The sequence below is a fragment of the Xenorhabdus budapestensis genome, assembly GCF_017743015.1.
Taxonomy (GTDB): domain Bacteria; phylum Pseudomonadota; class Gammaproteobacteria; order Enterobacterales; family Enterobacteriaceae; genus Xenorhabdus; species Xenorhabdus budapestensis.
Window position 1 is genome coordinate 3,388,015 of sequence record NZ_CP072455.1, and the last position, 57,671, is coordinate 3,445,685.

Consider the following 57,671-nt stretch of genomic DNA (forward strand, 5'->3'; position numbering starts at 1 on the left):
TTACCAAATCTTCAAAAGCATTACTTTGTACTAAAACACCTGCACCACGATAATTAACATTTCCTTTTCCTTTAATCACTGGCAAACGGCTTTGATTGAATGAAGTATATGATGCACTGCCAGTTTCAAAAAAAACACCTAATGAGGAACTTATTTTATTAGAATAAATAGCATTCCCTACTAATAAATTAGTTGCTATTAAATTCAGCTTTTCCCCACATTAAAACGGTTTTTACCTGATTCAACTAACACAAAAGACTCAATGTCTATGCCTTTTAGTTCTACTTTTGTCACCAAACTGTCATTAACAACTAAAATTCCAGCATTCCTCCCAGATAAATAAGCTGTTGTCTGCGGATTTAATTCTGGTTCCAGATCAGGTGTCAGCTCTGGTTTTGGCTCAGGCTTGGGTTCCGGCTTCGGTTCTGGTGTCATTTCCGGTTTTGGCTCAGGCTTGGGTTCCGGCTTCGGCTCTGGTGTCGGTTCCGGTTTTGGCTCAGGCTTGGGTTCCGGCTTCGGCTCTGGTATCGGTTCCGGTTTTGGCTCAGGTTTGGGTTTCGGTTCAGGCTCAGGATGCCTTGGGATGACATTAACCACAATAGATTCAGATCCATTCTCTGCTTTCTGTTGTTTCAATGACAAGAGAATTAAGGAAGCTGTTCCTAAAGTCACTTCGGAATCAATAAACTCTGCATCTCCAGTAATATTGCCCATTAATGTTGCCTTACCACCACTTACCAGTTTCGAATTTTTATGAATACCATCAACTGTTACTGTTGACTTCTTCACATCAATTGGCTCGATTGTGTCTAATAAAACATCTCCTTGTTTAATATTTTCATTCAGGTAAAAATTATATTTTTCAAACCCTGAAACAGACCTTATCTTCAAAGGATTAGCTTGAAAATTAAATACATTCCCTGTTAACTTATCACGTCCTCCAAAAGATCTACCTGACTCAATTGATGAATTTTCAGGAGACTTAAACACGATATTACCCACTAGGGTCATATTTACCCCATTAATATTTTTAGGTGTCAATACACTAACACCTAGTATATCTGCATTAGAATTAAAAACCACATCTTCTAAATATATCGCAACAGGTTTATCAATGGATGCCTGAGTAGAGAGCAAACCAGTAATTTCAGTTAAAGAATTAAAAACGGACTTCTTAATATTAATTATGTTATTCTTATTAAGACCATATTTAGCTAAATTCATTGCTCCATAAATTCTTGTATAACCATTAAAAATAGAGTTGCTGATATTGGTTTTATTATCAATTAAATCTGCATTACCTATGTTAGTTGCATAACCTCCTAACAATAGGACGTATTTATCAAACTGTGATTGCTCAATATCAATCAAATTATTCTTCAAAAAAGCATTATTTTTAGGGCTATCTCCACCATAAGCCCCCCGTATCTCAGTCTCTTTCATTAGATGTGAGTTTCTGACCGAAACAACAGAATCTTCTATTGTAGAATCAGCGCTACCTGTAGTGTACGTTCCTGTTAAATCAGCCTTACCGTTAACTTTTACTCCATCTAATAATACTTTATTCTCTCTGGCATAAAGGCTATTCACTGAATAAACGTAGGCACCTGATGATGTTACCCCTCCCATTTCACTATCATTAATAAACACATTATTATTTCCAATGACCTTATCACCATGTACTGCCACGGTATTGCCACCATACAATATGAAATTCTTATCAGAAATAATCCCACTCATTATCAAACCATTATTACTCATTCCTTGTAATTTAGCTTTGCTGGAATATCCCGCCATGCATTCACCTCCTGAACCATTTGTAACAACACAATTATTATTGTACATTCTTTCTATTACAGAGCCACACTCTGTAGCTAATGATTCACCACTAAAAACAGCAGTGCCAATTAAAATAGAAAGCAATGTTCTTCTATTTTTCATAGAATAAATTCACCTTACTGTTCAATTTAAATATATTTTTATACAGTGAGCCGCATGGGGGTATGGCTCACCAAAATAATAAAATCATTAAATTAATACTTTAAAGTCATTTAATTATAGCCAGATAAAATAATTATTAGCTATTTTGTCCGGTATAAGCTCTTTTCAGTTTATCCAAAAATTTATTTACTACCCGAAAATATTTTTTATTTCTTGTGTTACAGTGCTACAACCTGCTAATTTAAATAGCGTAGTTTTCATAGAGTTAATTCACCTTACTGTTCAATTTAATGATATGAGGCTACACGGTGAGTCGTATGGGGGTACGACTCACCACCTTCTTACTCTTTCATTCGCTGATGAATCAACAAGATGAGATAAATCGCATCTGTTGCATCTGCTACATGGATAAACCATCGAGGATGTTTGTATTCTTCTGGTTTGGGCCATTGATGTTCCCCAGACACAGTTATCAAAAGGTTAACGTCATGACCCTGTTCATCTTCCAAGTTAACTGAAATACAATTACTTTTTCCTATACGGTGAGGGTGGCAAGTCATCAAGTGTACTTTTTTTAACCTTCGTCTAATTTCAGTTAGTAATCGCCCCAGAGAACGGGTCGTTTCTTCAGATATAGATGGACATGCCTGGGGCTGGCAATCAAAAACAGAAAATAGCCCAACACCAGAATCAACTTCACGTCTTGTCATCGGAACCAGATATTTCAGCGTTAACATTCAGAGATCACCTTACCAATACTACGTTCACAGTACGGCAAGCCGCGAGCCTTATCCAACTTTGCAGCGACTAAAAAAGCAGCTTCCAGTTCACTGCAATTATGTTTTTTCATTAATTCTCTACGTTCTGCCTTTTCTTCTTTTTCTGTCATTCCCAAAGCTAGAAATAAACTTGGTGGTACTGCCCTAAATAATGCTTCAACTTTTTTCGACAATACAACGCCTTCTGTATAACAACGTGGGAGCTTACTGGCGGAACGTAAGACGGCTTTTTGATCTTCACTCAATGTCTTAAATCGAGCGATATCCTCTATTTCTTTTTGTGGCATGGTTAAACAAACCCACCATTCCGCCATATTGAGCATCTTCGCGGCAATACTAGGGTAGTCTTCTAAGTTTTGAGTAGCTAACCATAACCAAGCCCCTAATTTCCTCCACATTTTTACAACCTTTGTCATATACGGGGATAACAAAGGATTAGTAGTAAGAATGTGAGCCTCATCAACGACAAAATTAATATCACGTTCTAAATATTGATCACGTTCTGCAATATTATTAATCGTATTAATCAACGATACCATTGTTAGTGCCATCGCTGCTTCATACCCTTCACGTGCCAAATGAGCAAGGTCAATCAAAGTGATATCAGCTTCAGGCCAAGCAACTCCAGGTTGATTAAAAAGTTCGCCTTCAAATCCTTGGGTGAAAAGGCTCATTGCTTCCGCCATCTCAGCAGCACGAGCACGACGACGTTCATCTCGATTAAAATCACCAGAAATTTCATTAAGAGCACTCTGCAAATCTTCAGCAAGCATTTGTCTTTTTTGCTCAAAGGTATTTTTCGCAGCCAATAAAATGGCTTCACGGATCATTCCTCTGTCTGCTCTGGTTAACCGCTTTTCTTCGTCAGGTTCGCCCCCGGTGATCATCATACGGGCTGCAATTTCCATCTCCCCTAAGATATCGCGTTCTTCATTTTCTTCATCAGCATTAATATCTGGTAAATCTTCGAGTTCCAAAGAAGCAATATCTGCCTGTAGCAATTTATGTGCATCAGCAAATGGAGGTAAACTCACTTTAGAACCAGGCTTAACGCTAATTTTATGAACACTAAGCCCTAGGCTTTCAAAGTAATCAGCTAACAAACCGAAGCTATTTCCGGCTTCAGCAATAAACAATCTGGGGCGATGGACGGCTACCAATTGTGATAACACAGAACATAATGTTGCAGATTTTCCCGCACCTGTTGGGCCAAATAACAATAAATGAGCATTCTGTGAACGATCATTCTTATTCTGTGGATCAAATGTCAGAACATCGCCACCGCGATTAAAGAAAGAAAACCCAGGGTTTCCTGTACCTGTCGAACGTCCTGTAACGGGTAACAATCCAGATAAATGTTGAACCCACGATAGACGGGTATACCAATGTTTTTTATCGAATTGTGGATTAAAACACATTGGTAAAGCTCTTAAATATCCATTAAGCGGAGCAACGTCATATTCTGGTTTAACCGGTTCTAATCCAGCCGTGAGTAAAGTCGATGTAATTTCAATACGCTTACGATTTAATTCTTCAATATCACCTGCACGTAATAAAAAAGACAAAGAAGCTCTGTATAATTTATGACGTCTCCCCAAGTATTCTTTGACTATCTTGACATCTTCCCGAACACGCCCAGATTCAGTATTCTCACCAACTGCATTTTTTGATAATTTTGTAAACTTTTCTTCTAATGTGTCCTGTGGTTGTACAACAATCGTGATAGAAACAATGGTTCCCTCTGGAAACAGATCCATCAATGTATTGATATTCCTATCTCCACGCCGCTGTTCCCCTGTTAAAAGCCCCGGGTTTGGTGCTTTTCTCAGGCGTTCAACGTTAACCACTCCATGTGCTTTATTATCAAACCACCAAACTCCGTTCTTAGTATCAGAGCGGGGAGGGGTAAACCATAATGTTTCAGCAAAATCGTTATGTACTTCTAGGTTATTTGGTTGTTCATCCTGCTTACTCCAATATGCCCCCTCTCGATACAATGTCTGTTTATCTACCCAGTCAGGCTCTGGGTTAAAAAGACGCAGCAACCAATCATGAACCTGATAACCATTCTGGCGAACACAGATAACACCTGCATTTCCCAAAGCACTACTTAAACGATCACACACTTGGTTCAGCATACCTATTGGTGGCATTGGATCGCGGTGATTTTTTCCTAACCAACGATAAACTACCATACGAGTACGGCGCTGTTGTCCACGCCATGGTTGGCCTGTTACTAACGTATCGTCGAAAAGCCCCTCTGGACGCGCAATACCCTGTAAATGTTTTTCAGTTTCACGTAGCCATACTTCAGTAAATTTCGTACCTTGAGCCGCAGGACGAACATAACTACGTAGTCTATTCAAATAGTCTGTTACGTTACTTTCATCTTGGCAAAAAAACTGAACAACCCATGGATTCTCATCATATTCTTCAAGGCTATCCTGTAACGCATCTTCAACAGTATCCCTTATTTCTTCCAAACGGCTTTCTGGTCGCCCTTCTGTTGGTACTGGTTCTATTGCATATACAGCACCTACTGAAATACCATCATCCAATAATAAACATTGTTCATCATCTAAATATTCAGCCCATGGCAAGTAATCAATAATTGATGGATTAGCGTGATAAAGTTTCTTCTCATCCGATAACGTCATTTTTTTTGGTCGTTCTAATGGTTGACGTTCTTCAATACTAAAATCATCTTGAACTACTACTGATGGTTGATCTTTTATTGATGTCTTATCTTTTTTACTAAAAAATCTCATCATAGCGTTTCTATCCTTTCACCTGGCATTGCATACTGCACTTGTTGGTAAAACGAGAATACCGTGCTATATCCTGGTACGGGTAAATTCCCTTGAGATAAATGAGGGAAAACATACATAACCATATCTGGATTAGGTAGGCGTGGGAATTGCTGACTAATTTCAATTTCCTGTGTACGAGAATAAGTGTCAGACAGCATCATTTGCTTTTCCTGTCCGTACTCTTTCAAAGGCCGTAGTTGAGTATTTCGAGCCAGTTGGATCAACTGTCCAGTAGATACCTTTTTACCAGCTTTACCCTGCCAAATTTCCATCATGTTATGTTCACCAGCAGGCATCAATTTCTCTTTAGAGGTAGAACACCCCATTAAAAATGCTGAAGCAAAGAACAGGACAGTAATTGTTTTTAATTTCATTTGTTTTTCTCCTTAATCCAATTCATTTTCCATATCATCAGCCAGGCTGAATCCATAGTTAACCTTGCGTCCTTTACCTTCATAATCAATCGGAATTTGACGGGTAATATGTACGGCAACTGTTTTACCTGGCGGAACATAAACTGCATCAAACGTTTGTCCATAACGAGATTTCACCCAGTCAGCGACATCTTTAAAACCTCCGCCAACCGCTTTCCCTAAAGCGGCTTGCCCTGCATCTCCTGTAAGAGCTGACGTTATTCCGCCACTACCATTGGTTTGAGTTGTGTATTGATTCTGCGAAAAAGCATCCCCGGCAGAAGCTGCGGCAGTTAAAGCAAACAATGTCGGTAAATATGTACCAGCGTTAGTCTTGCGTTCACCGCTAATACACGGAATACCGCTCTCGTCAGAAAGCCAACCAATAGCACCACCGTTATTACGCCCACTGTTATTACTGCCATCAGTGCGGCTGGTTGACTGTGGAACGGTGCGGACAGTTCCATCAGCAAAAACAAACGTAATTGATGTAATATCTCCACGAACACAAGAAAGTGTCCAATCTCCGGTAGCTGTTCCACTTATCACAGCCCCTTCTACATCGGGTAAATCAATTCCATTAGCAGTTAAATTATCTTTACCAACGACTACCTTGAATGGATACGGATCAGTTACTTTTCCATCTATTGGAACCCTTCCAAGTAATGCGGTCATTGCTTGGCTTCCGACTAATGTTGAATTTTCTGGTAACGTATAAGCTGGTTCAACAATGCCTTTATCAACCGTACCATCAATAGCTCTTTGATTTTTAGCAGCCTTGTCTAATTCAGCTTTTTGACGAGTAATTTCATTGTCTTCTAAAAATGACATAGGATAAGTGGGCTTGGCAGGATAACCGCCTGTATTATTATTTGGATCTGCTGGCTGAGCATCTTGGGGGTCTACCCAAAAAACGCCCCCTTTATAAGAGACAGAAGACTCTCTTTGTTGATCTAATCCCAAACCAATAGGAATATCACTGGATGAACCGGATGAATTTGTAGCTTTATTGCCTAAGCTGAATGAATTCCCTAAATTCTCCAGTCGTGTCATTAAAGTTTGCTGCTCTGCTTGTAATGCTTGCTGTTTTCTATCAGCCTCTTCACGAACTTCATTAACCGCAGCATTAATTTGGCCTGATATATTTTGACTCTTTGTCCGTAAATGTTCATTTTCTGCAATTAACTTTTGGTTTTGTTCATCTAATATGTTTTGCTTGTCACGGACTTTTTTCAACGTGCCAATCAACGTACGTAAAGTATCTTCTGGAGTATCACCTTCAATACCCAATGCTTTCAGTTCATCAGCGTCTAAATTTTTCAATGACTGATCTATATTCTCTGTAGATGTTGTTGGTTTATCTGACTGCCCACAGCTTTTCATGCCGATAAGAATAGCAACCGCTATAACTGACGGAACCAACACTTTCACTAAAGTATTAGACGTAACTTTCATTGCTGGCTCCTTTTATCTTTAGATGCTTTTTTTGACAAAGCGGGTTCAGCAATAAAGGCGTTTTCTGGTTTTCCTTTCATCACCAAATACAAAGTTGTTGTATCTTCAGGCGTACTAGTTGGCCCTACCCATTGATGTTGGAATGTAGCTGTCAAAAAGTGGCCTTGTAGCATACGTGGATCAAGCACTACTTTTTCAGTAGTCAGGTTAGTTAGTTTCAATGCAACAACAGTCACAACATTGGCGCGCCATCCAGCTAACGGCATTACTTGAATACGAGCACTTGGGTATAATGTCGTGATACGTTTCGGCAACGGTAGCGGAATAGAATGGATACCTGGAACAGTTTCAACAGTTCGCAATGGTGCATATAAATTCTGGGCTGCATAGCGCGTTAACAGCACTGGAAGCGGAGCATTATAGGAAGTCTTCTGTTTTTTCTTACCCTGGGCATTAGTATTATTCAGGTTTTGATTGTTATCTTTTGAAGAACGCTGCTGTGTTACATCTCCTGAATAAACAAGCCGCATTGGTTCCATCGTTCCTTTATTAGATTTAGCGGTTACATCTAATAAAATAATTTCACCGTTTTGCACATCTTGTAACTGCAAACGAGTCGTTGGAAACACACCTTCTGCTTTCAGATATACAGTTCCGCCAGTACTTTGAATACGCAATTTACCATTTAATTCAGGAGGAAAACTGACACGAACATTTTTTTCGACAAAAATAATTCGTTCTTCCCCAACATTAAGGTGAACTGGTAACGGAATACGTTCCCACTTAACAAGCTCTACCGCATTAGCTGTAGTAGACATCATTAATGAAGTTACAGGAAAAATTAATGATAAAACCAAAAGTGCCGATGAAGAGTAACATTTCATTTATTTGTTCCTCTTAGCGTCTTGGATTTCAGAAATAGCTTCTAAACGCTGCGGTATTCCATCATAACAATCTAAAACCAATCCAAATGGATTCGATTCTTGATCTCCTTCCCATCGAGTTACTTTAATTGGGTAACGTACAACGGCACGTTTAACAGACTCTGCATGATAATATTCATCAGCAACCACATCTAATTGAACTATCCAATTATCTCTATTAACAATATTAACTTTATTTTCACTATATCCACGACCGGGAACCTCATATATAACTCTAACCCGATCTCTTAATTCCCCAATATCAGTACGATACTGTGCTTCTTTTTGAAAGAAAGCTTTACATGATGGAGTTAGATAAGGTGATAGCATTTCGATTTTTTGGGGAAAGTCAGTTTCTCCATTCTTGGGCCAAGCATTCAATTGTTGAAAAATATAAAAAGTAAAAGCATATACTGTTGAATCAGGTATTTCCCACCATGCGCGGGAACTCCCCGCTCGTAAATCTGGAGGATTATGAATAGTTAAATTACGAGGTGCATTTATCCATCCTCCAAATGCCACTAAAAGGAGTAAAACCAACACACCACAAATAATATGTATTAGTTCAGACTAGATCTGACACTTCGATTTGAAAAGAAGAGAGTTACCCGCTTTGATTAAAGGTGCTGAATCTTAAATCAAAGAAACTAAGAGGTAACTCTCATGCTACATACTAGCAATCCAATTATTAAACACAAAGCGGGTCTTCTCAATCTTGCAGAGGAACTTGGCAATGTATCCAGAGCCTGCAAAGTGATGGGCGTATCACGAGACACTTTTTATCGTTATCAAGAACTCGTTGAAACTGGTGGCATTGATGCGCTTATCAACCAAAGCAGAAGGGCACCCAATCTCAAAAACAGGGTTGATTCTGAAACGGAACAAACGGTTGTCAAATACGCCATTGATTATCCGGCATACGGACAAGTGAGAACCAGTAACGAGCTGCGTAAATTAGGTGTATTTGTCTCACCGAGTGGAGTGCGTTCTATTTGGCTAAGGCATGACCTTGAAAACTTTAAAAAGCGCTTACTGGCGCTCGAAAAACACGTTGCTGAGAATGGAATCATCCTGACGGAAGCACAAGTTGTCGCACTTGAGAGAAAAAAACAGGATGATGAGGCCTGGGGTGAAATCGAAACCGCTCACCCCGGTTATCTAGGTTCACAAGATACGTTCTATGTGGGCAACTTGAAAGGTGTTGGTCGGATTTACCAGCAGACTTTTGTCGATACCTACAGCAAGGTGGCGTTTGCCAAACTCTATACCACCAAGACACCGATTACCGCGGCTGATATTCTTAATGACAAAGTGCTCCCTTTCTTTGAGTCGCATAAATTACCGATACTGAGGATTTTAACAGACCGGGGGACAGAATATTGTGGTCGTGTCGAACACCACGATTATCAGCTTTATTTAGCGATAAATGATATAGACCACACGAAAACGAAAGCGATGTCGCCCCAAACAAATGGTATCTGTGAACGCTTTCATAAGACTATGTTGAACGAGTTTTACCAAGTCACATTCAGAAAGAAATTGTATAGCTCACTCAATGAACTGCAAAAGGATCTGGATGAATGGATAGATGACTACAACCATCATCGTACTCATCAAGGAAAAATGTGTTGTGGTCGTACGCCAATAGAAACCTTATTGGAAGGCAAATTAATCTGGGCTGAAAAAAATCTCACCCAGATTTAATCTGACAGGCACTGCATCAAAGTGGGTGACTGTCAGATCAGGTTTGAACTACTACAATTTAGAAATACGACTGCGCATGCTCCAAAAATAACATGGTCAATACAAGAGCAGGATGCGCTCGATATTCTGTCAATGGTATCCTTGGTTCATCGACGTTTGGATGATGCTATTGAAGCTCAAAAAATGTATCAGGGAAAGTCTTAATAAATTACTCCAGTTGATACAGCTGACCACGTTCATTTTTATGCAATCGCTAAGCTCATTATTGTGACAGTATTGGTGTTATCGTTGCCAGTATGACCAATGTAAAATCTGTTAGACAGTCTCCGCCGTCTTTTCCATCAATTTTGACAGCAGCTTACGCAGTTCTGAAACCTGAGGTCTACCAATTCCTTCGGAGTTTAATGGGCAACTGTATTTAAGGGAACCTCTAAAAACTCTCAATACAAAAAATAAGATCAATTTTGCACTCACCAATAAATGACCTTATTGTGTATGACTTTTTCTTGCTTTTTCAGGGGAAAAAATAAACTCATCGCTTTTTCATCACATACCGGAATTAAAAGGCATGAATGCCGGATTTTCCAAAATAAACCAAACGGTGCAAATCATAGCAGGTTGCCTTCAGAGTCATCGCAAAATTGGCTCGCCGCTGGCCTGTCGTTCGGATAAATTTTTCACCCATCTGAGAGAATGAGCCAAAGATATGTTCTACCCGTGCCCGGGTTTTCGCTATTTTCTTATTTCGGCCTTTCTGGCAGTCTGATAAGGGCTTATTGCGTGACGCTTTCCTCTGAATATGAACACGATAGCCCTGTTCCTTCAGCGCCCGTTCACGCATCTGGCTGGCATACCCTTTATCAGCATAAATGTCCCGACTTGTATTTGACCGCTCCAAAACGGCTTCAAAAAACTGGCTATCATGGACAGCTGCGGTTCCTGTCGCGATGTGGCGGATCACTGTATATTTTGTATCGACATTAATGGTAAGTTTACAGCCAAAATAACTTTTACCGTTCTTTTTCGTCCAGGTTGCCTCGGTGTCTTTCTGGCATCGTTTGTTTGCTGTCCAGTTATCCGGGGTTTTACCCTGACGGAGTTGTTCATTCTCTTCCTTCTTATTGTGCTGCTTAGGAACTGGAATCAACGTGACATCAATGACTTGACCACCTCTGGGAATGAATCCCTGTGGGAAAGATTATGGAAATGTTTCAGGATAATGATGCGAACCATCACCTCAGTCGGGAATGGCGGGCGTCCACCTTGGGGAGCAATAATACGTGGCGCGACACGGTCTATGGTGTCAGCCAGTGCCGAGAAATCAACATACTTATCAAGAACAAGTAGCGGCTCACCTAATTCATCGATTTTTCGACGGGGATATTCGGATGCCAGCTTGTCTTTTTTTGAAGCAGTGACCTGTCCTAAATAAAGTTGACACTTTTCTTCATCTATTTAGGAGAGTGTTATGAAATCAGAAAGTAAACGAACTCAGCGCGATTATTCATTAGCTTTTAACTTGGCTGTTGTTGAACAAGTTGAAAAAGGCGAGATGACTTACAAACAAGCCCAATGTCGATACGGGATTCAAGGACGTTCAACCGTCTTAGTTTGGCTCAGGAAGCATGGTCAGTTAGATTGGCGTCTGGGTTGTACACCTTTACATCCTCAAGGGGCACCGATGACCACATCTTCATCACTCACACCCGAGCAACGAATCAAAGAACTTGAGCAGCAACTGGCTGAAATGGAAAAGAAAGCTGTATTTTTTGAGGCGGTCGTTGATGTTTTAAAGCGGGACTATGGCGTCAGTCTCGTAAAAAAGCCACGAGGCAAACCATCCAGGAGAAAAAAATAGCCGGCTTCACTGTGGCTCAATGTTGCCGTTATCTTGGTCTTACACGACAAGCTTATTACCAGCAATGTCAGCGGGCAGCAATAAAAGCGAGGCATGAGCAAGATGTGCTTATGCAAGTCCAGTCAATCCGCTTAAAGCAACCCCGCATTGGAACGAGAAAACTTCAGTACCTGTTGCATCAATCAAGTGCCTTGGAAATAGGCAGGGACAGGCTGTTCAATTTACTCAGAGTCCATCATCTGTTAGTCATGCCCAGACGGGCTTACCACAAAACGACGCATAGCCATCATCGTTTTTACTGTCACCCTAATTTACTCAAAGCAGGCCCTAATAAGGTCACGCCAACGGGTCCGGAGCAAGTCTGGGTTGCCGATATCACGTATCTCCCCGTGAAAACAGGGGAAGCCTATTTAAGTCTGGTAACGGATGCCTGGTCACGTAAAATCGTGGGGTATCATGTCCACGATAACTTAAAAACAGACTCGGTCATCAAGGCGTACAAACAGGCCTTAAAAAGCCGAAAATTAACCGAACAATCGCTGATCTATCATTCAGACAGGGGGTTACAATATTGTTCAAAACACTATCAAGCATTACATGCCAACAATGAGGTCACCTGCTCAATGACAGACGGCTACGATTGTTACCAGAATGCCTTGGCAGAGCGGGTCAATGGCATACTGAAAAACGAATTTTTACTCTGTAAACCCGCTAACCTTGAAGAAGCGACAATATTGGGGTCATGACTCCAAAGCGTTGTAATGATGTTTTTCAATATATGCACCAATCAGCTTTTCGTGGACTTCTATCGAACGTGAATAACAAATTGTTTTTCTTGCCAATCGTTTGATATGAATACGCAGATTGAGATTATGCCGCTCAATGCGTTGAGTAAAAATTTTTCCCACTAAATGCTTTTCAGACTCAATTTCTCGGGTGTAACTCCCCCAGTCATCCGTCGTGATGAAACGAATGCTAAAAGGGGTCAGTAAGTCGAGCAATTTGCGGCAGGTTGCATCGGTTCGCGGACCGAATACATGGGCTATGACCTGTTTTCTTTTTGTATCAAACGCATACCAAAGCCAGTGGCGTTGTTTTTGTTGCCCACAAAAGACCATTGTTCATCTAATTCACAGATGAGAGTCACATCTTCGTAAACGGCCTGTCTCGTTGTTACTTGTTTTGGCGAGAGTTTTTTAAAGTGCGTATTACCGTATTGATACCGACACCTAAAACGCGGCCAGTGTCTCTCACACCAGAGCCATTCATTGCCATATCAACAATTTTCTCTTTCATGTCAGGTTTATGGCCATTGTAACGATAGTTAAGTTGAAAGGTTTTCCGGCAATCCTTGCAATAATAGCGCGGGAAGCCTGCTTTACCTGTCCCGTGTTTACGTACAGGTTCGGTTTGACCGCAATATCGGCAAACAACTTCTATCTTGACAGTCACATGTGGGTTCCACTAAAAAAACACAAGAATATCAAATTAACGCTTTAGAGTCACGACCAATATTGGTGAGTGAATCGGTAGATATTTATAATCGGTATAGGCCTCACTTAGCCCTAAAATATAAAACGCCCGATGAAGTCCATCATCAGGCGTTAATAAGTGTCAACGTATATCAGGACTAGACATTGATATTCGGAAAAACCATAAAGTTTCCGGATTGTCTATTAGACTAGCCACCTAATGAATTTTAAAATTCATCATTCAATATACTGGCTGAAGCGGAGAAGATATCCATCAGGATCTTGAACAAGAAACTCTCTTTGACAACATTTTGAATCACCTATTTTGTAGTAGTTGTCACCAATACTACGGTATAGCTGAATATTATTTTTCTGAATACGAGAATATATAGATGCGATCTCATCTACTTCAATTTGAAAATTCACCCCTCTTCCAAGTGGCTTAACGAAACGTCCTGTATTCCAGCCTTCCTCATGGTACTGCTCAAGCATTAGTTGTGCTTCACCTAGACAAATATAAGCGAACTCCGGATCGCTACGTCTGACCATGATGCCAAATCCAATAATATCAACGTAAAAATGCAATGAAGAAGGAAAATCTGTTACCGTTAACTCGGGAACCATACGGTTCCAGTAAAGCTCTTTCTTGTCAGTCATTTTAGTTATCCTTTTTAAACAGGAACAGTATACATCAAGGAATACGATAATGAGAGGCTGACGGCTCTGGTGTCATTTTCAAAAGACGACTGCACGGAATGTCAGAAGTGGGCTGCACTAGAGCCTTATAGAGTAGAGTATAAAAATAGATCATACTGCTCCAAGGTAGATGCCTACCGGTGAATCAATTATAATCGACTTCAGTGACCACCCGAACAGCCATCTTTAAAATGAAATGGTAACTACACAAAAGAGGGTACAGGGTCACGACTTGATAAACTCGCTGCTAATGCGACAAAACCTAATGAAGCCCCCATAATGACTCTAATTTTAAAAATAGAGCCATTGATATTTACCTGTAATAGTTATTCCCACAAATTGCGCAAAAATCTTGCCAAAGCTGCGTCATTAATACTATAACAATATCCACCAATGACATGACAATTAGGGTTCTCGTAATAATCGATTAATCACTAACCATCAATCCCTTAGAATTAATGACTTTTACAATTCGCAGATTTGCTGGAGTAGCCGTTGAATTTTTGTATCTAGATACATCTGATTCATAAAATTCTCTATCTATTAAATCACGGGCTCGAGAGCCAAAATCACCCATACTCCAATTATCACCAAGTCTGGCCCCGTGAGTTCCTGAAAGAATGACAACCTCTTTTGGGTTTTCATCATTAATACCAGGGCGTCTGTTTATTCTATTTAGAGGATCTTCAATATAAGAACCGCGAATTTTTTGAGTTGAACCGTAAATCATTTTCCCTTCATGCTCAATTCATTCCCATACTGGAAGATCATTTTCTGCCATAAGCTCGCCTGTAGGCAATTTGTATACTGGCTGTGGCGGACTTCTATACCAATCTAACTTGAAGATGCAGGTTTTAAAATCTGAAAATTGTCAGTAAGTTGAATCGTAAGTTCTTTCGCTTTTTCTGGCAAAGTGACATGAAAAAAGTGACGAAGGGTTTCACGGAACGTCTTCGCATTCGGAAAATAGACATTGTTACACACTTGCTCATTCATATACTTCCACAATCGCTCTATCGGATTGAGGTTTGGGCTGTAAGGCGGTAGGTAATGCAATTCAATATTAAGGACATACGCAATATCTTTCACCAACTCTGCTCGGTGGTAACCCGCACCATCCAGAATAATATGGATTTTTTGCGAAAGCGGGTAAGTTTCCCGGATCGCCTCGAAGAAATACGCGATGTTTTTAGCATTGATGCTCGGATATTCACGGATCACGGTGTCTTCAATTTGTTGTAAATTGAGGGCACCCAGAATATTGAGACGGGTACGACTGCCAGTGGTTTCGACCACTTTTACCTGATTTTTTTCTGCTTTCATCCAGCCATAGCTGAGCTTTGTGGACTATGAAGGATGTCGAATTTATGAGGAACTCCCTTTGGTTTTTTGTAGCTGAAACCTTGGCGGTGAAGCCATTTCGTCATTCCGCCCACGCTGAAAGAAACCTGCCAACGTGCTCGGACATAGGCCACAATTTGAGCGGTAGTATGTATCAAATTTGCCGTCAAATAATCAATCAGATCAACGGTTTGTTCGGCAGACAAACGGCTTTCAGAGCCGCCATTTTCCGGGGTGAGCTTTTCCTGAGCGATGAAATCTTTTAGGTGACGGCTTACCGTACTTTCATGAATACGCAAGGCCTGTGCAATCATCTGAGCTGTCCAGCCTTCGGAGGCCAAAAGCACGGCCTTGATGCGATCACAGACTCGACTGTCACGAGTTGTATCATGCATCAATTCGAGGGCACGTTTTTGTTCTGGTGTCAGATGAATTTTCATGGTTGCAAGCATGATCTGGTTTGGATAAGAAATCAAACATCTTCAATAGCGATTGGTATAGGTAAAATAATGGAACACTCTATTCAGTACTGCTGCTTACCACACGCAAATCCCGTCATCGCCCAGGCATTTCGCGTCCATCTGTCTGTCTCTGCCCAAAATACCCATTTTGCCTGATGTTCTGCTGAGCCTGAACGGGCGGCAAGGTAATCCGTTGATGTCACATAAAATTCCCGTACCCAGCCGTCATAAAGATAAAAATTACCCCACTCCTTACAGAGTTGTTCGAGTGCATATTTGGAGGCAATCCGGCTGCCGAGTGATTGACAAATCTGGTTTGCATTCGAGTAAAAATCTTCCGTCAGGCCTGAGCGCTCAAACCAGGTGTGAACCGTCAAGGTCAATTCGACCTGCTGCCCGGTCTCATCAGTATCGGTGAATCTTACTCCGTCAGGATTTTGCTGCACCGTCACCACATTACCCGATACCGTAACCGAGGGCGAATCGCTCTGCCAGTTTACCCCGCCTGTATTACCTGCCGTGATAATACGGAATTTTGCACCATGCCAGAAAACGAAAGGCCCTCTGATGCCGAATGATTTCTGGTTGGCATTACCGCCCTCACTGTCAACGGCAACGGTATCAACAAGGCGTAACGGTGGGATAAATTCCACAGAGGAGACGATTGGCTGTTCACCAACGTCAGCAGTAACCAAAGCCGGCCCAGCATGACGACTGACAAAAGTGGCTGTCGCGTTTCCCTGACTGTCTGTCCAACCTTCCGCAAAGATCATCTCGCCAAGATTTCCAGACCAGTCAACCGCTTTATCCGCAAGCCCCTGCCCATGAATATCGGTGACCGTGACAGTAAAAATCACCCGATCTTCTCCATCCGTCGCGGCACGGGTTTTATCAACAGTGATAGCCGGTTTCAGTAAACGCTTAAACGTCACCGGAGAAGCATTGAGCATTTTTCCTGACACTTCCGCACTCACTGTTGCCATCCCTGCGGTGCGGCTGACTAACCGGGCTGTTGCCTCCCCCTGGCTGTTTGTCTGCTCCTGCCTATCCAACAGTTGCCCGTTATCCGTTGACCATTGCACTTTGCTGTTGGCAACGGGTCGATCTGCTGCATCGCGCACATTAACTGTATAAAGGATGCTGTCCTGACCATCGGCAATAACGGTTTGTTTGTCCGCCTGAAGCGTGTGCGTTAGCGAGGTAATAAAGCGAATCGGAGAAGCCATCACCGTTTCACTGCCAACCGCCACTGTCACTTCTGCATTTCCTCGGTCAGTAACGTTGATGATAACTGATGCACCCGATGGTTCAGGTCAGTGACATCTTTGCCGCGCACCAGAAAGGTCAGTGCACTGCGGTACAGTTTATGCCGCCATCCCAGTAAGGCTTTGATTTCCTGCACATCCTGCCGGGCACGCGCCGATTCTGTATTTTCCCCACCGCATTTTTTGCCAGCCGGGTAAAATTCTCTTCCAACGTATCCTGTGCCTGCGCCACAATGGTCAAAGAAACCACGGTGCCTTTCGGCATCATATCCATCAGCGCATTGATATTATCGCCCCGTTTCACTTCACCCGTCAGGGTGCCCGGCTCCGGTGGGCGGCGCAGACGTTCAACCGGAATGGCTTTATGTGGCAGACCATCAAACCACCAGAGTCCATTTTCGGGATCAGACACCGGCGGCGTAAACCACAGGCTTTCGGCAAAGTCATTGTTAACCGGGAGTTCGGGTGGCGTAGAGGTTTCATAACTCACCGTATGGTAAAAATCGGCTTTTGCCATGCTCCAGTCCGGGGATGGATTAAAATGACGTAACAACCAACTAAACATTAACTTTTAACAAAAGGATGAATGCAGAAAGGTTGCTTTGGCAGCCAGCATGATGACAAAGACAGGTAAGACCGGGACTCACTAAACCTGAATATTTTTATGAGTTTAAAGCTCGCAAAGGAATGAGGTGTGAGTCGGCGAATGACATAGGGACTCGCAGCTTTAAAGGCTGCAAAAAAGCCGGATATAAAGCTGCAAGCTATCTGTCAGAGTTAGCACAATGGAAGCCGTTGCAAACGGGACGCGTTCATATAAATAAACATGAAAAATAAAAAAATAACGATTGATAAGGTAAAGGAATTTTTCTGCGATGGAATGTCCATTATGGTGGGTGGATTTATGGGTGTGGGTACTCCACCACGTTTAATTACAGCGCTATTAGAAACCGGTGTAAAAGATCTAACCCTCATTACCAATGATACTGCCTTCGTTGATACCGGCCTAGGACCATTGATTGTTAATGGCCGGGTAAAGAAATTAATTGCATCCCATATCGGTGCCAATCCAGACGCTGGCCGCCGCATGATCTCCGGTGAAATGGAAGTACAACTGGTGCCACAAGGTACGCTGGCAGAACGGATCCGCTGCGCTGGTGCTGGATTAGGTGGTTTTCTGACACCAACGGGTGTGGGCACCATGGTGGAAGAAGGCAAAGAGAAAAAAGTCATCAATGGCCGGACATACCTTCTTGAACTCCCGCTATATGCCGATCTGGCACTGATTCAGGCACACAAAGCGGATAATTTCGGCAACCTGACCTATCACCTCAGCGCTCGTAACTTCAACCCGCTTATTGCACTGGCCGCAGATATCACGCTCGCTGAACCGGATGAAATCGTACCGGTTGGCTCTCTCGATCCGGACTGCATTGTCACACCGGGTGCTATCATCGACCATCTCATTGTTAAATAAGGAAAAGATGCCATGAACGCTAAAGAATTTATCGCTCGCCGTGTAGCCCTTGAATTGAACGATGGAGATATCGTTAACCTTGGTATCGGCCTACCGACTCAGGTTGTGAACTACCTGCCTGAAGGGATACATATCACTCTACAGTCTGAAAACGGCTTTCTCGGTCTGGGGCCTGTCACACAACCGGATAAAGATCTGGTGAACGCAGGGGGGCAACCTTGTGGTGTACTACCGGGTGCATCTATGTTTGACAGTGCTTTTTCCTTTGCTCTGATCCGGGGTGGTCACGTTGATGCGAGTGTGCTGGGCGGGTTGCAGGTAGACCAAAATGCTAATCTGGCTAACTGGATGATACCGGGCAAGATGGTGTCGGGCATGGGCGGCGCGATGGATCTGGTGACCGGTGCCCGTAACGTGATCATTGCGATGGAACATTGTGCAAAAGATGGCTCAGCCAAAATCCTACGTAAATGCACCATGCCACTGACAGCAGTGAATGCAGTGAATACACTGGTTACTGAACTTGCGGTATTCCGTTTCGAAAACGGTCAGATGGTGCTGTTTGAATACGCATCAGGTGTGGACATTGACACTATCAAGGCGAAAACCGAGGCCAAATTTATCGTCTCTCCGCACGTGAAAGTGATGTCTCTTGATGTAACTGGAGATAGCCTATGATCGGCCACATTTCTCGTGTAATGACACGGGTTGTGAGCCGCTATTTGCCTGATCCGCTGATCTTTGCAATGCTGCTCACCATGCTCACTTTTATAATCGCACTGTCGTTGACACCTAGCACATCAATGGATCTGGTCAAAATGTGGGGGGACGGCTTCTGGAACCTACTTGCATTCGGAATGCAGATGGCGCTGATTATCGTCACCGGTCACGCATTGGCAAGCTCAGGTCCTGTTAAACGTATTCTGAGGCTAACGGCTTCACTGGCAAAAACGCCCACACAGGGTGTGATGCTAGTGACCTTCTTCGGTTCTGTGGCTTGTGTCATTAACTGGGGATTCGGGTTGGTTGTAGGAGCTATGTTTGCCCGTGAGGTCGCCCATCGGGTTCCCGGTTCTGACTATCCGCTTCTGATAGCCTGCGCCTACATCGGTTTCCTGACGTGGGGTGGTGGTTTTTCCGGCTCAATGCCGCTGTTGGCAGCAACGCCTGGCAATCCGGTTGAGCATATCTCAGGTCTGATCCCAGTCAGCCAGACCATCTTTACCAGTTACAACATCTTTATCACTCTCAGCCTTATCGCCGCCATGCCGTTTGTCACCCGTATGATGATGCCGAAAAAAGAGGATATTGTGATGATCGACCCAGTTTTGCTGGAAGAAGAACCGGATTTCCAGAAAAAACTGCCGAAAGACGCACCACTATCTGAACGCATGGAGGAAAGCCGTGTTATCGCGTGGATCATCGGAATATTGGGTTTCATCTACCTCGGTATGTACTTTGCCAAGAACGGGTTCAACATCACCATTAACACTGTCAACATGATTTTCCTGCTGACCGGTTTATTACTGCACAAAACCCCGATGGCGTATATGCGTGCAGTGGGGGCGGCGGCGAAAAGTACTGCGGGTATTCTGGTGCAGTTCCCCTTCTATGCAGGTATTCAACTGATGATGGAAGGCTCAGGGCTGGGCGGGCTTATCACTGAATTCTTTATCAACGTCGCTAACAAAGACACTTTTCCAATCATGACCTTCTTCAGTTCCGCACTGATTAACCTTGCGGTGCCATCTGGTGGCGGTCACTGGGTTATTCAGGGGCCATTTGTCATGCCTGCTGCTGAAGCGTTGGGCGCAGATTTAGGTAAATCAGTTATGGCTATCGCCTATGGTGAGCAGTGGATGAACATGGCGCAACCGTTCTGGGCATTACCGGCACTGGCTATCGCAGGACTCGGTGTACGCGACATTATGGGCTATTGCATCACAGCACTCTTTTTCTCCGGTCTGATATTTGTTATCGGCCTCACTCTATTTTAACGATGATAAGAATTAAAGATTTATCATGGAAAATATAGTGATTGTCAGCGTTCAGCGTACCGATATCGGCAGTTGACCAATATATCAATAAATTAGAGACACCACCAAATTCCGAAATGGTCAAAGGGGAAAACATTTCCCCTTTTATAGGATGGTCATAGTAGATTGATTATTGCTTAATACGCTAACAGGGGTGAGTGTTCTTCTTATTCAAGTTACAGCAAAGTGCAACCTTGAATCCAATATGTAAATATAATCGAGTTATATCCAATTCATACAAAGACGCTTAGTCTCTCCTGCTTTTTTCAATTCAGTACCAAATTTTAGCGAATCGTGACCTTCATACCAACTGATAATTTCATAAGGGATTGTACCAACCAAACTACGTACACGTTTACCAAGATTATATTTTTCATTACCTATTATTATATGAAACTCTTTATTTTTAAAACAATTATCTATGTCATTGTAATTTTCTTGACTATCATAAGTAAGAACAGAAAAAACAATCTTCGGCGTAGTAAAAACATTTTGAAATTCAGGATACTCATTATTATTAAATTTAACATACTCATTCCACCCAAATATCATAACATAAGCAAATCCTGTACTATTTTTTATTACATTAAAAGAACCATAATCTGGCACTGTTTCCTTTATCGGTATTTCCATTCTTAGTTTATTCAAATACCCCAAGAAATGTTGTCAATAAAACTATTTATCTTATGCACTTTAATTCCTAAAGTAATATCAGCAATCAACATATAATTTGAAAAAGCAATTAGGGGATCATTAACTTCGGACATAAATTCCTCACTTATGTTTATTAAAACTCAAAGTAATTTCATCCTACCGCTAAACCACCAGAAAACTTTACTTAACTGGCATCAAAAAAGGCCGCGCATCTGCGCGACCTATAGAAGTTTAAATTTAATTCAGTTCTTTTTGTCTGATAAAACTTATCTGTTATCCAGAACAATACCAGGCTCTGCGGCGATGTAACCCTGCAACATACCTTCTTTATATACGCCCAAAATGCACTCATAATACATTACGCGCATAGTGCCCATAGGAGGCATCATATTGACTTTGGTCATCAAATAGCAATTTCTCATTTTCTGCATATCCACATCCATTGGATTTCTTATGTCAACAACTGGCATGTATTTTGTGCTGGCAACTATTTTGTGTGGCTCCAGCATTTGAACCATATCACCCTGCATGACTTTCATCATCGGGTCCATTTTCATCATCGGATCCATTTTCATCATCGGGTCCATTTTCATCATCGGATCCATTTTCATCATCGCAACAGAATAGTCAGGATTATTATTTAATGTTACTAAATTCATGCGAATTACATCTCCTACATCGCATTTAACCATTAAATTACCTGAGCAATCAACAGAAGTCACTGTTTCATCTTCATGGATGTAGGTAACATATTTTCTAAAAACATCCGCAGACCACATTGAAACTGGACTATTAATATCTTTGCTAAGTTTACCAAAATCATTCATAATATCTTCAGTTCTTATACCCATTAATACATCAATCATTTTAGACATTATAGTACCCTCATTTGTTTGTGGTATTGGCATGTTTTGCTACGCGACCAACATAACACTGGGTCTGCGTTTTATTTATAAGCTTCTTACAGAACATATCATAACAAAATAATATAAAAACCAAGTCTCAAAAAGTATCCTTATAAATAATTTTTTTATCATAATAAAGAAATATTAAATTGTATTTTATATAGATTAATCACCAATAATATCCAAGTTAACTGCCAAACATAATAACTTACTTGCCATGTTATAATGATGATTATTTACCAAAACATTTCAAAACAATCATGGCCATAAATCTTTAATTAATCGTTATCATTAACACATTGACTTCTCAGATTTAAAAGCAATAACTGGAAATAAATTCATTATAAAAATAATAACATAATATTATTGATAATTTTGTTGTAAAATAAAACGGAATAATTTTTCTCTTACTAGTTTCTTTTTAATATATGACTTTCAAAGTTACATAGATATACAATTCTATTCGATGTATAATTACTTATTATCATTCCACTAACTAAATTAAGCTGAATCTGGAGAAAATATGTTTGGGAAAGGTATCGTGATCAAAGATTATGTCAGCGCTTATCCAAATCCAATTCACTTACAAGCTGGCGATGTTGTCGTAATCAGTCACAGTGATATAGAGTACCCTTACTGGGTTTGGGTAACAGATACATCAGAAATAAGTGGTTGGGTTCCACAACAAATCCTTTGTTTCATTCAGGCCAATCAAGCGATCTGTACAGGAAACTACATCGCTCACGAATTGACTGTGCAAATCGGCGAATGTCTATATTTAGAAAAGTTATTAAACAGTTGGTTTCTGGCACATAAAAGATGTGGTGAAACAGGCTGGATACCGCAAAGCTGCGTGGAACTTTAAAAGAATATTACTTCCCTATTCCAATGGGAACTTCAATTTACAGTCATTTTTCTAGCCGTAAATTAACAGTTAAAGTACGTAATTAGATGAGGGTCTTTCTAGTTAATTTTTTCCCTGATCCTGCTTCAGTCTCCGCCATAATGTTGTGCGGCTAATTCCCAAATGTTCTGCTGCTGCCTGACGGTTACCTGAGAAACGAGCCACAACGTCATGTACTGAAATATCACGTTCTGACAGTAATGTTTCCTTAAAGGGAAAAGCGGCTATCTGCGTTTGCAGGTTGTTATTTGTTGCACCAATATCAACCTGACGTTCAGGTGAAAGTGACAGTATTAATGCAGGAGTCAATACCTGCTCAGGATTAGCACTTATGAAGAGAGCGATTCTCTCCATCAGGTTACGCAATTCCCTCACATTTCCCGGCCAATGATAAGATTGCAATATCTCATCGCAATGAGAAAGTTCGCGTACTCTTGAAGCAGAAACAGGTAAATTGAGTGTCGCAAATGCCCGCCGTAAATATTCCAGAGCCAGCATACTTATATCGTTTTCCCGCTCCCGTAATGCAGGAAGATTAATCCGCAATACATTTAAGCGATAAAATAGATCGACACGGAAACGCCCTTCGCGCACCCATTGATCCAAATCACAGTGAGTTGCACAAATGATGCGAACATCAACCGCAATTGGGCGATATCCCCCGACTCTGACGACAGATTTCTCTTCTAATACTCTTAATAAGCGTGTTTGTAACGGCAATGGCATTTCACCAATTTCGTCCAGAAATAAGGTTCCTCTGTGCGCAATCTCAAATAATCCTGCACGCCCACCCCGTCGGGAGCCGGTAAATGCCCCTTCTTCGTAGCCAAACAATTCAGCCTCTAATAACGACTCAGCAATTGCCCCACAGTTGACGGCAACAAATGGCCGTGGATGCTTTCCCTTTAACTGACCATAACGCATGGTGTATTCATGATGAATAGCCTGTGCAACCAACTCTTTTCCTGTACCACTTTCTCCCTGAATCAATACGGTAGCCGTTGAACGGGCATATAACATAATTGTGCTGCGCACACGCTCTATTGCAGGGGAATTTCCCCGAATATCACTGATAGTATGTCTGATCCGCAGCTTATCTTCAGTAGGATAAGGTGAAATCACGGCTTGATTAAGTTTCGCCATTTTGGCCATATCTAAAGCATCACGAAATGCCTGCCGGATAGAATCAGCAGAATAGACAAACACCCCCACCAGCTCAGCTTCATAAGCCAGATCGGTGATCAATCCGGCACCTACAATCACTTTAATTCCAATCGCTTTCAGGGCATTAATCTGTGCTCTGGCATCTTCTTCTGTCGCATAGCTACGTTGTTCAATACGCAGATTGAAACGTTGCTGAAATTCCTCCAAGGCAGATAAGGAGTTCTGATAAGTGATCACCCCAATGCGGGAGCTAATTTGTCGGGCGCGAGCCAATGCCTGCATAAAATCAAACCCACTGGCTTTGGTTATGATCACCGGCACTGATAAGCGGCTTTTCAGGTATGCGCCATTAGAACCTGCACAAATCACGGCGTCACAATGTTCGTTTTCCAGACGCTTGCGAATATGTTGCACCGCTTGTTCAAAACCAAGATGAATTGGTGTGATATCAGCCTGATGATTAAACTCCGGTGTGATATCTCGAAAAAGATCAAAAAGGCGGGAGACGGAAACTGTCCAGATAACTGGTTTACTACTATCACGTTCTTCGGTTTGTATCGGTATCATATCTCCCCCCTTTTGCTTCTTCTGCCTGTCTTTTACGATGTCTCATTTATTTCCAATGAAACAAAATTGAAACATCATCAGGTTCATTTTGGAACAAGTATATACTATACCTCACGGAAATTCGGAAAGCACAATATAGAAAATCGCCAATTAATCATTTGATTATAAAAATAAAATAGAAAAAAACTCATTATCCGCCTCAATTAACCTCCCGATTATTACTTCTTGGCATAAGCTTTGCTTTATTAACAATTTAATACAAATTAGTTTCATTTTTATAATAGTGGAGTTATACATGGGATTTTATTCTGCTGGTTTGACTTTTCGTCAGGCAATAAAAGAAGAATCTCCGTTACAGGTGGTAGGAACCATCAATGCGAACCATGCATTGTTGGCAAAACGAGCAGGCTATAAAGCTATCTACCTTTCCGGTGGCGGTGTATCAGCCGGTTCATTAGGTCTGCCGGATCTTGGTATCTCAACACTGGATGATGTGCTGACCGATACCCGGCGCATCACCGATGTATGTGACTTACCACTGCTGGTAGATGCAGATATCGGCTTTGGTTCATCAGCATTCAATGTGGCCCGTTCAGTTCGGTCTATTATTAAAGCAGGAGCTGCCGGACTACATATTGAAGATCAGGTCGGTGCAAAACGTTGTGGGCATCGGCCAAACAAAGAGATTGTCTCTAAAGATGAGATGGTAGACCGTATCAAAGCCGCTGTTGACGCCCGTAACGACGAACATTTTGTGATTATGGCCCGTACCGATGCATTGGCAGTAGAAGGATTAAGTGCTGCCCTTGATAGAGCCGAAGCCTATATTGAAGCAGGAGCAGATATGCTGTTTCCAGAAGCAATCACTGAGCTACAAATGTATAAAACGTTTGCTGCAAAAACTCAGGTTCCAATACTGGCAAACATCACTGAATTCGGAGCCACGCCGCTCTTTACTCTCGAAGAGTTAAGAAGCGTGGATGTCTCTATCGCCCTCTATCCCTTGCCAGCTTTTCGCGCCATGAATAAGGCGGCGGAACAGGTCTATACCACGCTCCGTCGCGATGGTACTCAAAAAAATGTGCTCGGTATGATGCAAACCCGTAATGAACTGTATGAAAGCATCAACTATTACGTTTTTGAACAGAAACTGGATGCTCTGTTTTCACAGAAAAACAGCAGAGGTGATACACATGAATGAGCAAAATATAACGACTGAAGCTACACCATTTAAACCGAAAAAATCTGTCGCCTTATCGGGTATTACTGCGGGTAATACCGCACTTTGTACTGTTGGAAAAAATGGCAAGGAGTTACATTACCGGGGTTATGATATTTTTGATTTAGCAGCCCATTGCGAATTTGAAGAGGTTGCTTATCTGTTAATCCATGAAAGACTCCCTTCCCGTGCAGAATTGGCAGCTTACAAAGCCAAACTGAAAGCATTGCGCGGTTTGCCAAGCAGTGTTAAGGCTGTGCTGGAAGCCCTGCCCGCAGTCGCCCATCCAATGGATGTAATGCGTACTGGTGCCTCCGTTCTTGGCTGTACCCTCCCGGAAAAAGAAGATCATAATCTCCCTGGTGCCCGTGATATTGCTGATCGTTTACTTGCCTCCCTCAGCTCCATACTGCTTTATTGGTATCACTATAGTTATAACGGACGCCGTATTGATGTTGAAACTGATGATGATTCCATCGGCGGGCATTTCCTTCATCTTCTGCATGGCAAAAAATCACCAGCATCTTGGGAGAAGGCGATGCACACTTCTCTGATCCTGTATGCAGAACATGAATTCAATGCTTCTACTTTTACCAGCCGCGTGATTGCCGGTACGGCTTCAGATATGTACTCCGCAATTATCGGAGGAATCGGTGCTCTGCGAGGACCAAAACATGGCGGAGCCAATGAGGCTTCATTTGAAATTCAGCAGCGTTATGACACACCAGATGAAGCAGAAGCCGACATTCTCAAGCGATTAGAAAGAAAAGAAGTGATCATTGGCTTTGGTCATCCGGTTTATACCGTTTCTGATCCACGCCATAAAGTGATTAAAGATATCGCCCTGACCCTTTCCAAAGAAACAGGCACACTTCAAATGTTTAATATTGCGGATAGAATTGAATCTGTGATGTGGAATAAGAAAAAAATGTTCCCAAACCTTGATTGGTTTGCAGCCGTGTCATATCACATGATGAGCGTTCCCACCGCCATGTTTACTCCACTGTTTGTTATTGCCCGTACTTCCGGTTGGGCTGCACACATCATTGAGCAGCGTGCTGATAACAAAATTATTCGCCCTTCTGCCAATTATATCGGCCCGGAAAATTTGCTCTTTGTTCCAATTGAACAACGCTGACACCGACTGATAAGTGCCTTTTAAATAGTACTAATTCGTACCTTACATACAATTTTTCAAAAAGGATTGATTATGTCTACCTCTATTCCTGCTTCTACACTAACTCCCGTTGTTAATGATCGTCCCGAATACGATCAGGTGATTGTAGATATCGTGGATTATGTCATGGATTACATCATCGTTTCCCCTATTGCCTATGTCACAGCTCAACACACATTTTTAGATGCATTAGGCTGTGGATTAGAAGCATTGGAGTATCCCGCCTGTACTAAATTATTGGGGCCGATTGTATCCGGTACGGTTGTCCCCAATGGCGCACGGGTGCCGGGTACTCAGTTCGAGCTTGATCCGGTACAGGCAGCGTTCAATATAGGTACTCTTATCCGCTGGCTGGATTTCAACGATACCTGGCTGGCTGCTGAATGGGGACATCCGTCTGACAATATTGGCGGAATACTTGCTGTCGCTGACTGGCTGTCAAGAAATGCTGTAGCTCGTGGGGAACGGCCACTTACTATGTGGGATGTATTCGCCGCCATGATTAAGGCATACGAGATCCAGGGTTGTTTGGCACTGGAGAATGCTTTCAATAAAGTCGGGCTGGATCACGTTGTTCTGGTCAAAATTGCTTCAACCGCTGTAGTTGCTCAAATGTCAGGGCTGGATCGTGAACAGATATTAAGTGCCGTTTCACTCGCTTGGGTAGACGGTCAATCCTTAAGAACTTATCGTCATGCTCCCAATACAGGTTCCCGCAAATCCTGGGCAGCAGGAGATGCAACTTCCCGTGCTGTGCGTCTGGCTCTGATGGCACAAAAAGGTGAGATGGGTTACCCCTCTGTATTAACGGCTAAAACCTGGGGATTTTATGATGTCTTGTTCAACGGCGAGCCATTTCAATTTCAACGTCCCTATGGCAGCTATGTGATGGAAAACATACTGTTCAAGGTTTCTTTCCCCGCTGAGTTTCATGCACAAACTGCGATTGAAGCCGCCATGCAACTGCATAATCAGTTGAAAGAACTTGGCAAAAATGTCGAAGATATCGCCAAAATCACTATTCGTACCCATCAGGCTTGTATCCGCATTATCGATAAACAAGGCCCGTTACATAACCCGGCCGACAGAGATCACTGCATTCAATATATGGTTGCCATTCCATTGCTGTTTGGTCGTCTCACCGCTGCGGATTATGAAGATGATGTCGCCCAAGAGCCGCGTATTGATGCCTTACGGGAAAAAATAGTCTGTGTTGAAAATCCTGATTTCACGAAGGATTATCATGACCCGGAAAAACGCTCTATTGCCAATGCTCTGACTATCTCCTTCAACGATGACAGCCAGCTTGATGAAGTCATAATAGAGTTCCCAATCGGGCATAGACGACGCCGTGCCGATGGTGTCCCCGCTTTGCTGGAAAAATTCAAGACCAATCTGGCTCGGCGCTTCTCAGCAGAACAGCAACAAAAAATACTGTCAGTATCCCTTGAACTTAACGATATCAAAGACATCCCGGTAAACGAATATCTTGATTTGTACGTTGTTTAATCTGCCTATTTAGCGGTTCTCATTTCAGGAACCGCTATCCTTACATTATGTTATGAAAATATTATGTTAGGAAAATATTGCGTTAGGAGAAATTATGTCATTCCAAGATTTTTACCAGCGTTCGATTGATGAACCCAACACCTTCTGGGCAGAACAAGCTAAACGAATTCATTGGCAACACCCTTTTGAACAAGCACTGGATCACAGTAATCCTCCTTTTGCTCGCTGGTTTTGCGGGGGAAAGACCAATTTATGTTACAACGCTTTGGATCGCTGGCTGGAAAGACAACCTGATGCTAAAGCGCTGATTGCGATTTCAACAGAAACGAATACTGAACAAGTCTTCACTTACCAAGAGTTACATCAGGAAGTTAACCAGGCCGCCGCTATCATGCTTTCTCTTGGCGTCAAAAAAGGCGATCTTGTTGTGATTTATATGCCGATGGTGGCAGAAGCCTTATTTATCTTACTTGCCTGCGCCCGTATCGGTGCTATCCACTCGGTGGTTTTTGGCGGTTTTGCCGCCCATAGCCTCGCTACCCGATTAGATAATGCTGAGCCAGTATTGGTCGTTTCTGCTGATGCGGGATCCCGTGGAGGAAAAATCATTCCCTACAAGCCATTACTGGATGAAGCCATTGAATTGGCAGCACATACACCACGTCATGTATTAATGGTCAACCGAGGCCTGGCTGAGATAAATTGGGTCAGAAACCGGGATGTGGATTTTGCCACCTTGAGGCAATCATATCTGGATGCAAAGGTTCCGGTAACATGGCTGGAATCCAATGAAATTTCTTGTGTTCTCTATACATCAGGGACAACAGGAACACCCAAAGGGGTACAACGTGATGTTGGCGGTTATGCAGTAGCACTGGCAACTTCAATGGAGATTATTTTTGGCGGTAAAGCCGGTGGTGTATTCTTTTGTACATCAGATATCGGTTGGATCGTAGGACATTCCTATATCGTGTACGCTCCGCTGATCGCGGGTATGGCAACCATTATGTATGAAGGTTTACCCATCCGGCCAGATGCCAGCATTTGGTGGCAAATTGTGGAAAAATACCGGGTCAACAGGATGTTTTCCGCACCAACAGCCATTCGTGTTCTGAAAAAATATCCTATAGATAATCTCTCTCAATACGATATCTCTTCTCTTGAAACACTCTATCTGGCAGGCGAACCACTTGATGAGCACACTGCACGTTGGATTACTGAAACCATTAACGTACCTGTGATTGACAATTACTGGCAAACAGAAACGGGCTGGCCAATTATGACGATAGCACGAGCACTGGATGACAGACCAAGTCGTTTTGGCAGTACGGGATTCCCGATGTATGGTTTTAACGTCAAATTGATAAATGAATTGACCGGACAGGAGTGTGGTGACAACGAAAAAGGCATGTTGGTCATCAAAGGCCCTTTGCCTCCCGGATGTATCCAAACTATTTATAGTGATGATAACCGTTTTGTGAATACTTACTGGAAGCATTTTGATCAGCAAGTTTACTCCACTTTCGATTGGGGGATCCGGGATCGTGATGGTTACTACTTTATTCTGGGGCGTTCAGATGACGTGATTAATGTTTCGGGGCATCGTCTGGGAACCCGGGAAATCGAAGAGTGTATCGCCAGCCATGAAGATGTTGCTGAAGTCGCAGTTATCGGTATCAAAGATGATATAAAAGGTCAGGCCGCAGTTTCCTTTGTCATCCTCAAAGAAGGGCGTGAAATCCAGAGCACTGACCATTTTGCAACTTTGGAAAAATCACTGATGAGTCTGGTCGATAAGAAAATTGGCAGTGTTGGACGTCCGGCACGTATCTATTTTGTCACACAATTGCCAAAAACACGTTCAGGCAAAATGTTACGCCGCACTATGCAGGCCATTTGTGAAGGTCGTGAACCCAGTGACATTGCTTTAATTGAAAACCCTGCTTCACTGGACGTAATACGAGATGCGGTTTCTCATTAAAAATGGATTAAATAAAAGTGAAGTTCATTCCAATAACCGACTTATTTTGTGGCAGGAAGTGTGATATTTACCTCTTTTCTGTCACAAATAATAAAGCTGCTATTTTCTGATTTAAAACACCACAAAAGATAAAACTTTACTATAATAAATATACATTCTATCTTCAAAACCGATTCCTTTGCTGGCTACTTTCATTTATCGCTTTAATAAAAACCGATATTCATTGAATATATCATATATATTATGCTATATTTTATAAATTTTAAAACTAAAGATATAGAATAGCATGAATAAAATCATTATCAATGGCATTTCAGATAAAAATTTCATAGAAAAATATGCTTACGATTTTCAATATATAATAAATAGGAAAACAGATCTCGACAGCCTCTCAGAAAGATATTATCGTAAAGGAAAATCTTGTTGGGTCATGCAAACTTTAATTAACCTTAATTATTATTATGGAGATTGTCTAGACATTAGATTAACCAATAAAGCCCAAGATAATGCCATTAATATACTACACTATGATAACTTTAGTTCTAAGACTAAACCATGGAGAGGAAATACTATAGTTTGCCAGGCAGATCGCCCATCAGTTCACGGTGCTGATTATGTGATTGTGCAAAATCCCCTACAGGCTAAGAATGGAAAAATTTTCATCCCGCATTGGCCTCAGCCAGGATTAAAACCAAGAGCAAAAAATAATGGCGAAATAAAAACCATTGGCTTTTTTGGGCATGAAGATGCATTACCCGATTTTTTTTCAGATAAAACATTAGAAAAAGAGTTAAATTCAAGAGAAATTAATTTTATAAAATCGATCAAAGATTGGACTGATTATAGCAATATAGATATTGCTATAAGTTTTAGGCACGATCACACAAATATCATAAGAAAACCAGCCAGTAAGCTCATCAATGCATGGAATGCTGGTTGCCCTGTCATTTGCGATGATGAACCCTCAATGAGAGCAATAAAGCTAAGTGAGTTAGATTATTTGATAGCAAAAACTCCTGAAAAATTTATAGATGCAGTGGATAAATTGAGAAATCAGCCAAATTTATACTTATCAATGATATCAAATGGAAAAAGAAGATTTGCAGAATATACCCGCGAATCGACTGCCCAAAAATGGTTTCGTTTAATACAAGAAGTTTATAACAACAATCAAAATTCCAAAAAATTTTCTCGATCCATTAAGTTTTACTTTCACAAATTAATATCACGTTAGAGCAAATCAATCAGAATAGGTTATTTGAAACTTTAACGATAAAAATGAATAAAAAAAGAGGGTTACAATACAACCATAATTGATGTTGTCTCTGGTCATCTCATTTTAGCTTTTGTTTAATCGATGTTTAGCAGAACAGTATTACTATGCTTTTGTACTACATTTTCCCAGCTACTTTTACCCATTCCTGCTCCGTGCCAATGCGGAGCTTTTTTTTGCCCTTTTGATTCGCGTTACGTTTTGAACCAGAGCACGTATATTACGTACCCCGTTCAAAAATTCTGCCACTGCCAAAAGGTGAACTAACTGTAATTAATGCGCTATTGCAGGCTCTTTTGCTGCTGCTTCCACCCACTCTATCATCGCAGGATGATTAAGCATGCGATCAATCCATGCCTGACTGGTAGCAGAAAATATTAACCCGTAAGTCCGGGTACGGAAGGCCACCGGAGCAAAAAAGGCATCTACTGCTGTAAACGAATCTCCCGCCAGCCATTTACCACCAAATTTGGTTAACCCTTCAGTCCAAACTGCATCAAGACGATCAAGATCATTCTGTAATTCAGGAGTTATTTTTTCTAATTTGAGCGTATTTGTGCAATTCATTGCGCACATCTGGCGCAATGTCGTAAAACCAGAGTGCATTTCTGCCGCGGCACTCCTTGCCCATGCTCTGGCAATACGATCTTTTGGCCATACCTGTATATGATCCTCCGCAATATATTCAGCAATAGCCAATGAATCCCAAACTGTAGTATCACCATCCACCAAACAAGGGACAAGACCAGAAGGCGAGAATACTTTGAATTTCTCATGACTACTTTCACCATCCTCAAAGTAACTCAACCGCTCATTGAAAGGAATATTTAGGGCTTTGAGTAAAATCCACGGCCGTAGTGACCAGGAAGAGTAGTTTTTATTAGCTATCCATAATGTATACATTTTATTTCTCTCTGTTAGCCCCTTCATATTTCAATTTACTGCTTTATTGGCTGAAATTAGAAATATATTGGGTATGGTGATGAAATATTGCACATGGAACATTACAATTTCTAACCATATGAGTAAATAAATATATAAATTAACATTATTTATTTTCACATATGAAATAATCACATATGTTATATCTTTATAAACTCTTTAATTATTTAACTACATCCCTAAAGTGAAAAATAATTTTTCAACCCATTTTTAATTAAGTTAATGTATTTTTTATTCCATCAAAAATACGCCAGCCAACTCTATTATTGATAAATTTTGATATTCTTAAACAAATTATTTGGCGAAGATTCACAAAAATAATACTAAACTTCCATCTATTATGATGTTCATCTTTTTTCATTTCTGTTTATTATCTATGTTAAAAGATTATATTGTGTAAGTGTTCAAAAATAAGGAAACAATATGTTGTTAAAAAACACTTCCAAGCAATTTGGTCATATCTCTGTTTTGATCCACTGGTTAATTGCGCTTGCTGTTTATGGAATGTTCGCACTAGGTTTATGGATGGTCACATTAAGTTATTACGATGCCTGGTATCATCGAGCTCCCAATCTTCATAAAAGCATCGGTTTTTTAATCTTTATTATTATGGTCATTCGCGTTATCTGGCGATTTATTTCTCCTCCCCCCAAGCCCCTGAATAGTTACAGCCAACTTACGCGGATCAGTTCAAAATTGGTTCAGTTCACTCTTGGTATCGCCCTGTTTGGCATTTTATTCAGCGGTTATTTTATCTCCACAGCTGATGGTCAAACTATCAGTGTTTTTGGATGGTTTGATATCCCCGCCACACTGGCAAAACAAGGAGTACAAGCAGATACAGCCGGTATTATCCACCTCTATCTTGCCTGGCTGGTCGTTGTGCTTTCACTATTACATGGGCTTGCAGCTCTGAAGCATCACTTTATTGACCGTGATAGTACGCTAAAAAGAATGTTTGGGTTCCCACCCAACTCAAAATAAATTATGGAGAATCAATATGTTGAAAAAAACGCTAATCTGCCTGACAGCAGGTGCTTTATTGATGAGTGCAGGCTCAGCAATCGCTGCCAATTATAAAATTGATACTGCTGGCCAACACGCCTTTATCAAGTTTCGTATCCAACATTTAGGTATGAGCTGGCTTTACGGTAGCTTTAAAAAATTTGATGGTGATTTTACTTTCGATGCAAACAATCCAACAACCGATAAGGTCAGTGTTGTTATTAAAACGGATAGCGTAGATACAAACCATGCTGAGCGCGATAAGCACTTACGCAGTGCTGATTTCTTAAATACCACAAAACATCCAGAAGCCAAATTTACTTCAACCAAGGTGGAGAAAGAGGGAGAGCACTACAAAATTACCGGTAATCTGACATTGAATGGTGTGACTAAACCAGTAACGCTGCAAGCGAGGATAATGGGCGAAGGTAAAGATCCGTGGGGAGGGTATCGTGCAGGCTTTGAAGCTAACGGGAAACTTAAATTGAAAGATTTTAATATTAAAACTGATTTAGGGCCAAAATCTCAGGAAGTTGAACTGAATATTTCGTTAGAAGGTATTCGAGAAAAAGCCTGATACTTTTCAAAATCATTTCCCTTATCCTTTTCGTTTTTCAAGTTGCAGATTTGTTGTCTGCAACTTGAAACTGAACCATGATTTCTATCGCTACTTAAACCGATTGTGCAAGCAATTCGTTAACATGGAATGTAATAGATTCCAAAGCGTTATGAGCAGCATAATCTGCCTTAAGTTTCTGCGCCTGCTGATGCCATTCAGGAGAAGAAAGTATCCGTGTGACTGCCTGGTAGAGCTGTCGTTCACTCGGTGTATCTGTATTCAGGCTGATACCACAGCGTGCCCAAATTACACGGGCAACCGCTTCCAGCTTACCATCTCCCGTTCCAGCCACAACCATAGGTACACCATGACGAATTGCTGCATTGAGAGAACCATATCCACCATTAGTGATAAAAATTGCTGAACGAGGAAGCCAATACTCAAAGTTAAGATATTCCACCACTCTGACATTGTCCGGTATTGATTCTCCCAACATTTCAGTCGGTCTTCCTGCGGTGATAGCCAAAACGCGTACTGGTAAATTAGCTAATGCGCGCAAAGTCGGTATAATTAACTGATTGAAATCGACATTCGCCAATGTACCTTGAGTAACCAGTATGAGAGGTAAACTTTCATCAGGCCATTCCAGCTCTTTTTTATCATCCTGTACATCAACTTTCAGTGCACCAATAAAATCCACTGTTTCCGGTAGATCATCACGCGGAAATTCAAACGACTGAATTGCCAATTGCAGGAAACGATCAGATTGTTTCAAAATGACATCATTGTGATCCTGTGTCAGTGAAGGAGCATTCACTGCTGCCAAAGCTGTATTAAAGGCTTCCCGTACCTGCGCAACCAGCTCTTGTGTTTCCTCATCCACCAGCTGCTCACGTTTTAAATCAGCAGGAAGCAATTCGGGCGGTATACGTGCTCCCCAGAATACAGCATCCCGAGATGACAATAACAGTGGACTTACCCCAATCACCATGACAGGAATGCGTTCATGAGCAGGCTTCTGCAATAAGGGCAATACAGCATAGAACGTATTGTCAACAATCAGCAAATCAGCATCTGCAACCAGTTGTTGCAATTGAGGGTACAGCACAGGGATCGGCCCCGCAAAAAATTGCTTAAGGGCAAACGACGTCTGGGCATTTCCCGGCGGATGCTGCCCACGTTCAGGAAACGTTTCTTCCAAATAACGGTAATCAACATCCACCCTCGAATCAAAAGCAACAAAACTCGCCCCCAGTGCTTCCGACTGCTGCCGAAAAAGAGAACCACTGAATATTGTTACATCATGTCCCTGTTCTATTAAATGTCTGGCAATGGAACAAATGGGAAAAACATGCCCTGGAGTTGCAATTGCTGCCAAAACAATACGTGCCATAAATCAAATCTCCTTCAACTAACCTACTGCTTCAGTACTTGAATGCGGGGTGGAAATAGTCTTAAAGCTGGTGTTATTACATATTGGTGCTCCATGAATATGTACCCTTTGGAGATGGCGGGATGAACGGGTAACAAAAGACTCCCTGCCATGCAGTAAAGTAAAGTTATCACTAATAGCAATATCACCCGTTTGCCACTGATGAGCAAAGAAATAGCGCGGCTCATAAAGCCTGCTCTTCAATTCTTTTTCCAAAATCTTCTGTTGCTCTGATGAAAAACCGGCAAATTCCACTGCGTGATGATCAGAATATTTTTCACTGTCAACCGCCATCGGTTCGTTGTAACGCATTACCCATTTCTCACCATCAGGATGAAGGCAAACCAGTGGAGATACTACCTTACCGCCATAATGTGTTACCCGGCTTGTGCGATAAGTTATTATGGTATTTCTCCAGCTATGGCGTTCATCTTCACTGGCATCAAGGATCAGCTGTTCAGTATTAACAAATGTGGTTCGGCCGCCCTGAGTTGCCTCTGGTGCTGAAACGCAGTGGAATATCTGAAATTCAGGAATAGTTTCTCTATACATCCCATCCCAATGCAGTGGTATTTCGGTACTATCCAATACATGGTCAGAAGGATCCTGATGTTCCATCACATCCAGTACAGCACCAAAAGGCCACATCATGATTTCTCCCCAACGGCGAGAATATTCAGTTAACCTTTCTGGATCTGTAAAACCGGAAGAAAAACCGCGCAATATAACCAGTAAATGAGTACGAGCTAACTCACGTAAAATATCAACGGGTAGCGTGGCCACATCCTGCTCAGGCCAATTTGGCGTAATCATCACACCAAAAGGGGTAATCGGTTCAATATGACAATCGAGTTTGTCTGTATACATATTGCTTTCTCTCAAAGTGCAGTATAACGGTGGGGGATAGGAGTCTTCCTAAGCGGTTTACTCGTTCTGTAATGTAGTCACCAGAGATACATCCTGTTGATTTATTTTAGGTAAACCTTCGATCAGATAATGGCTGGGAATACCACGGATTTCGACCAATTTGCCCTGCATTTTTTTCACTTCATCACTTTTCATCAGCACAAACTGACCATTGATATTGGCCGCAACACCATGCCACGGAGTCAACCAGTCATCTCGGGTAGGCATCATATGAATACCGATTTTAATGTTGTCTATAGGTTGGGGATGGATAGAAAGACGGATGGCTTCAGGGAATTGCTCTGACAGCAGACTTCCCCAAGCCCAGCTACGTTGGATCACTCCAACAGAACGTTGGCGGGCATCTTTCTGCAAAGCATTTTTAGAACCGGTATATTCAGGTAATAAGCTATCTTCATAAAGAAAACGAGTAATAGCCCGATATAATTGGATACCCTCTCCGCTTTCTTTCAGTATGGCTTTAATCTCCTCGGTGGAATAAGCATAGTTACTGACCAGCAATTCACGTAGTTGATCGTAATTGTTGGTATATTGAGTTAATGACTCAACATTGCCGAGATTAAATACCGAGAGATTAGTCGCTCCCAATTCATGTAACAGTTTCTCAATTTCCAATTGGTAATGGGTAACAATTTCGTCATTGACCCGTATCAGATCACTAAATACATGCCCATCAGAACAAATAACAATATGCGCTCCTGGTGGGTAATAAAGCTGAATACGTTGACATAAAGAATTCAAAAAAATCAGCGATAATTTTTCTGCCATATCAGGCATAGTTCCCAACACCTTACGGGGATTTGGTGATTTTGTCGGAAACGCAGGCAGGATACATTTAATCGTTTTGCCTTGTTCAACAAATGCACGAATACGTGGTAACTGAACCTCAGCAACATACTTTTCCTCATATTCAATCGTATGTTCAGATGTTGGAAAACGACGTCGATATTGCAATAATTCATGCAAGATTTTTTCTGACACCTTTTCTATATCAAAGTATTCCATAATTCATTCCTAGCTTATTATATTTACTTCAATACAAATAATTCCTACCTACAGAATATCTGTATTAGATATTTACTAATGATATTATTTGATATAACACAATAAAAAACTCAAAAACAGAGTTGAAAAGTTATAAGGTTATAATTTTTTAAAATATAAAAACTCCAAAACCCAGGAATATTAAAATAATTTAACCAAACAATAAGTTATGCCGATAAAACCATATAAATAATAAAAAAGCGACAAACTTAAGCTTGTCGAAAGTATTATAATTAACCTCCTCAATAAAAATAAACAAAGTAACATCCCATTAACATTAATCATACATGACAGCCATATAATACATAAATAATAATATTTATTGTATATGATTTTTTTTATTACATGTGCATATACACAATAATATTATCAGTTAATATCTTATGAAAAAGAGATACAGAAGAGAAAAATTTACCAAAAAAAATTTAATGAAAAAATATTCACATAACCAAATAAATTAGAAATTTTAATTTATCGATTTAATGTTCTTTACAGCACAAAAGTTTTTATAGTCTATATTATTTACTACTGTTAACAATATTAATTAAGTGAGAAGAAAATGACATATAATACTCTCAGAAATAAACCAGAGAAAAATAATACCTATACGTCACTTTTTTTACGATCAACCACTTAAATCACGATCCGTTATAATATCAGGTGAAATAAATCAACTATAACAGCCAGGGGGAACACGTTGAATCCGGAGATACTCTGCATGATATATTCAAATTTATTAAGCCAGAAGTGTTCATGATTGGCACAGGTTGGGTTGCCAGCGCAGGCATTACTTTTCCTTGCCGCCACGACGCAACTTGAAATCCATTGGGTATAATTACTTTATATTCTAATGTAAATATGGAAAAAAGCCTGAGCAAAATCTTCAGCTCAAAGAACGCTTATCAACGTAAACCAGGGCTTATTGTCTCAGTGATTTCAACTTATATCAGAGAAGATCATATCAGTGATATTTGATTCATGCACAATCCCAAAAAATTAACAGCCTGGCATTAACAATACTGATTTAACAAAGTTATTATTCTTGGATTTTCTCCAACGTCCATACAAAATCTTTCTCTGTAACAGGCTCAAATCCAAGTTTTTTATAAAGCCAACCCGCATTGGAAGTTACTAATGACACGTGTTTTACTTGAGTAATAGCAGGATGTTGTAAAATACACTCTATTAGCCAACGTCCTAATCCTTTCTTCTGATACTCATCGATAATAAATACATCTGAAATATAAGAAAACATGGAAAAATCAGTTATTAATCTGGCAAATCCAATTTCTTTATCGCGATGAAATAATACAAAACATAAACTATTTTCTAATGCGACTTTCACTTTTTCAAATTCAATTCCACGTGCCCAAAATAATTGCGTGAGATTACTATGAACAAATTTCACATCAATTTTATTTTTATCCGTTGTGATCCAATATTCGTCACGTCTCCACTCTATCGCTTCTTTCATCTTCTTTTACTTTTCAGAAAAATTAGCTGTGCTAAAAAAATTAGCACAAAAACACTTAAAAGAAAGCCACACAATTGTGTGGCATTTCAAAATATGAAAATCTCCATGATTTATTCATTTTTTTGTAATAACCCGCGATATACCAAACCACCAATAATCCCCCCAATTAATGGAACCAACCAGAATAACCATAGCTGCTCTATAGCCCAGGTTCCCTGAAAAATCGCAACTGCTGTACTTCTTGCAGGGTTAACTGATGTATTTGTCACAGGTATGCTAATTAAATGGATCAGAGTTAATGCCAAACCAATTGCCAATGGCGCGAACTTCGTCGGTGCATTTTTATCTGTTGCTCCAAAAATCACGATCAAGAAAAATGCCGTTAATACCAATTCAATGATAATTGCAGATTGTAATGAAAATCCTCCGGGGGAGTGCTCCCCATAACCGTTGGATGCAAATCCACTCTCTGTTGCATTAAAGCCACTTTGACCACTGGCAATCAGATAAAGTACCGCTGCGGCTGCAATCCCTCCAATTACCTGAACAATAATATAAAGAATAACGTCTTTAGCTGAAATACGCCCACCAGCAAATAACCCCAATGTCACAGCCGGATTAAAGTGCCCTCCAGAAATATGACCGACAGCATATGCCATTGTCACAACAGTTAAACCAAAAGCCAGAGATACTCCCACAAAACCGATCCCCAGCAATGGAAATGCCGCAGCTAAAACAGCGCTTCCACATCCTCCAAACACTAACCAAAAAGTTCCGAAGAACTCTGCTGATAATTTTTTAAGCATTCTATTAATCCTCAATAATATTTTCATGAATGCAAAAGAATCCAAACAAAGTTTAGTTAGTATTTTTAAGTATGTTCAAGGAACTGTCAGCAGAGAATAAGTGACAGAAAAATATTACGAATAATGATTTTATAATTATCCAGATAGAAGATATCTGAACCTAATGAAAAGTAGGCAATAAGTCATTTACCATGATGAATAAATTAATCTGAGGTACACAACGATCATATTAAATACATAACAACCTGAGTTTAAATAATAATAAACTCAGGTTGCTGATTTACTTAATTAATGATTTATTTCTCTACCGCGTTATTAACCTTACCTGACGCCTGCCAAATGCGGTATTTCACTTTTATGGTATCTGGTGTATATACTACAATTGGTAATTTACTGTTATAACGTACAGCTGCATCTTTTCCTAAATTCACCTGAACGAACTTCATGGTTTTCTTGTCATCAGGACATGCCATCTTGGTTGAAATAGGACCCACGACTTTATCCAGAACGTAATAATTATATCCCCACCCTTCCAAGATTTTCGTTTCAAGCTTGCCACCAAATGAGTGATGATTGCAATCCACCAGCATATCCTTACCAATTATCAACTCTACCATATAATTATTTTCGTTCTTTTCAGGTGCTAATGTAATCACACTGCGAACCATACCCTTTGAAGCTTCAGGATAAGGAGCTACATTTTCAAGTTTATCAGCCTGAGCATAAACAGAAACAGCCATAGCAGCTAAAGCAAGTAGATATTTTTTCATTTTTCACCTCTTGATATGTTTAACAATGCAAGAGAATCATAACAGCGAAAGTCCCTAAAGAAATTATGCTTTTTTGGCAAAGCACTGATTTTTACCACTATTCCTTTGAGGGAAAGTCATTCTTTCCGAATATAAAATAAATTTTCATTAATAATCATAAAGATACATAGTTTCTACAAAATATTTTTTATGTGATATTTCTCAAATCTGGTATTACAATGGGCTGCTACACTCATAATGTGGTAGCAAACTTCGTATAGGAGGTCCCATGTTTCCAGAAGATCACAATTTAGTATCTTTAGTATCTAACCTGAAAGAATCTCACCCCCGTTTCCAATCCCTGTTTGAAAAACATAACCGCCTTGACCACGAGATATCGCAACTTGAAGGCCCGAACGGAGCTGGCTATAACGAAAAAGTTGTGCGATTAAAAAAAGAAAAATTACATATAAAGGATGAAATGCAAAGGATCCTACAGGCAGAATCTCAGAAGTAACTCTGCCATAGACTGACGCCTGCTACGCTGAAAAGCGGGCGTCTCATGAAAGCGCTAATTTTAATTACGATTCCCCTTCCACAAGGTTCTCAATTCAAGAACCCATTATTGTTAAACATCCATAAAAAAGCCACCATAAAGGTGGCAAAACTGGAGCAAGGTTTCTTCATTATTTATTGGTTTACAGCGGATTGTGCAATAGCTTTCTGGCGAGGTTGTCTTTTCGTTTTTACCCTTGGATGTGGCATAACACTTTCAACTTCCCCCGGCTTAGAGATAAAGCGCACAAACGTTTCATGGCTGACGAACGTTGCCCCACAATTGACATTCTGGCATTGGTTATAACGCTCCTTTGTTTGGCTGGAATGCTCGAAGCTGCTACGAGTATGCGCTGACTGACCACACAGAGGACACTTAATCATAATTGTTCACCTTTCTTGAAAGCATTGTTTTTAATGAAATAACACCATCTCGTCTGGTGAACAATATACCAAAGTTCTCATATTGAGATCAAGCGTTTATTTTGGTATCCTCTGGTTTGATTTCTATTTCATCAAGCTTAATCTCAAGATCTAAAGATGTTGTGAAACCACTGTCATTGAGATTGTGAGTCACTTTAACTATCGTCCAATCAGTTCCATCTATCTGTGGTTTAAACCCTCTAATCTGAACAGGTGTTTCAGGATAGATGTCAGCACGTCCTCTAGCCAAAGTGATAGAAAACTGCGCTGTACCTCGTTGAATTTTTTCCCAGGCTGCTTTGGCAGCACGTTCTGCATCTGCTTTGTTGTGATAGACCCGCGAAAGTGTCAGTATATTCTCCGCTGTTCCCTGCAAATATTCTTGTGTTTGTTGTTGTGTCGTTGTTGTTTGATGAGATTCATGCACAGATTCTTGCTGTTCCTCATAGGAATGACTTTCATCTCTACGGATATTTTTATCATGCCGATTTCCTCCTGTATGACGAGTCTTATCATAAGGAGATTTTTTCCCTTTTTTCGGTTTAGGATTTTTTTTCGACAAGTCAATAGCACCCGAATTTTTATTTTTTAGTTTTTCTCTATCCTTATGTTTAGAAGGCTTATTGCTTAACTGAGAATGACTTTTAGTTGATGACTTAGTTTTGCTGCTTTCATAGTGAACGGAGACATCAACTTTTGTGTTTTTCGACTCCTGTCGTTGATATGTTACTGTCTGTTTAGACGCTGTACCTGTGTCCCACCATTGAGCAGTCACACCAGTATAAGCTTCACGATCAGACAGAGAGAATCGATGGCTATCCCCTGATTCACGAGTAATCACAACAGGAGTAATAGGTGTACCACTTACAGTCTTATTTTTTCCCTGACAAATAAACAACAATTCGCCATTTTTAACTGAAACAATCGCTCCTTCCTGCTTAGCCACCCGCGTTAAAAAGCTCACATCAGATTCATTAGTTTGATCAATATGCACAGAGATCCCTTTCAATTCCTTACTGACTTGAAATTTCAGTTGGTTTCTCGTAGCAATCGTACTGACAATGTTCTCTAACGTGAGTTTATGATAAGAAGCTTCGCGCTTGACGTTCAGATCACCACGAAAGTCCGCGCTACGAGCACGGATAGTCAATCGGTCAGGTGCACCTGAATGTTCAATTTCATCAACGACATATTTTCCCTTTGGCGTTAAAGTGTGGCCATGCCACCCCAGTTCCAATGTCAAAATATCGCCTCGGGAAGGAAAAATAAGTTTGTGATCCGCATCATCCAATTCAATATCGAGCTGATCTGACTCCAAACCACGGTTATCTGTCAGTGTTAATGACATTAAACGCGACTGAATTTTTCCTGTGATATCTTTGTTATTGGTTTCCAACCGAAAAGCTGGCGCCCCCGCTTTCCCAATAATCAAATCAAATTTGGGAATCCAATCCGTGCTTGGTGTCAATTGACTGAAATCTATCATAAGAATACTTCCTTAACTTTATCCATTGATCCGCTTTTTAAGCTCAGAAAGCTTATTCAGCGATTTAGATAGATTATCCTTGATGTCAGATAGCTGATCCTGCAAATCACCCAACATCTCAAACAGATTGTTGTCTACCCGCCGTAAAGTCAGCGTAAAGCTAATCTTGCGGGGCGCCCCGTCTGACATAAATTCGGTTTTGGTCTCATCAATACTTTCAATGACAAACATGCCGTAAATCGAGCCACTGCCATCAATAAAAGACCAAGCTTTGCCACTATCTGCCATCAATTTCAATACAGTCAGTGAAAGCGAACCGCCAGTCAGTTCAGGATAAAGTTCTCCCGATAACGTTATCGTATCGTTATCTGAGCCAACAAACTGCCATGCAGGCCGTGCTCCCACACGGCTATTAAAGGCATGTCTCCAGCTTTGTTTATGCTGAAAACTTTGGTATGGCGTGGTCTTCAACATAAAAACAAATAAACCAAGTGCAGCCATCATCAGAAATCTTCTCCTCTGTCAGAAAGTGAGCTACGCATGCGGGCTTGCTGCATACGTTCCCGTTGTTCCAGTTCTTGCCTGACCATTCGGGCGATATCCTGTGCGGACTGTCCCTGAGAGCCATAGACATAGATGTTATATTGCGGTGTTGCGCCACTGTATTGCTGTGGCTGGCTCCGCTCCCATTTTGCCTGAACTTCCTCATAAGCATGAGCAGGTAAACTTTGTGCGTGCAACGGGGCATCCTGCGCCGCAGCAGGCAATGACATTGAGCTGACGGCAAGCCCCAAAGCAGCCAGTTTTGCAGTATTTTTTCTACTGGTAACATTGGCAGGACCGTTGATAATTTCAGGACCATATTCACCCACGAGGCCTAGCTTCCCGGCTGGAATAAATCCTCCTGAATCGTGCTGAGTAATTTGTGCCGCTTGTTGTGTTGTGTCGCTTTTAGTAATTTGTGCCGCTTGTTGTATTGTGTCGTTCTTAGTAATTTCCTGCGATGTTTTTACAGCAATTTCCTTTTTATCATCGCCAGACCACCACGATTTAAAAAAATCTGTAATTGAGGAAAACTTACTTTTCAGGTTTTCCCATTTCTCCTGAATACCAACTAGCAAACTATCGATCATTTCTGACCCAGCCGTTTTTAATTTTTCAGGAATAGCCTGAACATCAGCAACAATTTCATTCCATTTATCTGAAATTGATTTTTTAACGCTCTCCCAGATTTCAGATGTACTCTGTTTAACAGATTCCCAAGCCCCACTTATTATCGTCTTAACAAACTCCCAGGCTTCTGAGGCACTTTGTTTAATGGTGTCCCAGTTTTGGTAAATAATGCCGATTAACCCACCACTCATGAAATAATTCTTAATACCTTCCCACGCCGTACTGACAAGGTTTTTAATTCCTTCCCAAGCAATACCAAAGATATTTTTTACACCATCCCATAAAGCAGTGAATTTTGGCCCTAATGATTCCCAATTCTGCCAAATATAAATAGCAGCCATTGCGATAACACCAATAACAGCAAAAATTGGGTTTGCCATCATAGCCCGGCCAATAAACAGTATTGCCTTACCTAACACGCTGAAAGCACCACTTAAAAAAGACAGGCCTTTTACACCAACACTTGCCAGAATATTTATGCCATTACCCAAAACACCAAAAACTTTTTGACCAATATTCCCTAATGCACCTAAGCCTCTTCTTTGTTTTCCAAAAGTATCCTTATTACCTTTGTTAGATAGCAAATCAACACCATTATTAAGTGAGCCAAAAACCTTATCCCCGGTTTTACCAAAAAAATCCATGGCAGCTCTTAGTGCTTCCAAAGCCTCGGTTCCGAATTGTGCGAATGCCTTCAAGCCATCTCTTAAATTCTCCATAGCCTGAATACCGACTTGCGCAAATCTATTCAGATTGGCTCTTAATTCTTCCAGTCCCTGAACCCCAATCTGGGTAAATATATCCAGACTGGATTTCAATTTATCCAGTGCCTGAACTCCTAGCTGTGCAAAGAAATTGAGGCTGGCTTTTAATTCTTCCAGAGCCTGCATACCCAATTTAGCGAATATATCCAGCGGAGATGTTAATTTATTCAGCGCCTGAACCCCTAACTGCACAAACGCATCCAGTGTGGATTTTAATTTATCCAACGCCTGAGTACCCAGTTGTGCAAATATATCCAGTGGGGCTGTTAATTTATTCAGTGCCTGAACCCCCAACTGCACAAATGCATCCAGTGTGGATTTTAATTTATCCACAGCCTGAGTACCCAGTTGTGCAAATATATCCAGTGGGGCCGTTAATTTATTCAGCGCCTGAACCCCCAACTGCACAAATGCATCCAGTGTGGATTTTAATTTATCCAGCGCTTGAACGCCTAATTGTGCAAAAAAGTTCAGGCTAGCTTTTAATTCCTCAAAGGCTTTAAGTCCCAACTGCACAAATGTATCCAAGCTGGATTTCAATTTATCCAATGCCTGAATACCTAATTGAGCAAAGAAATTGAGGCTGGCTTTTAGCTCTTCAAAGGCTTTGATCCCTAACTGGACAAACATATCTAAAGGATATGTTAATTTATTCAGAGCCTGAGTCCCTAACTGTACAAACGCATTCAAGCTGGTCTTTAATGTTTCCAGTGCATGGCTACCTAATTCTGCAAACCTATTCAGGCTGGATCTCAGCGTCTCCAAAGCCTTAATGCCCAACTGCGCAAAAGTATTCAGACTGGCTTTTAGTTCGATAAAAGCACTAACTCCCAACTGCGCAAAGAAGTTCAGACTGGCCCTTAATTCGACAAATGCCTGAATCCCCAGCAAGGAAAATATATTTAATCTGATTCTTAACGTGTCAAATGCTTTTATACCGATATTACCAAATATTTGTATATGACTAATTAATGTTTGGAATGTGACTTTTACAAAACCAGCAGTTAAATTCAAAACCCCATTAATTTTATTCAGCATGCCAAATAAAATAGTTATCTGAGGATTAATATTAATGACCAATTTATCTAACAATTTAAAATTGTTAGTCATATTGCCTGTCACACCAAGATTAAATTCATTTTTTTTACTGGATGAATTTTCCTGTTGGACATTCTGGGTCATTTGGACCACATTAGCTGATTGGCTGGCGGCATTTACCTGTATCACTTTTGGGGAATTTTGCCGCACAGAAAAAGATTGTTTAATTGTTTGATTATAGGCCTTAAGTTCGGCCCGCATACGCGCAGTTTCCTGCGCATAACCTATAATGGGTTTTAATTTTTCAACACTCTTATTGAGTTTTTTAAACTGGTTATAAATTTTATCTACTGAACCTACCAGTTTTTTCTGATGCTGTTGAAAAGATTTAAAGGAACTGGTCAGCTTACCAACAGTACTCAGTACCTTGTTAAGCTGTGACTGTATATTACTCATTTTCTGCACCACTTCTTAAAATGGCCCGATGTCGCCAGTCCAATAATTCCGACAATAACATTTCATCTGTGTCTGCCGGAGTCCAGTGAAAAACGGTGGCAATATCTGCCACCAGTTCATCAACGGTTAATCGTTCTGGGAATCGGACTTGACCGACTTCGGCAACAAAAAATTGACCACCTCCACACTGAGATTAATCAGATCACCAGGTGACATCATAATCAGGTCATTTTTGGTCAATGCAGGAGTGGTAACACGTGGCAGAACCAGCAACATAGAATCCACATCCATTTCCAGCAGTGCCTGTAAACGAGCACCGCGCAACGCGCCACTGGTAGGTTTACGTACCGTCACTTCTGTGATTTTTCCGTTGCCTCGCGCCAGTGGAGCTTCCAATTCGATTGTGCGCAGATCTTCATCTTGAGTTTTCAGTGCTTCAGTCATAATTCAACCTTGTTTATCCGAGTAAAAACCTGTCTCAGCCGCGATATGCTGATTGAGACAGGAAATAAGTTTTAAATTTGTTAATAAAAGAGTGATTAAAAAAGACCGATAGCGCGGCGATGCTGCGCCAGGCGATCTTCTCCGCCCACTTTCTCAACCATGTTGACGGTGTCGATTTCAATCAGTTCCTCACCATTCCAAGTCAGTTTGAAATAAGTATTTTTAGCGGTAATTTTGGTTTGAGTGTTGTCGCCTTGTTTATAAGTACCGTGATCGAATTCCTGGAAACGGCCACGCATAACAACTTCAACTGCAACCACGTCACCCGTGTCTTCGCGCTCAAAAGAGCCAGCAAAGCGCAACATAACACCATCAACTTGTGCGATGCCCCACTGTTTGTACAGTTGAGCTTCAACGCCACCCAGAGTGAATTCCGCATCCAGTGCGCCTTCATCCAGACCCAGATCAACCATTGCACTGCCGTTCATACCGGCGCCTCGGTAGGCTTCCAGTTTGCGGCTCAGCTTAGGAAGAGTTAGCTCTTCCACAATACCCTGATAATTGTTGCCATCATTGAACAAGTTCAGGTACTTAAGTTTGCGAGGTAATGCCATCAGTTAGCCCCTTATTTATTGATACTTTTTGCGAAATCCATCAGGTAACTATCTGTAATGCGCTGGCGTAACATCATGTTTTCCAGTGGTGGTACAGGTGTATAGTCGTAATCGATGGTCAGTTTGCCTGCTTTCAGGGTGTCTTTATCGTTGGCTTTATCGTCATACCAGCAGCGGCCATCGATGATGTAGCCACCGGCTTTCAGTTCGCGGAACTTAGCATTGATACCTTCGAGAATGTCGCGTACCAGCGATGGGGTCAGTGGTTTATCAATTGCCCACATGTGCGCTTCAGCCATCGTATCAGCCAGAACCTGAGCGGTACGGGTGTAGCTTTCGAACTGGAACAGTGGATCATCTGCACAAGTACGAGAACCCCAGAAACGGAAACCGTTTTTGCGTATCAGTGTAGTGACGCCACTTTTGTTCAACAGATCAGCGTCAGTCGCGGTATCTTGCAAATCCCAGAAGACATCAGCAGACAGACCCGTCACACCGTTGACACCAACGTTGGACAGGGTTTTATGCCAGCCAGTCTCTTCGTCGATTTTGGCGCGCAGACCCAGAGCACGAGCGGTTGCAAACGCGATAGCTTCGCTATTGGTAACGGTATCCCAACTCAGGAAATCTGGCCAAATCAGCATCAGCTCACGCTGATTGAAATTGTCGCGATATTTGATCACTTCTGAGATATTTTTACAGCCATAAGCGCTGACATACGCCATTGCTTTTAGTTTCTGGGCAACACTTGCCAGTTCAACAGCAACTGCTTTTGAATCCAGACCCGGAACTCCTAGAATGCGTGGTTTAACACCGAGTTGGCTTTGTGCTGCCAACAGGGCCTGCATACCGGTTTTCTTACCTGCATCAGTGACACCACCGATGATGTTAGAAACGGTTACTTCTTCAGATTCGCCCTCAGCCACACGAACAACCACAGTCACAGGCAAAGCCTGAGCAGCAATTGCTTTTAGTGATGCAGACAAAGTGCCTTTTTTTCCAGCCTTACCACTGGCGCTCATAACGTCAGTAATCAGGACTGGAGTATTTAATGGAAATGTTTTTTCGTCTGCGTCAGGAGCAGTACAAACCATACCTACGATAGCGGTGCTAACGGTAGTGATGGTACGAGTACCTTCGTTAATTTCCTGTACACGGACTCCGTGATGATAATCTTGTGCCATATTAGCGTTCTCTCCTGTTAAGGTGTGCTGATATATTGGCGGATTGAACGGGGGAAATCATTCGATTGGCTGTGTGTGGGGGAAGGTACAAATCTATATTAATATTTTTATTAATAATCAATATGTTAATTTTATATTTGATTTGTTTTTGGATGGGAGAGAGAAATGAGTAGTTTTTGGTGAGGGCAGCCTTTTATTGACCAAATAATAACCTTTTTCAGTATATTTTTAGACCAAAATTGGTTTAAAATTTATTCTATTCAATATTATTTCAAGTAATTCGAGCTTTTGGTTATTTTTTGACAAGCTAAATTGGGCCATTTTCACCTCTATTTATTGGTTTTCAGGGGATAGGAGATTGGATCTTAGCTAGGATCATAAGGATCTAAGGATTGTAAAAAACCTCGGTTTAACAGAAACCGTGGGTATGGCGAAAAATGCGGTGCCGACGTCAAGGAAAATAAATGGGAAATCGTTGGGGGAAGATGTGACCCTGAATGCACAAGATGTACAGGGTGAACCGCGTTTTAACATGACGATAGATCTGACCGGGTTAAGCACTGACCGTTATTATCCGGTATGGTGGAATTTCCCATCGAATGATGGAGCAAACTCGTGGTTAACGATTCATCGCTGGTATGCTGAAGACAGAGAAAAAGACCTATTTAGTAAAGGTGAATTTCATATTGCTGGGTTGTTGTTGCAGATTGAAGGAGGGGATTATCTGTGGGGAGGCGATGCCCATTACCTGAATATTAAACGGATTCATCAGAGATACCGTAAGACCGTTAAAAATATTTGTTATGGCATGATGAGTATTGCAAGGCCAATTGATGGTAAATATCCCCTTTATGAAAAGGTTAAGTCTGGAGATATTGTTTATTGCAAAAGATTCAGTGGTTGTTATTTACGTGGCGGTTTAACTTACCATGTAACAAGTAATTTTTCCGATATTCATTATTCTCGTAAAGATGATGAAGTTGAGATCTCTAGTGCTTTGGAGCCTCAGAGTAATTTTGAAATGAAATGGGTCGTGAAATCCTATGCCATTGATGACCCTCTGTTAGGAAAAGATTACGATGATACTATATTTCCTTATTCACATGATATTATAGAATTCATTAAAAAACACCGCTAAAAAATAGCTTAAATGTTGGTGGAAATATGGCGATATAGACTTAATGATACAATGGGATAGAACAAGAACAATCAATGGATATAATAGAAGAATATCATATTCATGGTTAAAAAAACCAGATGGGGAATTATATTTTAAAATAATCAATTAATAAAAATGGATGGCTATTAGATAAATTTTTAGTTAATAGAAATGATTACAGGGGCATAATGCCCCTGATTATTATTCTGGTTTTTCAGGCCAATCAATTTCTGATGAAGAAGAACAATCTATACGACTCAGTAAGATACGGTATTTCTTCCATTCGTCCAGCATTTTTTGCTCTTTCTCTGTTGCTATCTTCAAGTCTACAGCATCCTGTAATGGAGAAATAGCCATATTAGCTTTAATCAATAATTCTTGTTTATTCCTTTTTGCTTGGGAAAGTATCTCAGGCAAAGTATATTCGCGAGGGACAATCATATCATTAATATATTGCCAGTTACCAAATGTATCGACGTCGTCTGGCAATGAGTCTAACTCAACAATACTCCCATTATCTGGGCATAATTTGCTGGCATCAGTGTTAAATGCGACAACAACATTATTAGCATCATATTTTATTTTATAAGTTTTTTCCTTAAATAGTGGAAGACTTTTATACCAATCATAGCCATCTTCACTGTGATAAAAAATAGCATTAAATTTTCGTTCAATTTCCTTTTCTTCCTTAGTATCTGGAAAATATTTTTTGAAGTTTTTTAAATGTAACATTATATAGTTCCTATGTTATACCAAGTTCCATTGACTAGTTTTTGGAATGGGCGACGTTCAACATTATCGGGAACATCATCTGCATTATGGTTTATAATACCGGTAATAACATATGGTGGGGTATCAGAATATCCATATCCACGCCAAAGACGTGCATTTTCCACTGACCCCAAACGAATATCTTGTATATATCTTGAATTGGCGCTCTCAACGGTTAATAACTCAGCCCAATTTTCTTCAAAACCGTAAGCATCACGTGCAGAACGATAAAACAAGCCTCCATTTCTATAGTTTGCTAACAATTGCAATGTGGGACAACTCCCAACTCCCATATTAAAATTTACTATCATTTTAGTGTGGGTAAGAAAATTGGCATTATATAAGCCACTGTTTGCATTCCAAGGAACATTATATTCAGATACAGTCTGAGTCAGACCTAACATTTGATATTTAGTATCAGACTCAGATTTAGTATAATTATCATCCTGATAAGCTAACTTTCGTGAGTTATGAGTCACTGAATCAGCATGTAGAGTTAATATACTGTTAAGTTTTTCATTAGCAATATTAAAATACTTAGCATTATCGCTAGGAAAACCTAAATATGCACTTCTTCCTGCACCTTCATACCATGAAATATAATTATGTTTACCTTCGTCATATTTAAGATAGAAATTTTCTGTATTTATCGTTTTGAAATCAAATGATTGGTTGTAAACTCCGCCACTAGCAGATACAGCACCTATTTCTCCCGCATTCAAATTAATATCATTCGTAAGCGGTTTTCCGTTGATTTTTCGGCTATTAGGCACCGCATTTTTTGCCAAATTGATAGTTTCTGCATAATCATGAGCATAAGGTAAAACAGTATCGTCGTAATCTTTCCCTAACAGAGGGTCATCAATGGCATAGGATTTCACGACCCATTTCATTTCAAAATTACTCTGAGGCTCCAAAGCACTAGAGATCTCAACTTCATCATCTTTACGAGAATAATGAATATCGGAAAAATTACTTGTTACATGGTAAGTTAAACCGCCACGTAAATAACAACCACTGAATCTTTTGCAATAAACAATATCTCCAGACTTAACCTTTTCATAAAGGGGATATTTACCATCAATTGGCCTTGCAATACTCATCATGCCATAACAAATATTTTTAACGGTCTTACGGTATCTCTGATGAATCCGTTTAATATTCAGGTACTTGGCATCCCCTCCCCATGGAACATCTCCACCTTCAATTTGCAATAACAACCCAGCAATATGAACTTCACCTTTACTAAATAGGTCTTTTTCTCTGTCTTCAGCATACCAGCGATGAATCGTTAACCACGGATTTGCTCCATCATTCGATGGGAAACGCCACCATACCGGATAATAACGGTCAGTGCTTAACCCGGTCAGATCTATCGTCATGTTAAAACGCGGTTCACCCTGTACATCTTGTGCATTCAGGGTCACATCTTCCCCCAACGATTTCCCATTTATTTTCCTTGACGTCGGCACCGCATTTTTCGCCATACCCACGGTTTCTGTTAAACCGAGGTTTTTTACAAACTCATCTTTGTTTGGAATATCCGCACCATTCTTGTTTTTTTCCAGACGAGTATTGGCATTATTATTTGCTGCATCTGCCTGTGCTTTAGCTTCACGCACCTTAGCTTCGGTTTCTTCCTTAGAATACGCCCCAACATCCGCAGAATTCAGTGAAATATCCGCCGAAAGAGCCTTACCATTCACCTTACGACCAGACGGAACACGACCATTAGCATTATTATCCGCCGCATTAGCCAAATCATAAGCCGCCTTTACCGATTTCGGTGTTGCTGCATGAGTTTCGCTATTGCTATCCACCGCGCTGCTCAGGATCGCAAATCCCTTTTCTTTCAGCGTCGCATCAGGATGGGTACGGCTATTCTCATGTTTCTTAATAGAATCATCTACATACTCACGTGTTGCCAGGATCACAGACGGATCAACTTTCAAAGTCACTGCATCAGCGCTGCTGACAATCAAGATCATACGGATCGTTTGTGTACGACCGGAGCCTTCCTGCAATTGGGGTTTGTAGGTTTCTGCACAGTTACCAACAGCAATCAGAATGCCATCTTTGTCATACAGGCCGATTTCACGGATCCACCAGCCACCTTCATTTTCAGGAATAACCTGTTCTGCAACGATTTGGTTGGTGTTTTTCGGATCGATGCTCAGCGTATTAATCGCTGCACGACGTTTTTCATTAATCAATTTGGTTTGTTTAGTGTCTGGCGTCGGCAGGCTGCCACCACCATCACCAACGGCCATATGGGTAATTTCGATTTTAGTACCCAGTGCCGCAGCATTTGCCAATTTATCTGCACCCAACTGTGTCAGCAGCGCAAAATATTTGGTACTCATGGTCTAATCCTCATGTCATCAATAATATGTACTCCCGCGCCCACAATTTCTGAGCCGGATACTGTCACTTCTTTCGGGAAATAGGGATAAACTGTCAGCTCGTCACCGCTGTAAGTCGCTGCCGAATAGTGATATTCACCACGCGTATCCAGGTTGATATCCAATCCAATCAAATGTCGGCTGACTGGCTTGGCATCGAAAATCAAATTTTCCAGCTCTTCGAACATTTCATGGGTGATACCACTATCTAGTACGCCGATATCCAGCCGGAAAGTGCCCGGCTCATCGTTGGTCTGCCACCATTCCCGTACTCGGATGAGATAACCCAACGGTTCAACCACCCGCCGAATTGCACCAATCGTTCCTTTGTGTTTGTGTAGGAACAACGAACCTTTGATCACTTCCCTTTTGGTGCTCTCAGGCCAGTTTTCGTCCCAGCGATCCACTGACCACGCCCATGCCAGATAAGGCAGTAACGATGCCGGACAAGTATCTGGATTCCACAGTTCCCGTAATGGCACTTTGATCTTCTGCAACTCAGCACAAGCTTTAGCCGCTGCAAGTTCTAACTGGGTTGAGCCCATCGGCAGCAGGCGATCATTCATCAGAACCTCCCATCGTCAATGTGGTCTTGGTGCAGTAAGAAGCCTGGGTTTTATCCAGCACAACGTCTTTCAGCGGGGCTTTCAGTTCTACACGCTGGACACCTTCCACATGCAATGCGGCATAAATCGCTGACAAACGAATGTCACGCCCCAAACGATGCTGTGCTTCGACGTAATGTTTCAGTTTTTGCTCAGCCGCTTTACGGATAGGTTCTGATTCCGGCGTCGGGAAGATGTACAACACCGCATCAATTTCATATTCCACGATGTTCGCTGACTGGACTTTCAGGCGATCTGCTACCGGACGTACATTTTCGTCGTTCAGGGTTTTTTCAACGATTTCCAGCAATTCTTTGGATGCCACGCCTTTGTCTTCACGGGACATGATTGTTACCGTGACGTTGGCTGGTGACGGGCTGATAGCCGAAGCATCCGCGACACGACCATCCGCACTGCGGGCATGATACTCATATGCCCCAACCGGACCTGCAACGCTCAGACCTTCAAAGGCTTGAGGAATACGCACGCGGTAATCGTTGTCGGATTCCATGACAGCCAGTGTCGGCGGTATGGTGGAATTATCCGCAGAACGCAAAACCATGCGGGATACATTGTTGTTCGCACCCAATTGATCCAGATCGCTACCGGTTGAATAAGCAACCATTACCGCACGTGCAGCTTCATTAACTCGCTGGCGCAGAAGCAGTTCGCGGTACACGTTCTCTTCCAGCAACTTCACCAAAGGTTCAGATTCAAGTTGTAAAGTTCGTGCAATCGCATCCTTCTGTTCTTCAGGATAAAGCGATATCAACCCTCTTTTACGCTCTTCTAGCAGTTGTTCGTAATCCAGTGGCTCAACCACATCCGGTGGTGGCAACTGGCTTAAATCGATTGTTGGCATACCTTACCTCTCAGAAATAGCCTCACCGGGAATGGCTCACCGGAATAGAAAGTGAAAATTCTCTGGCGGATTGATGGTAAGTACCCGTGATATCCACCACCATTCTACCGTCCTGTAGGGTTTCCATCGTGATTGACGTCAGCGTCACACGTGGTTCCCAACGGCTAATTGCGGTATAACTAGCCGCCATGACCTGAAGCCTGAGCGCTGGGTTCTGCGGCCAATCAATCAGCTCAGGCAGCAAAGAGCCGTAAGTTCGCCGTGCAATACGGCTACCCACAGAGGTCAGTAAAATATCGCTGACAGATTGCCGGACATGATCCAGATCGGTCAGCTCCCTACCTGTCTGTCGGTTCATACCCAGATACATCATACGGGGCCTCCTGATGTGTCACCGCCTGACCGAATACCGGTGTGTTTATGGGAATCCACGACCACGCCGTTGGAACTGAATGTGCCGCCGGTGTGTTCAATATTGCCCGTCATTTTGCCGCCGTTGCGCACGATCAGATTCCCCGTGCTCATTAGCTGCGTACAGATGACTTCCGGTGTATTCAGCGTGATCCTGGTGCTGGCAACACAGGTAATTTCCGGCGCAGTAATATGAACGGAATCCGATGCAGTCACTGTCGCGGTTTTGATGCCAGTCACAGTCAATGCGCCTGATTGCGGTTCATATTCCATCACTGCACCATCCGGAAACTTAATATGCGTTGCTTCAGGAGACGTTGATGGTGCCGGAAACTCATCTGAAAAAATTGCTGGCAATACAAAGGCGGTGGTCAGTTCGCCGCCTATGGACAGTAATAAAACCTGCTCACCAACACTGGGCGCCCACCACGTGCGGGAGTTTCCCGCTCTGGATGTCAACCAGTGCAGCCAGTCGGTTTCAAGGTTGCCTGTCGCGACTCGGCACATTCCCTTTGTGGTATCCACCTGGGTAATGACGCCTGTTCGGATCAGGTTGCGCAATAAGCGCATCAGTTCAGTGAGTTGTGTGTTCATAACGTAAGAATGCCATGAAAAAGCAGGTGAAACATTAAACTGGACTTGTAGGAACAGACACACAAAACAACAGATAAAATCAAATTAAATCAATAAAATAAAAGCCTTCTTCTAGAATAAAAAAGGCTTTTAGGGGTCATGTAAGGGAGTTCTGTTAAATCATGCGGAATGACTAGGGCTTACATTGCCGGACAACTTTACGGACATACTGTTGCAGGTAATCTAATTTGGCTTGGTCGCTGATGATCCCGGCTCGGATATCGTAAATAGTGCGTCCAGCTTTTGCAGTGAGTTCGATTTGGGTTCCATCGCCCACGCTGTAGGAGCTGGTATTTCGGTTTTGGGTGAGTTGACAGGTAGCAAGGTTAGAGATGGCGATTTGCACCCGACGATGACCAGCGGCAATATCAGCCCGCAAAGCGGTATTTTTTTCAGTAACATAAGCTAATTTTCCAGAATAGTATTCATCCAATTGGGTGGCCCTGTTCTGTGCATCTTTCATTTGTTGAATAGCAGACAATGTTTCCTGGCTTGTTTTCTGGTAGATAGCAGCGATTTGAGCAGAATGTTGCTGCTTCAAGTTTGCCACTTCGCTAAGAAACAGTGAACGGTGTCCCCACCAGCCAAAACATCCTCCAATTACGAGAGTGACAATTAAAGGTATTTTCTTCATTGTTCCAGCCCCCAACAAGCCAGTTCAGATTCCTGATCACGCCGTAAGACCTGCCCATAACAGCCGTTCGGCTGCCCTTTAGTTTTTCGGCAATCATGCCCTCCATCATAAATCCAGCGTTTAATCTCCTGACAAGCACCTTTTCTATCTCCGGCATTGAGCTTGCGATAAAATGTGGAAGAAAAGCACTTTGAGGGACCGATGTTATACGGGCAAAAACTGGCAATCCCTGCAATTTGTGGTTCAGTCAGCGGGATGTGGATATTCTTTTTTACCCAATCAATCGCTTTATCAGCTTCAATCCGGTTCAAGGCTTCACATTGTTCAGAGGTCAACTGCATTCCTTTATATACCGCTTTACCATCAATGCGCGTCACCCCCCGACATATCGTCCAAACCCCACCAGCATCCTGATAGGCTGTAAGTCGATTACCCTCTTTCTCATCAAGGAACTGGGAAAGAATGACGGAAGAACTGGCACCACCAATGATAAGACCAATAAGCAACCGACTAAGTTTAGTTTTGAAATCCTGCATACATATCACAGCTCTTTTGGTGCGTGACTTATCAGCTCGCTGACAATACTGGCTGATTTTGACGCAGGATCTACCTCCAGATTTTCCAGAATTTCTTTTAAGATCAAAGTACGTTTCATTTGCTCACGACGATTGAGACGATAAGTCAGAATTCCGAGAGCAATGCTGGCGAATGCTCCCAGCAGGAAACTCCACTCATATAAAGAAAGACCGGAAAAAATAGCGGTGGTGCTGGCGCAGGCATAAGTTGCATGGCTGTATTTATCCATTCATACCCCTTAATCCCAAAGCTGGATCATGGGTTTGCTGGCCGCAGGCATAAAGTCCGGCATTTCAACTTTCGTTCCATGAGGCAATATCGCGCCAAAATCAGCAAGTCCCGGATTGGCCAGCAATACACGCTCCGCCATACCCAATGTCTGACCATAATGGCGCCAGCACAAAGCATCAACCGTCTCATTTTGTTGTGCAATAATTTGCATACACTCTCCTTTTCTTTGCAGAAAATAGTCAATAAATCGGAAAGTTATGATCGAATAATCAGCGGAATGCCTCAATGAAACAGCATTGTTAGGGAAGTAGTACAAATGAAGAACAAC

At 41.5% G+C, this 57,671-nt stretch carries 55 protein-coding genes and 6 pseudogenes (1 of these 61 running past the window's edge); 17 read left to right on the forward strand and 44 right to left on the reverse strand.

All coding sequences use genetic code 11. The features are described from left to right. The 8 genes from HGO23_RS14815 to HGO23_RS14850 all read right to left on the reverse strand — a co-directional run. Positions 1 to 79 carry the 5' end (the start) of an autotransporter domain-containing protein gene (locus tag HGO23_RS14815; protein WP_342355491.1) on the reverse strand. Its footprint begins 542 nt before the window's first position, so 79 of the gene's 621 nt are visible here — the first part of the coding sequence; the start codon lies at positions 77 to 79; its stop codon lies beyond the left edge, outside the window. A 125-nt stretch (positions 80 to 204) separates the two neighbouring features. Continuing rightward, the gene (locus HGO23_RS14820; protein ID WP_209027128.1) at positions 205 to 1,941 is read right to left on the reverse strand and encodes a hypothetical protein; all 1,737 of its coding nucleotides are present in this window, start codon (positions 1,939 to 1,941) and stop codon (positions 205 to 207) included. A gap of 341 nt (positions 1,942 to 2,282) precedes the next feature. After that, positions 2,283 to 2,678, reverse strand: coding sequence for an acetyltransferase (locus HGO23_RS14825; RefSeq protein ID WP_209027129.1), 396 nt, complete (start codon positions 2,676 to 2,678; stop codon positions 2,283 to 2,285). Beyond that, entirely contained in the window at positions 2,672 to 5,488 is a 2,817-nt protein-coding gene (locus tag HGO23_RS14830) for a conjugative transfer ATPase (RefSeq protein ID WP_425330520.1), read from the reverse strand. Before HGO23_RS14830 ends, HGO23_RS14825 begins: the two co-directional genes overlap by 7 nt. Further along, positions 5,488 to 5,904: a TIGR03751 family conjugal transfer lipoprotein gene (locus HGO23_RS14835; RefSeq protein WP_209027131.1), complete on the reverse strand. Its 417-nt coding sequence runs from the start codon at positions 5,902 to 5,904 to the stop codon at positions 5,488 to 5,490. The genes HGO23_RS14830 and HGO23_RS14835 overlap by 1 nt, the downstream gene beginning before the upstream one ends. 12 nt (positions 5,905 to 5,916) lie before the next feature. Then, on the reverse strand, positions 5,917 to 7,398 hold the full coding sequence (locus tag HGO23_RS14840; RefSeq protein WP_209027132.1) for a TIGR03752 family integrating conjugative element protein: 1,482 nt from the start codon (positions 7,396 to 7,398) through the stop codon (positions 5,917 to 5,919). Then, on the reverse strand, positions 7,395 to 8,282 hold the full coding sequence (locus tag HGO23_RS14845) for a TIGR03749 family integrating conjugative element protein (RefSeq protein WP_209027133.1): 888 nt from the start codon (positions 8,280 to 8,282) through the stop codon (positions 7,395 to 7,397). Before HGO23_RS14845 ends, HGO23_RS14840 begins: the two co-directional genes overlap by 4 nt. After that, entirely contained in the window at positions 8,283 to 8,882 is a 600-nt protein-coding gene (locus HGO23_RS14850) for a PFL_4703 family integrating conjugative element protein (protein ID WP_209028796.1), read from the reverse strand. Between the two features lie 102 nt (positions 8,883 to 8,984). Between HGO23_RS14850 and HGO23_RS14855 the strand changes: the two genes are divergently transcribed. Then, positions 8,985 to 10,025 (forward strand): IS481 family transposase, encoded by a 1,041-nt coding sequence (locus HGO23_RS14855; protein WP_209027134.1) that lies wholly within the window; start codon positions 8,985 to 8,987, stop codon positions 10,023 to 10,025. 21 nt (positions 10,026 to 10,046) lie between these two features. Further along, positions 10,047 to 10,229 carry a TIGR02391 family protein gene (locus HGO23_RS14860; RefSeq protein WP_244967818.1) on the forward strand — a complete coding sequence of 61 codons (183 nt, stop codon included), beginning with the start codon at positions 10,047 to 10,049 and terminating at the stop codon, positions 10,227 to 10,229. Positions 10,230 to 10,584: 355 nt separating this feature from the next. Here the strand turns inward: HGO23_RS14860 and HGO23_RS14865 are convergent. Further along, positions 10,585 to 11,480 (reverse strand): annotated as a pseudogene (locus tag HGO23_RS14865) (IS5 family transposase). 13 nt (positions 11,481 to 11,493) lie between these two features. Between HGO23_RS14865 and HGO23_RS19750 the strand changes: the two are divergent. Next, positions 11,494 to 12,611, forward strand: a pseudogene (locus tag HGO23_RS19750) (IS3 family transposase); the annotation flags it as partial. A 12-nt stretch (positions 12,612 to 12,623) separates the two neighbouring features. On the opposite strand, the pseudogene HGO23_RS14880 reads toward HGO23_RS19750, so the two are convergent. The 7 genes and pseudogenes from HGO23_RS14880 to HGO23_RS14910 form a co-directional block, all read right to left on the reverse strand. Further along, positions 12,624 to 13,335, reverse strand: a pseudogene (locus tag HGO23_RS14880) (IS1 family transposase). 257 nt (positions 13,336 to 13,592) lie between these two features. After that, positions 13,593 to 14,012: a bleomycin resistance protein gene (locus HGO23_RS14885; protein WP_099136805.1), complete on the reverse strand. Its 420-nt coding sequence runs from the start codon at positions 14,010 to 14,012 to the stop codon at positions 13,593 to 13,595. A gap of 365 nt (positions 14,013 to 14,377) precedes the next feature. Beyond that, on the reverse strand, positions 14,378 to 14,479 hold the full coding sequence (locus HGO23_RS20085) for a hypothetical protein (RefSeq protein ID WP_209028799.1): 102 nt from the start codon (positions 14,477 to 14,479) through the stop codon (positions 14,378 to 14,380). Continuing rightward, entirely contained in the window at positions 14,479 to 14,781 is a 303-nt protein-coding gene (locus HGO23_RS14895) for a hypothetical protein (protein WP_209027136.1), read from the reverse strand. Before HGO23_RS14895 ends, HGO23_RS20085 begins: the two co-directional genes overlap by 1 nt. Before the next feature lie 104 nt (positions 14,782 to 14,885). Beyond that, positions 14,886 to 15,832: pseudogene (locus tag HGO23_RS14900) on the reverse strand (IS630 family transposase). 83 nt (positions 15,833 to 15,915) lie between these two features. Beyond that, positions 15,916 to 17,109, reverse strand: a complete 1,194-nt coding sequence (locus HGO23_RS14905; RefSeq protein ID WP_244967819.1) for an Ig-like domain-containing protein — start codon at positions 17,107 to 17,109, stop codon at positions 15,916 to 15,918. Between the two features lie 2 nt (positions 17,110 to 17,111). Beyond that, positions 17,112 to 17,674, reverse strand: a pseudogene (locus HGO23_RS14910) (TraC family protein); the annotation flags it as partial. 270 nt (positions 17,675 to 17,944) lie between these two features. Between HGO23_RS14910 and atoD the strand changes: the two are divergent. From atoD to HGO23_RS14925, 3 genes are read left to right on the forward strand one after another with little or no spacing between them, the layout of a single operon-like run. Further along, positions 17,945 to 18,595, forward strand: a complete 651-nt coding sequence (gene atoD, locus HGO23_RS14915; protein ID WP_209027137.1) for an acetate CoA-transferase subunit alpha — start codon at positions 17,945 to 17,947, stop codon at positions 18,593 to 18,595. A gap of 12 nt (positions 18,596 to 18,607) precedes the next feature. Continuing rightward, positions 18,608 to 19,273 (forward strand): 3-oxoacid CoA-transferase subunit B, encoded by a 666-nt coding sequence (locus tag HGO23_RS14920; protein WP_099136808.1) that lies wholly within the window; start codon positions 18,608 to 18,610, stop codon positions 19,271 to 19,273. Beyond that, positions 19,270 to 20,592: a TIGR00366 family protein gene (locus tag HGO23_RS14925; protein WP_209027138.1), complete on the forward strand. Its 1,323-nt coding sequence runs from the start codon at positions 19,270 to 19,272 to the stop codon at positions 20,590 to 20,592. The genes HGO23_RS14920 and HGO23_RS14925 overlap by 4 nt, the downstream gene beginning before the upstream one ends. Before the next feature lie 261 nt (positions 20,593 to 20,853). On the opposite strand, the gene HGO23_RS14930 is transcribed toward HGO23_RS14925, so the two are convergent. Together HGO23_RS14930 and HGO23_RS14935 are read right to left on the reverse strand one after the other, a co-directional pair. Further along, complete coding sequence (locus HGO23_RS14930) at positions 20,854 to 21,264, reverse strand: DUF7823 domain-containing protein (protein WP_209027139.1); 411 nt, start codon at positions 21,262 to 21,264, stop codon at positions 20,854 to 20,856. 287 nt (positions 21,265 to 21,551) lie between these two features. Further along, the gene (locus tag HGO23_RS14935; protein WP_209027140.1) at positions 21,552 to 22,160 is read right to left on the reverse strand and encodes an AidA/PixA family protein; all 609 of its coding nucleotides are present in this window, start codon (positions 22,158 to 22,160) and stop codon (positions 21,552 to 21,554) included. A 553-nt stretch (positions 22,161 to 22,713) separates the two neighbouring features. On the opposite strand from HGO23_RS14935, the gene HGO23_RS14940 reads away from it, so the two are divergent. Beyond that, positions 22,714 to 23,055: an SH3 domain-containing protein gene (locus HGO23_RS14940; protein WP_099136812.1), complete on the forward strand. Its 342-nt coding sequence runs from the start codon at positions 22,714 to 22,716 to the stop codon at positions 23,053 to 23,055. Positions 23,056 to 23,157: 102 nt separating this feature from the next. Here HGO23_RS14940 and prpR read toward each other — a convergent pair whose 3' ends face one another. Further along, positions 23,158 to 24,825 (reverse strand): propionate catabolism operon regulatory protein PrpR, encoded by a 1,668-nt coding sequence (prpR, locus tag HGO23_RS14945; RefSeq protein ID WP_209027141.1) that lies wholly within the window; start codon positions 24,823 to 24,825, stop codon positions 23,158 to 23,160. Positions 24,826 to 25,120: 295 nt separating this feature from the next. Here prpR and prpB point away from each other — a divergent pair, with 295 nt between their 5' ends. The 5 genes from prpB to HGO23_RS14970 all read left to right on the forward strand — a co-directional run bounded on the left by prpB (position 25,121) and on the right by HGO23_RS14970 (position 31,945). Beyond that, positions 25,121 to 26,026, forward strand: coding sequence for a methylisocitrate lyase (prpB, locus tag HGO23_RS14950; protein ID WP_209027142.1), 906 nt, complete (start codon positions 25,121 to 25,123; stop codon positions 26,024 to 26,026). Beyond that, on the forward strand, positions 26,019 to 27,182 hold the full coding sequence (gene prpC, locus HGO23_RS14955; RefSeq protein WP_099136815.1) for a bifunctional 2-methylcitrate synthase/citrate synthase: 1,164 nt from the start codon (positions 26,019 to 26,021) through the stop codon (positions 27,180 to 27,182). Before prpB ends, prpC begins: the two co-directional genes overlap by 8 nt. 72 nt (positions 27,183 to 27,254) lie before the next feature. Beyond that, positions 27,255 to 28,730 carry a bifunctional 2-methylcitrate dehydratase/aconitate hydratase gene (locus HGO23_RS14960; RefSeq protein ID WP_209027143.1) on the forward strand — a complete coding sequence of 492 codons (1,476 nt, stop codon included), beginning with the start codon at positions 27,255 to 27,257 and terminating at the stop codon, positions 28,728 to 28,730. A gap of 94 nt (positions 28,731 to 28,824) precedes the next feature. Continuing rightward, the gene (locus HGO23_RS14965) at positions 28,825 to 30,711 is read left to right on the forward strand and encodes a propionate--CoA ligase (protein WP_209027144.1); all 1,887 of its coding nucleotides are present in this window, start codon (positions 28,825 to 28,827) and stop codon (positions 30,709 to 30,711) included. Positions 30,712 to 30,997: 286 nt separating this feature from the next. Continuing rightward, positions 30,998 to 31,945, forward strand: coding sequence for a glycosyltransferase (locus tag HGO23_RS14970; RefSeq protein WP_209027145.1), 948 nt, complete (start codon positions 30,998 to 31,000; stop codon positions 31,943 to 31,945). 312 nt (positions 31,946 to 32,257) lie between these two features. On the opposite strand, the gene HGO23_RS14975 is transcribed toward HGO23_RS14970, so the two are convergent. Next, complete coding sequence (locus HGO23_RS14975) at positions 32,258 to 32,887, reverse strand: glutathione S-transferase family protein (protein ID WP_209027146.1); 630 nt, start codon at positions 32,885 to 32,887, stop codon at positions 32,258 to 32,260. 462 nt (positions 32,888 to 33,349) lie between these two features. On the opposite strand from HGO23_RS14975, the gene HGO23_RS14980 reads away from it, so the two are divergent. Together HGO23_RS14980 and HGO23_RS14985 are read left to right on the forward strand one after the other, a co-directional pair. Beyond that, on the forward strand, positions 33,350 to 33,910 hold the full coding sequence (locus HGO23_RS14980; RefSeq protein ID WP_099136820.1) for a cytochrome b: 561 nt from the start codon (positions 33,350 to 33,352) through the stop codon (positions 33,908 to 33,910). A 16-nt stretch (positions 33,911 to 33,926) separates the two neighbouring features. Next, on the forward strand, positions 33,927 to 34,508 hold the full coding sequence (locus tag HGO23_RS14985; protein ID WP_099136821.1) for a YceI family protein: 582 nt from the start codon (positions 33,927 to 33,929) through the stop codon (positions 34,506 to 34,508). 94 nt (positions 34,509 to 34,602) lie between these two features. Here HGO23_RS14985 and HGO23_RS14990 read toward each other — a convergent pair whose 3' ends face one another. From HGO23_RS14990 to pvcA, 3 genes are read right to left on the reverse strand one after another with little or no spacing between them, the layout of a single operon-like run. Further along, entirely contained in the window at positions 34,603 to 35,883 is a 1,281-nt protein-coding gene (locus HGO23_RS14990; protein ID WP_209027147.1) for a glycosyltransferase, read from the reverse strand. An 18-nt stretch (positions 35,884 to 35,901) separates the two neighbouring features. Beyond that, complete coding sequence (gene pvcB / locus HGO23_RS14995; RefSeq protein ID WP_099136823.1) at positions 35,902 to 36,789, reverse strand: tyrosine isonitrile desaturase/decarboxylase; 888 nt, start codon at positions 36,787 to 36,789, stop codon at positions 35,902 to 35,904. A gap of 57 nt (positions 36,790 to 36,846) precedes the next feature. Then, positions 36,847 to 37,854, reverse strand: a complete 1,008-nt coding sequence (gene pvcA, locus HGO23_RS15000; RefSeq protein WP_209027148.1) for an L-tyrosine isonitrile synthase — start codon at positions 37,852 to 37,854, stop codon at positions 36,847 to 36,849. Between the two features lie 620 nt (positions 37,855 to 38,474). Here pvcA and HGO23_RS19755 point away from each other — a divergent pair. Beyond that, positions 38,475 to 38,685 (forward strand): annotated as a pseudogene (locus HGO23_RS19755) (ATP-dependent Clp protease proteolytic subunit); the annotation flags it as partial. A gap of 244 nt (positions 38,686 to 38,929) precedes the next feature. Here HGO23_RS19755 and HGO23_RS15010 read toward each other — a convergent pair. The 3 genes from HGO23_RS15010 to eco all read right to left on the reverse strand — a co-directional run bounded on the left by HGO23_RS15010 (position 38,930) and on the right by eco (position 40,943). After that, the gene (locus HGO23_RS15010) at positions 38,930 to 39,367 is read right to left on the reverse strand and encodes a GNAT family N-acetyltransferase (protein WP_099136825.1); all 438 of its coding nucleotides are present in this window, start codon (positions 39,365 to 39,367) and stop codon (positions 38,930 to 38,932) included. Between the two features lie 110 nt (positions 39,368 to 39,477). Then, complete coding sequence (aqpZ, locus tag HGO23_RS15015; RefSeq protein WP_209027149.1) at positions 39,478 to 40,173, reverse strand: aquaporin Z; 696 nt, start codon at positions 40,171 to 40,173, stop codon at positions 39,478 to 39,480. 296 nt (positions 40,174 to 40,469) lie between these two features. Further along, a complete protein-coding gene (gene eco, locus HGO23_RS15020; protein WP_099136827.1) occupies positions 40,470 to 40,943 on the reverse strand; it encodes a serine protease inhibitor ecotin in 474 nt (157 codons plus the stop codon). 268 nt (positions 40,944 to 41,211) lie between these two features. Here eco and HGO23_RS15025 point away from each other — a divergent pair, with 268 nt between their 5' ends. Beyond that, positions 41,212 to 41,439, forward strand: coding sequence for a DUF465 domain-containing protein (locus HGO23_RS15025; protein ID WP_099136828.1), 228 nt, complete (start codon positions 41,212 to 41,214; stop codon positions 41,437 to 41,439). A 173-nt stretch (positions 41,440 to 41,612) separates the two neighbouring features. Here the strand turns inward: HGO23_RS15025 and HGO23_RS15030 are convergent, their stop codons facing one another. The 8 genes from HGO23_RS15030 to HGO23_RS15065 all read right to left on the reverse strand — a co-directional run bounded on the left by HGO23_RS15030 (position 41,613) and on the right by HGO23_RS15065 (position 49,059). Continuing rightward, positions 41,613 to 41,861 (reverse strand): ogr/Delta-like zinc finger family protein, encoded by a 249-nt coding sequence (locus HGO23_RS15030; RefSeq protein WP_209027150.1) that lies wholly within the window; start codon positions 41,859 to 41,861, stop codon positions 41,613 to 41,615. 88 nt (positions 41,862 to 41,949) lie between these two features. Next, positions 41,950 to 43,386: a contractile injection system protein, VgrG/Pvc8 family gene (locus tag HGO23_RS15035; protein ID WP_209027151.1), complete on the reverse strand. Its 1,437-nt coding sequence runs from the start codon at positions 43,384 to 43,386 to the stop codon at positions 41,950 to 41,952. Positions 43,387 to 43,404: 18 nt separating this feature from the next. After that, positions 43,405 to 43,890, reverse strand: a complete 486-nt coding sequence (locus HGO23_RS15040; protein WP_209027152.1) for a phage tail protein — start codon at positions 43,888 to 43,890, stop codon at positions 43,405 to 43,407. Next, positions 43,890 to 46,817, reverse strand: coding sequence for a phage tail tape measure protein (locus tag HGO23_RS15045; protein ID WP_209027153.1), 2,928 nt, complete (start codon positions 46,815 to 46,817; stop codon positions 43,890 to 43,892). Before HGO23_RS15045 ends, HGO23_RS15040 begins: the two co-directional genes overlap by 1 nt. Then, on the reverse strand, positions 46,810 to 46,929 hold the full coding sequence (locus HGO23_RS15050) for a GpE family phage tail protein (RefSeq protein WP_197056368.1): 120 nt from the start codon (positions 46,927 to 46,929) through the stop codon (positions 46,810 to 46,812). The genes HGO23_RS15045 and HGO23_RS15050 overlap by 8 nt, the downstream gene beginning before the upstream one ends. Positions 46,930 to 46,943: 14 nt before the next feature. Beyond that, positions 46,944 to 47,261: a phage tail assembly protein gene (locus HGO23_RS15055; RefSeq protein ID WP_099136833.1), complete on the reverse strand. Its 318-nt coding sequence runs from the start codon at positions 47,259 to 47,261 to the stop codon at positions 46,944 to 46,946. Between the two features lie 95 nt (positions 47,262 to 47,356). Then, the gene (locus HGO23_RS15060; RefSeq protein ID WP_099136834.1) at positions 47,357 to 47,875 is read right to left on the reverse strand and encodes a phage major tail tube protein; all 519 of its coding nucleotides are present in this window, start codon (positions 47,873 to 47,875) and stop codon (positions 47,357 to 47,359) included. 11 nt (positions 47,876 to 47,886) lie between these two features. Further along, positions 47,887 to 49,059 (reverse strand): phage tail sheath protein, encoded by a 1,173-nt coding sequence (locus tag HGO23_RS15065; protein ID WP_209027154.1) that lies wholly within the window; start codon positions 49,057 to 49,059, stop codon positions 47,887 to 47,889. A gap of 427 nt (positions 49,060 to 49,486) precedes the next feature. Between HGO23_RS15065 and HGO23_RS19760 the strand changes: the two genes are divergently transcribed. Next, entirely contained in the window at positions 49,487 to 50,197 is a 711-nt protein-coding gene (locus HGO23_RS19760; RefSeq protein WP_244967820.1) for a hypothetical protein, read from the forward strand. A 222-nt stretch (positions 50,198 to 50,419) separates the two neighbouring features. Here HGO23_RS19760 and HGO23_RS15075 read toward each other — a convergent pair whose 3' ends face one another. From HGO23_RS15075 to HGO23_RS15120, 10 genes are all read right to left on the reverse strand, one after another. Next, on the reverse strand, positions 50,420 to 50,950 hold the full coding sequence (locus HGO23_RS15075; RefSeq protein WP_209027155.1) for a tail fiber assembly protein: 531 nt from the start codon (positions 50,948 to 50,950) through the stop codon (positions 50,420 to 50,422). Then, positions 50,950 to 53,352 (reverse strand): phage tail protein, encoded by a 2,403-nt coding sequence (locus HGO23_RS15080; protein ID WP_209027156.1) that lies wholly within the window; start codon positions 53,350 to 53,352, stop codon positions 50,950 to 50,952. The genes HGO23_RS15075 and HGO23_RS15080 overlap by 1 nt, the downstream gene beginning before the upstream one ends. Then, positions 53,349 to 53,957, reverse strand: coding sequence for a phage tail protein I (locus HGO23_RS15085; protein ID WP_209027157.1), 609 nt, complete (start codon positions 53,955 to 53,957; stop codon positions 53,349 to 53,351). Before HGO23_RS15085 ends, HGO23_RS15080 begins: the two co-directional genes overlap by 4 nt. Next, positions 53,950 to 54,858 (reverse strand): baseplate assembly protein, encoded by a 909-nt coding sequence (locus HGO23_RS15090; protein WP_209027158.1) that lies wholly within the window; start codon positions 54,856 to 54,858, stop codon positions 53,950 to 53,952. The genes HGO23_RS15085 and HGO23_RS15090 overlap by 8 nt, the downstream gene beginning before the upstream one ends. Before the next feature lie 22 nt (positions 54,859 to 54,880). Next, positions 54,881 to 55,231 carry a GPW/gp25 family protein gene (locus tag HGO23_RS15095; RefSeq protein WP_099136841.1) on the reverse strand — a complete coding sequence of 117 codons (351 nt, stop codon included), beginning with the start codon at positions 55,229 to 55,231 and terminating at the stop codon, positions 54,881 to 54,883. Next, positions 55,228 to 55,863: a phage baseplate assembly protein V gene (locus tag HGO23_RS15100; protein WP_099136842.1), complete on the reverse strand. Its 636-nt coding sequence runs from the start codon at positions 55,861 to 55,863 to the stop codon at positions 55,228 to 55,230. Before HGO23_RS15100 ends, HGO23_RS15095 begins: the two co-directional genes overlap by 4 nt. A 172-nt stretch (positions 55,864 to 56,035) precedes the next feature. Beyond that, a complete protein-coding gene (locus HGO23_RS15105) occupies positions 56,036 to 56,536 on the reverse strand; it encodes a lysis system i-spanin subunit Rz (protein WP_209027159.1) in 501 nt (166 codons plus the stop codon). Next, positions 56,533 to 57,072, reverse strand: coding sequence for a lysozyme (locus tag HGO23_RS15110; RefSeq protein ID WP_099136844.1), 540 nt, complete (start codon positions 57,070 to 57,072; stop codon positions 56,533 to 56,535). The genes HGO23_RS15105 and HGO23_RS15110 overlap by 4 nt, the downstream gene beginning before the upstream one ends. Positions 57,073 to 57,077: 5 nt before the next feature. Next, positions 57,078 to 57,341, reverse strand: coding sequence for a hypothetical protein (locus HGO23_RS15115; RefSeq protein ID WP_099136845.1), 264 nt, complete (start codon positions 57,339 to 57,341; stop codon positions 57,078 to 57,080). Between the two features lie 9 nt (positions 57,342 to 57,350). Further along, complete coding sequence (locus HGO23_RS15120; RefSeq protein WP_099136846.1) at positions 57,351 to 57,554, reverse strand: tail protein X; 204 nt, start codon at positions 57,552 to 57,554, stop codon at positions 57,351 to 57,353. Positions 57,555 to 57,671 lie beyond the last annotated feature (117 nt).

What these genes read in the sequence shown, in the direction of transcription:
- prpB (WP_209027142.1), top strand. Translation starts at nt 25,121, where the DNA reads ATGGGATTTTATTCTGCTGGTTTGACTTTTCGTCAGGCAATAAAAGAA.
- HGO23_RS14885 (WP_099136805.1), bottom strand. Translation starts at nt 14,012, where the DNA reads ATGACTGACAAGAAAGAGCTTTACTGGAACCGTATGGTTCCCGAGTTA.
- HGO23_RS15060 (WP_099136834.1), bottom strand. Translation starts at nt 47,875, where the DNA reads ATGGCATTACCTCGCAAACTTAAGTACCTGAACTTGTTCAATGATGGC.
- HGO23_RS15090 (WP_209027158.1), bottom strand. Translation starts at nt 54,858, where the DNA reads ATGCCAACAATCGATTTAAGCCAGTTGCCACCACCGGATGTGGTTGAG.
- HGO23_RS15080 (WP_209027156.1), bottom strand. Translation starts at nt 53,352, where the DNA reads ATGAGTACCAAATATTTTGCGCTGCTGACACAGTTGGGTGCAGATAAA.
- prpR (WP_209027141.1), bottom strand. Translation starts at nt 24,825, where the DNA reads ATGATACCGATACAAACCGAAGAACGTGATAGTAGTAAACCAGTTATC.
- HGO23_RS15105 (WP_209027159.1), bottom strand. Translation starts at nt 56,536, where the DNA reads ATGAAGAAAATACCTTTAATTGTCACTCTCGTAATTGGAGGATGTTTT.
- HGO23_RS15115 (WP_099136845.1), bottom strand. Translation starts at nt 57,341, where the DNA reads ATGGATAAATACAGCCATGCAACTTATGCCTGCGCCAGCACCACCGCT.
- HGO23_RS15120 (WP_099136846.1), bottom strand. Translation starts at nt 57,554, where the DNA reads ATGCAAATTATTGCACAACAAAATGAGACGGTTGATGCTTTGTGCTGG.
- HGO23_RS19760 (WP_244967820.1), top strand. Translation starts at nt 49,487, where the DNA reads ATGGCGAAAAATGCGGTGCCGACGTCAAGGAAAATAAATGGGAAATCG.
- prpC (WP_099136815.1), top strand. Translation starts at nt 26,019, where the DNA reads ATGAATGAGCAAAATATAACGACTGAAGCTACACCATTTAAACCGAAA.
- HGO23_RS14980 (WP_099136820.1), top strand. Translation starts at nt 33,350, where the DNA reads ATGTTGTTAAAAAACACTTCCAAGCAATTTGGTCATATCTCTGTTTTG.
- HGO23_RS14830 (WP_425330520.1), bottom strand. Translation starts at nt 5,488, where the DNA reads ATGAGATTTTTTAGTAAAAAAGATAAGACATCAATAAAAGATCAACCA.
- HGO23_RS15035 (WP_209027151.1), bottom strand. Translation starts at nt 43,386, where the DNA reads ATGATAGATTTCAGTCAATTGACACCAAGCACGGATTGGATTCCCAAA.
- eco (WP_099136827.1), bottom strand. Translation starts at nt 40,943, where the DNA reads ATGAAAAAATATCTACTTGCTTTAGCTGCTATGGCTGTTTCTGTTTAT.
- HGO23_RS15025 (WP_099136828.1), top strand. Translation starts at nt 41,212, where the DNA reads ATGTTTCCAGAAGATCACAATTTAGTATCTTTAGTATCTAACCTGAAA.
- HGO23_RS14920 (WP_099136808.1), top strand. Translation starts at nt 18,608, where the DNA reads ATGAACGCTAAAGAATTTATCGCTCGCCGTGTAGCCCTTGAATTGAAC.
- HGO23_RS14970 (WP_209027145.1), top strand. Translation starts at nt 30,998, where the DNA reads ATGAATAAAATCATTATCAATGGCATTTCAGATAAAAATTTCATAGAA.
- pvcB (WP_099136823.1), bottom strand. Translation starts at nt 36,789, where the DNA reads ATGTATACAGACAAACTCGATTGTCATATTGAACCGATTACCCCTTTT.
- HGO23_RS14965 (WP_209027144.1), top strand. Translation starts at nt 28,825, where the DNA reads ATGTCATTCCAAGATTTTTACCAGCGTTCGATTGATGAACCCAACACC.
- HGO23_RS15110 (WP_099136844.1), bottom strand. Translation starts at nt 57,072, where the DNA reads ATGCAGGATTTCAAAACTAAACTTAGTCGGTTGCTTATTGGTCTTATC.
- HGO23_RS15085 (WP_209027157.1), bottom strand. Translation starts at nt 53,957, where the DNA reads ATGAATGATCGCCTGCTGCCGATGGGCTCAACCCAGTTAGAACTTGCA.
- HGO23_RS15095 (WP_099136841.1), bottom strand. Translation starts at nt 55,231, where the DNA reads ATGATGTATCTGGGTATGAACCGACAGACAGGTAGGGAGCTGACCGAT.
- HGO23_RS14840 (WP_209027132.1), bottom strand. Translation starts at nt 7,398, where the DNA reads ATGAAAGTTACGTCTAATACTTTAGTGAAAGTGTTGGTTCCGTCAGTT.
- HGO23_RS14895 (WP_209027136.1), bottom strand. Translation starts at nt 14,781, where the DNA reads ATGATTTACGGTTCAACTCAAAAAATTCGCGGTTCTTATATTGAAGAT.
- HGO23_RS14835 (WP_209027131.1), bottom strand. Translation starts at nt 5,904, where the DNA reads ATGAAATTAAAAACAATTACTGTCCTGTTCTTTGCTTCAGCATTTTTA.
- HGO23_RS14935 (WP_209027140.1), bottom strand. Translation starts at nt 22,160, where the DNA reads ATGTCTAAAATGATTGATGTATTAATGGGTATAAGAACTGAAGATATT.
- HGO23_RS15040 (WP_209027152.1), bottom strand. Translation starts at nt 43,890, where the DNA reads ATGATGGCTGCACTTGGTTTATTTGTTTTTATGTTGAAGACCACGCCA.
- HGO23_RS15055 (WP_099136833.1), bottom strand. Translation starts at nt 47,261, where the DNA reads ATGACTGAAGCACTGAAAACTCAAGATGAAGATCTGCGCACAATCGAA.
- HGO23_RS14820 (WP_209027128.1), bottom strand. Translation starts at nt 1,941, where the DNA reads ATGAAAAATAGAAGAACATTGCTTTCTATTTTAATTGGCACTGCTGTT.
- HGO23_RS14930 (WP_209027139.1), bottom strand. Translation starts at nt 21,264, where the DNA reads ATGGAAATACCGATAAAGGAAACAGTGCCAGATTATGGTTCTTTTAAT.
- HGO23_RS15030 (WP_209027150.1), bottom strand. Translation starts at nt 41,861, where the DNA reads ATGATTAAGTGTCCTCTGTGTGGTCAGTCAGCGCATACTCGTAGCAGC.
- atoD (WP_209027137.1), top strand. Translation starts at nt 17,945, where the DNA reads ATGAAAAATAAAAAAATAACGATTGATAAGGTAAAGGAATTTTTCTGC.
- HGO23_RS14825 (WP_209027129.1), bottom strand. Translation starts at nt 2,678, where the DNA reads ATGTTAACGCTGAAATATCTGGTTCCGATGACAAGACGTGAAGTTGAT.
- HGO23_RS15045 (WP_209027153.1), bottom strand. Translation starts at nt 46,817, where the DNA reads ATGAGTAATATACAGTCACAGCTTAACAAGGTACTGAGTACTGTTGGT.
- HGO23_RS14960 (WP_209027143.1), top strand. Translation starts at nt 27,255, where the DNA reads ATGTCTACCTCTATTCCTGCTTCTACACTAACTCCCGTTGTTAATGAT.
- HGO23_RS14990 (WP_209027147.1), bottom strand. Translation starts at nt 35,883, where the DNA reads ATGGCACGTATTGTTTTGGCAGCAATTGCAACTCCAGGGCATGTTTTT.
- HGO23_RS14975 (WP_209027146.1), bottom strand. Translation starts at nt 32,887, where the DNA reads ATGTATACATTATGGATAGCTAATAAAAACTACTCTTCCTGGTCACTA.
- HGO23_RS14855 (WP_209027134.1), top strand. Translation starts at nt 8,985, where the DNA reads ATGCTACATACTAGCAATCCAATTATTAAACACAAAGCGGGTCTTCTC.
- HGO23_RS15065 (WP_209027154.1), bottom strand. Translation starts at nt 49,059, where the DNA reads ATGGCACAAGATTATCATCACGGAGTCCGTGTACAGGAAATTAACGAA.
- aqpZ (WP_209027149.1), bottom strand. Translation starts at nt 40,173, where the DNA reads ATGCTTAAAAAATTATCAGCAGAGTTCTTCGGAACTTTTTGGTTAGTG.
- pvcA (WP_209027148.1), bottom strand. Translation starts at nt 37,854, where the DNA reads ATGGAATACTTTGATATAGAAAAGGTGTCAGAAAAAATCTTGCATGAA.
- HGO23_RS15100 (WP_099136842.1), bottom strand. Translation starts at nt 55,863, where the DNA reads ATGAACACACAACTCACTGAACTGATGCGCTTATTGCGCAACCTGATC.
- HGO23_RS14985 (WP_099136821.1), top strand. Translation starts at nt 33,927, where the DNA reads ATGTTGAAAAAAACGCTAATCTGCCTGACAGCAGGTGCTTTATTGATG.
- HGO23_RS15010 (WP_099136825.1), bottom strand. Translation starts at nt 39,367, where the DNA reads ATGAAAGAAGCGATAGAGTGGAGACGTGACGAATATTGGATCACAACG.
- HGO23_RS15075 (WP_209027155.1), bottom strand. Translation starts at nt 50,950, where the DNA reads ATGTTACATTTAAAAAACTTCAAAAAATATTTTCCAGATACTAAGGAA.
- HGO23_RS14925 (WP_209027138.1), top strand. Translation starts at nt 19,270, where the DNA reads ATGATCGGCCACATTTCTCGTGTAATGACACGGGTTGTGAGCCGCTAT.
- HGO23_RS14845 (WP_209027133.1), bottom strand. Translation starts at nt 8,282, where the DNA reads ATGAAATGTTACTCTTCATCGGCACTTTTGGTTTTATCATTAATTTTT.
- HGO23_RS14940 (WP_099136812.1), top strand. Translation starts at nt 22,714, where the DNA reads ATGTTTGGGAAAGGTATCGTGATCAAAGATTATGTCAGCGCTTATCCA.